Annotated in this window: 53 protein-coding genes and 1 pseudogene (2 of these 54 running past the window's edge); 28 read left to right on the forward strand and 26 right to left on the reverse strand. The window is 57.7% G+C overall.

Translation table 11 applies throughout. The features are described from left to right. From KYE_RS14340 to KYE_RS14375, 8 genes are all read left to right on the forward strand, one after another. Positions 1-550: the 3' portion of a hypothetical protein gene (locus KYE_RS14340; RefSeq protein WP_008174669.1), read on the forward strand. It extends 1,394 nt beyond the left edge of the window; 550 of the gene's 1,944 nt are visible here — the last part of the coding sequence; its start codon lies off the left edge, out of view; it ends in the stop codon at positions 548-550. Beyond that, complete coding sequence (locus KYE_RS14345) at positions 543-3,428, forward strand: tetratricopeptide repeat protein (RefSeq protein ID WP_008174670.1); 2,886 nt, start codon at positions 543-545, stop codon at positions 3,426-3,428. The genes KYE_RS14340 and KYE_RS14345 overlap by 8 nt, the downstream gene beginning before the upstream one ends. Continuing rightward, complete coding sequence (locus tag KYE_RS14350; protein ID WP_008174671.1) at positions 3,415-3,984, forward strand: tetratricopeptide repeat protein; 570 nt, start codon at positions 3,415-3,417, stop codon at positions 3,982-3,984. The genes KYE_RS14345 and KYE_RS14350 overlap by 14 nt, the downstream gene beginning before the upstream one ends. A gap of 15 nt (positions 3,985-3,999) precedes the next feature. Next, complete coding sequence (locus tag KYE_RS14355) at positions 4,000-4,305, forward strand: hypothetical protein (RefSeq protein WP_008174672.1); 306 nt, start codon at positions 4,000-4,002, stop codon at positions 4,303-4,305. A gap of 139 nt (positions 4,306-4,444) precedes the next feature. Continuing rightward, on the forward strand, positions 4,445-5,152 hold the full coding sequence (locus KYE_RS14360) for a MotA/TolQ/ExbB proton channel family protein (RefSeq protein WP_008174673.1): 708 nt from the start codon (positions 4,445-4,447) through the stop codon (positions 5,150-5,152). 25 nt (positions 5,153-5,177) lie between these two features. Further along, positions 5,178-5,690 (forward strand): ExbD/TolR family protein, encoded by a 513-nt coding sequence (locus KYE_RS14365; RefSeq protein WP_008174674.1) that lies wholly within the window; start codon positions 5,178-5,180, stop codon positions 5,688-5,690. Beyond that, on the forward strand, positions 5,687-6,187 hold the full coding sequence (locus tag KYE_RS14370; RefSeq protein WP_008174676.1) for an ExbD/TolR family protein: 501 nt from the start codon (positions 5,687-5,689) through the stop codon (positions 6,185-6,187). Before KYE_RS14365 ends, KYE_RS14370 begins: the two co-directional genes overlap by 4 nt. Before the next feature lie 2 nt (positions 6,188-6,189). Continuing rightward, entirely contained in the window at positions 6,190-7,191 is a 1,002-nt protein-coding gene (locus KYE_RS14375) for an AgmX/PglI C-terminal domain-containing protein (protein WP_008174678.1), read from the forward strand. Between the two features lie 24 nt (positions 7,192-7,215). Here the strand turns inward: KYE_RS14375 and KYE_RS14380 are convergent, their stop codons facing one another. The 3 genes from KYE_RS14380 to KYE_RS14390 all read right to left on the reverse strand — a co-directional run bounded on the left by KYE_RS14380 (position 7,216) and on the right by KYE_RS14390 (position 10,824). Continuing rightward, positions 7,216-8,580 (reverse strand): sodium:solute symporter family transporter, encoded by a 1,365-nt coding sequence (locus KYE_RS14380; RefSeq protein WP_008174680.1) that lies wholly within the window; start codon positions 8,578-8,580, stop codon positions 7,216-7,218. 99 nt (positions 8,581-8,679) lie between these two features. Continuing rightward, positions 8,680-10,482, reverse strand: coding sequence for a PHA/PHB synthase family protein (locus KYE_RS14385; RefSeq protein WP_008174683.1), 1,803 nt, complete (start codon positions 10,480-10,482; stop codon positions 8,680-8,682). A gap of 9 nt (positions 10,483-10,491) precedes the next feature. Then, positions 10,492-10,824: a phasin family protein gene (locus KYE_RS14390; protein ID WP_008174685.1), complete on the reverse strand. Its 333-nt coding sequence runs from the start codon at positions 10,822-10,824 to the stop codon at positions 10,492-10,494. 143 nt (positions 10,825-10,967) lie between these two features. On the opposite strand from KYE_RS14390, the gene KYE_RS14395 reads away from it, so the two are divergent. The 11 genes and pseudogenes from KYE_RS14395 to KYE_RS14445 all read left to right on the forward strand — a co-directional run bounded on the left by KYE_RS14395 (position 10,968) and on the right by KYE_RS14445 (position 24,171). Further along, positions 10,968-11,288 (forward strand): TraR/DksA family transcriptional regulator, encoded by a 321-nt coding sequence (locus KYE_RS14395; protein WP_008174687.1) that lies wholly within the window; start codon positions 10,968-10,970, stop codon positions 11,286-11,288. A gap of 8 nt (positions 11,289-11,296) precedes the next feature. Further along, positions 11,297-12,028, forward strand: a complete 732-nt coding sequence (locus KYE_RS14400; protein ID WP_008174689.1) for an ABC transporter ATP-binding protein — start codon at positions 11,297-11,299, stop codon at positions 12,026-12,028. A 21-nt stretch (positions 12,029-12,049) separates the two neighbouring features. After that, positions 12,050-14,431, forward strand: a complete 2,382-nt coding sequence (locus KYE_RS14405) for an ABC transporter permease (protein WP_008174691.1) — start codon at positions 12,050-12,052, stop codon at positions 14,429-14,431. 32 nt (positions 14,432-14,463) lie between these two features. Further along, on the forward strand, positions 14,464-15,669 hold the full coding sequence (locus KYE_RS14410) for an efflux RND transporter periplasmic adaptor subunit (protein WP_008174693.1): 1,206 nt from the start codon (positions 14,464-14,466) through the stop codon (positions 15,667-15,669). A 98-nt stretch (positions 15,670-15,767) separates the two neighbouring features. Further along, positions 15,768-17,516, forward strand: coding sequence for an N-acyl-D-amino-acid deacylase family protein (locus KYE_RS14415; protein ID WP_008174695.1), 1,749 nt, complete (start codon positions 15,768-15,770; stop codon positions 17,514-17,516). A gap of 20 nt (positions 17,517-17,536) precedes the next feature. Then, entirely contained in the window at positions 17,537-18,142 is a 606-nt protein-coding gene (locus tag KYE_RS14420; protein ID WP_008174699.1) for a DUF2238 domain-containing protein, read from the forward strand. Between the two features lie 51 nt (positions 18,143-18,193). Beyond that, a pseudogene (locus KYE_RS14425) lies at positions 18,194-19,310 on the forward strand (SLC13 family permease). Positions 19,311-19,513: 203 nt separating this feature from the next. Next, positions 19,514-20,314 (forward strand): C39 family peptidase, encoded by an 801-nt coding sequence (locus KYE_RS14430; protein WP_008174701.1) that lies wholly within the window; start codon positions 19,514-19,516, stop codon positions 20,312-20,314. Between the two features lie 54 nt (positions 20,315-20,368). Continuing rightward, positions 20,369-21,379 (forward strand): hypothetical protein, encoded by a 1,011-nt coding sequence (locus KYE_RS14435; RefSeq protein ID WP_008174703.1) that lies wholly within the window; start codon positions 20,369-20,371, stop codon positions 21,377-21,379. A gap of 38 nt (positions 21,380-21,417) precedes the next feature. Beyond that, positions 21,418-23,043, forward strand: a complete 1,626-nt coding sequence (locus tag KYE_RS14440) for an OmpP1/FadL family transporter (protein ID WP_008174705.1) — start codon at positions 21,418-21,420, stop codon at positions 23,041-23,043. A 63-nt stretch (positions 23,044-23,106) separates the two neighbouring features. Continuing rightward, positions 23,107-24,171 (forward strand): MalM family protein, encoded by a 1,065-nt coding sequence (locus KYE_RS14445; RefSeq protein WP_008174708.1) that lies wholly within the window; start codon positions 23,107-23,109, stop codon positions 24,169-24,171. 4 nt (positions 24,172-24,175) lie between these two features. Here the strand turns inward: KYE_RS14445 and KYE_RS14450 are convergent, their stop codons facing one another. Genes KYE_RS14450 through KYE_RS14460 form a run of 3 tightly spaced genes read right to left on the reverse strand, consistent with a single transcriptional unit; the run spans position 24,176 to position 26,591 of the window. Then, entirely contained in the window at positions 24,176-25,207 is a 1,032-nt protein-coding gene (locus KYE_RS14450) for a polysaccharide deacetylase family protein (RefSeq protein WP_008174710.1), read from the reverse strand. A 45-nt stretch (positions 25,208-25,252) separates the two neighbouring features. Beyond that, entirely contained in the window at positions 25,253-25,918 is a 666-nt protein-coding gene (locus KYE_RS14455; protein ID WP_008174712.1) for a DNA-J related domain-containing protein, read from the reverse strand. 28 nt (positions 25,919-25,946) lie between these two features. Next, positions 25,947-26,591 (reverse strand): TetR/AcrR family transcriptional regulator, encoded by a 645-nt coding sequence (locus KYE_RS14460; RefSeq protein ID WP_008174716.1) that lies wholly within the window; start codon positions 26,589-26,591, stop codon positions 25,947-25,949. 72 nt (positions 26,592-26,663) lie between these two features. Between KYE_RS14460 and ttcA the strand changes: the two genes are divergently transcribed. Next, a complete protein-coding gene (gene ttcA / locus KYE_RS14465) occupies positions 26,664-27,578 on the forward strand; it encodes a tRNA 2-thiocytidine(32) synthetase TtcA (protein WP_008174717.1) in 915 nt (304 codons plus the stop codon). A 4-nt stretch (positions 27,579-27,582) separates the two neighbouring features. Here the strand turns inward: ttcA and KYE_RS14470 are convergent, their stop codons facing one another. The 9 genes from KYE_RS14470 to ccoN all read right to left on the reverse strand — a co-directional run bounded on the left by KYE_RS14470 (position 27,583) and on the right by ccoN (position 36,274). Next, a complete protein-coding gene (locus KYE_RS14470) occupies positions 27,583-28,272 on the reverse strand; it encodes a sulfite exporter TauE/SafE family protein (protein WP_008174720.1) in 690 nt (229 codons plus the stop codon). Further along, positions 28,269-28,529 (reverse strand): cbb3-type cytochrome oxidase assembly protein CcoS, encoded by a 261-nt coding sequence (gene ccoS, locus KYE_RS14475; RefSeq protein WP_039882065.1) that lies wholly within the window; start codon positions 28,527-28,529, stop codon positions 28,269-28,271. Before ccoS ends, KYE_RS14470 begins: the two co-directional genes overlap by 4 nt. Positions 28,530-28,566: 37 nt before the next feature. Further along, complete coding sequence (locus KYE_RS14480) at positions 28,567-31,014, reverse strand: heavy metal translocating P-type ATPase (protein WP_008174723.1); 2,448 nt, start codon at positions 31,012-31,014, stop codon at positions 28,567-28,569. After that, positions 31,011-31,526 (reverse strand): FixH family protein, encoded by a 516-nt coding sequence (locus KYE_RS14485; protein WP_008174725.1) that lies wholly within the window; start codon positions 31,524-31,526, stop codon positions 31,011-31,013. Before KYE_RS14485 ends, KYE_RS14480 begins: the two co-directional genes overlap by 4 nt. Positions 31,527-31,570: 44 nt before the next feature. Then, a complete protein-coding gene (gene ccoG, locus KYE_RS14490) occupies positions 31,571-33,013 on the reverse strand; it encodes a cytochrome c oxidase accessory protein CcoG (RefSeq protein ID WP_008174726.1) in 1,443 nt (480 codons plus the stop codon). 130 nt (positions 33,014-33,143) lie between these two features. Then, positions 33,144-34,034: a cytochrome-c oxidase, cbb3-type subunit III gene (ccoP, locus tag KYE_RS14495; RefSeq protein WP_008174728.1), complete on the reverse strand. Its 891-nt coding sequence runs from the start codon at positions 34,032-34,034 to the stop codon at positions 33,144-33,146. Next, complete coding sequence (locus KYE_RS14500; protein WP_008174730.1) at positions 34,031-34,216, reverse strand: CcoQ/FixQ family Cbb3-type cytochrome c oxidase assembly chaperone; 186 nt, start codon at positions 34,214-34,216, stop codon at positions 34,031-34,033. The genes ccoP and KYE_RS14500 overlap by 4 nt, the downstream gene beginning before the upstream one ends. 3 nt (positions 34,217-34,219) lie before the next feature. Next, positions 34,220-34,828, reverse strand: a complete 609-nt coding sequence (gene ccoO, locus KYE_RS14505; RefSeq protein ID WP_008174732.1) for a cytochrome-c oxidase, cbb3-type subunit II — start codon at positions 34,826-34,828, stop codon at positions 34,220-34,222. A 15-nt stretch (positions 34,829-34,843) separates the two neighbouring features. Beyond that, positions 34,844-36,274 carry a cytochrome-c oxidase, cbb3-type subunit I gene (ccoN, locus tag KYE_RS14510; protein ID WP_008174734.1) on the reverse strand — a complete coding sequence of 477 codons (1,431 nt, stop codon included), beginning with the start codon at positions 36,272-36,274 and terminating at the stop codon, positions 34,844-34,846. 220 nt (positions 36,275-36,494) lie between these two features. On the opposite strand from ccoN, the gene KYE_RS14515 reads away from it, so the two are divergent. Then, positions 36,495-37,142 (forward strand): alpha/beta family hydrolase, encoded by a 648-nt coding sequence (locus tag KYE_RS14515; protein ID WP_008174736.1) that lies wholly within the window; start codon positions 36,495-36,497, stop codon positions 37,140-37,142. 3 nt (positions 37,143-37,145) lie between these two features. On the opposite strand, the gene KYE_RS14520 is transcribed toward KYE_RS14515, so the two are convergent. Then, positions 37,146-38,987 carry a diguanylate cyclase gene (locus KYE_RS14520; RefSeq protein ID WP_008174738.1) on the reverse strand — a complete coding sequence of 614 codons (1,842 nt, stop codon included), beginning with the start codon at positions 38,985-38,987 and terminating at the stop codon, positions 37,146-37,148. Positions 38,988-39,100: 113 nt separating this feature from the next. Here KYE_RS14520 and rlmM point away from each other — a divergent pair, with 113 nt between their 5' ends. After that, positions 39,101-40,177 (forward strand): 23S rRNA (cytidine(2498)-2'-O)-methyltransferase RlmM, encoded by a 1,077-nt coding sequence (rlmM, locus tag KYE_RS14525; protein ID WP_008174740.1) that lies wholly within the window; start codon positions 39,101-39,103, stop codon positions 40,175-40,177. Here rlmM and KYE_RS14530 read toward each other — a convergent pair. Then, complete coding sequence (locus KYE_RS14530) at positions 40,174-40,464, reverse strand: antibiotic biosynthesis monooxygenase family protein (protein ID WP_008174741.1); 291 nt, start codon at positions 40,462-40,464, stop codon at positions 40,174-40,176. The two genes, rlmM and KYE_RS14530, sit on opposite strands and share 4 nt — an antisense overlap. A gap of 86 nt (positions 40,465-40,550) precedes the next feature. Here KYE_RS14530 and tusA point away from each other — a divergent pair, with 86 nt between their 5' ends. Next, the gene (tusA, locus tag KYE_RS14535; RefSeq protein ID WP_008174742.1) at positions 40,551-40,790 is read left to right on the forward strand and encodes a sulfurtransferase TusA; all 240 of its coding nucleotides are present in this window, start codon (positions 40,551-40,553) and stop codon (positions 40,788-40,790) included. An 8-nt stretch (positions 40,791-40,798) separates the two neighbouring features. Here the strand turns inward: tusA and dsbD are convergent, their stop codons facing one another. After that, entirely contained in the window at positions 40,799-42,694 is a 1,896-nt protein-coding gene (gene dsbD / locus KYE_RS14540) for a protein-disulfide reductase DsbD (protein WP_008174743.1), read from the reverse strand. Positions 42,695-42,854: 160 nt separating this feature from the next. Here dsbD and KYE_RS14545 point away from each other — a divergent pair, with 160 nt between their 5' ends. Genes KYE_RS14545 through pdxB form a run of 3 tightly spaced genes read left to right on the forward strand, consistent with a single transcriptional unit; the run spans position 42,855 to position 45,894 of the window. Further along, positions 42,855-43,445, forward strand: a complete 591-nt coding sequence (locus KYE_RS14545) for an elongation factor P hydroxylase (protein ID WP_008174744.1) — start codon at positions 42,855-42,857, stop codon at positions 43,443-43,445. Continuing rightward, entirely contained in the window at positions 43,442-44,725 is a 1,284-nt protein-coding gene (locus tag KYE_RS14550; RefSeq protein ID WP_008174745.1) for a DEAD/DEAH box helicase, read from the forward strand. Before KYE_RS14545 ends, KYE_RS14550 begins: the two co-directional genes overlap by 4 nt. A gap of 17 nt (positions 44,726-44,742) precedes the next feature. After that, positions 44,743-45,894 (forward strand): 4-phosphoerythronate dehydrogenase PdxB, encoded by a 1,152-nt coding sequence (pdxB, locus tag KYE_RS14555; protein WP_008174746.1) that lies wholly within the window; start codon positions 44,743-44,745, stop codon positions 45,892-45,894. A gap of 56 nt (positions 45,895-45,950) precedes the next feature. Here the strand turns inward: pdxB and htpX are convergent, their stop codons facing one another. The 3 genes from htpX to KYE_RS14570 form a co-directional block, all read right to left on the reverse strand. Continuing rightward, entirely contained in the window at positions 45,951-46,832 is an 882-nt protein-coding gene (gene htpX / locus KYE_RS14560; protein WP_008174747.1) for a protease HtpX, read from the reverse strand. Between the two features lie 95 nt (positions 46,833-46,927). Continuing rightward, positions 46,928-47,398: a hypothetical protein gene (locus KYE_RS14565; RefSeq protein ID WP_008174748.1), complete on the reverse strand. Its 471-nt coding sequence runs from the start codon at positions 47,396-47,398 to the stop codon at positions 46,928-46,930. 11 nt (positions 47,399-47,409) lie between these two features. Beyond that, complete coding sequence (locus KYE_RS14570) at positions 47,410-48,624, reverse strand: pyridoxal phosphate-dependent aminotransferase (RefSeq protein ID WP_008174749.1); 1,215 nt, start codon at positions 48,622-48,624, stop codon at positions 47,410-47,412. Positions 48,625-48,876: 252 nt separating this feature from the next. Here KYE_RS14570 and KYE_RS14575 point away from each other — a divergent pair, with 252 nt between their 5' ends. Beyond that, on the forward strand, positions 48,877-49,368 hold the full coding sequence (locus tag KYE_RS14575; RefSeq protein WP_008174750.1) for a glutathione peroxidase: 492 nt from the start codon (positions 48,877-48,879) through the stop codon (positions 49,366-49,368). Here the strand turns inward: KYE_RS14575 and KYE_RS14580 are convergent. Continuing rightward, the gene (locus KYE_RS14580; RefSeq protein WP_008174751.1) at positions 49,357-51,705 is read right to left on the reverse strand and encodes an ATP-binding protein; all 2,349 of its coding nucleotides are present in this window, start codon (positions 51,703-51,705) and stop codon (positions 49,357-49,359) included. The two genes, KYE_RS14575 and KYE_RS14580, sit on opposite strands and share 12 nt — an antisense overlap. A 53-nt stretch (positions 51,706-51,758) precedes the next feature. Next, a complete protein-coding gene (locus KYE_RS14585; protein WP_008174752.1) occupies positions 51,759-52,526 on the reverse strand; it encodes a hypothetical protein in 768 nt (255 codons plus the stop codon). A 235-nt stretch (positions 52,527-52,761) separates the two neighbouring features. On the opposite strand from KYE_RS14585, the gene KYE_RS14590 reads away from it, so the two are divergent. Further along, the gene (locus KYE_RS14590) at positions 52,762-53,772 is read left to right on the forward strand and encodes a LysR family transcriptional regulator (RefSeq protein ID WP_039882066.1); all 1,011 of its coding nucleotides are present in this window, start codon (positions 52,762-52,764) and stop codon (positions 53,770-53,772) included. Here the strand turns inward: KYE_RS14590 and KYE_RS22175 are convergent. The 3 genes in view from KYE_RS22175 to purB are tightly spaced (at most 17 nt apart) and all read right to left on the reverse strand, a layout consistent with a single transcriptional unit that may run on beyond the window. Further along, entirely contained in the window at positions 53,761-54,726 is a 966-nt protein-coding gene (locus KYE_RS22175; RefSeq protein WP_008174754.1) for a GNAT family N-acetyltransferase, read from the reverse strand. The two genes, KYE_RS14590 and KYE_RS22175, sit on opposite strands and share 12 nt — an antisense overlap. Before the next feature lie 5 nt (positions 54,727-54,731). Next, positions 54,732-55,883, reverse strand: a complete 1,152-nt coding sequence (locus KYE_RS14600) for a cupin domain-containing protein (protein WP_008174755.1) — start codon at positions 55,881-55,883, stop codon at positions 54,732-54,734. Between the two features lie 17 nt (positions 55,884-55,900). Then, positions 55,901-57,222: the 3' portion of an adenylosuccinate lyase gene (gene purB, locus KYE_RS14605; RefSeq protein ID WP_008174758.1), read on the reverse strand. It continues 46 nt past the right edge of the window; only the last 1,322 of its 1,368 coding nucleotides appear in the window; its start codon lies off the right edge, out of view; its stop codon occupies positions 55,901-55,903.

The raw sequence follows: 57,222 nt of genomic DNA on the forward strand, positions 1-57,222 counted from the left end.
CTTCACGGACAGAGTTTCCTCGGCGCTGGCAGACGAAGATGCGGGATTCTTCATGACCTCGCAACAAAAAGCGCTTAGAGACAAGCTCGCTGAGGTTGAGAAAACTCTGGCGGATTTGCCTGACGACGCGACGACCGCCAGGCAGCGTGCGACGTATCGGCGGATGCGTGCCTACTTCGATTGGTGGATTGCGGATGACTATGGAATCAATCGCTGGGCGGCGCAAAAACAGCTCATGCAACTGGATCGCGAGATGCAAAGCTTTCAGGCCCAGCGGCAACGGGTTGAAAGCCTGATGGCCGATGATGCCCGCCATGCGGAACTGGCTCGGCGGATCGCTGCCAGCGAACGGGAACTCGCGACTCTTGGAACAGAGGTGTCCGAGGCATTAGGCAGTGCCCGGCAAACACTCCTGGCGCAGGTTGATCGGATGCTGGCTGCCCAGCAACAGGAGCTTAATGGATACCTGCTGGCCTCTCGCCACGCCCAGGCGAGGCTGGCGGACCAGTTGTTCCGCGCATCGCAAAATGCAGGTGCCGGTGATGAATAATCGGATGGCCGGCAGGACTGTTAAAGGCCTCCTCATGGTTGGGGCCCTTGTCATGGCGAGTGGCTGCCAGATGTTGCAGTCGATGATGCCTGCCGGTGGCGAAGAAATGCCGCGAGTCCGTGAGGGCACACTGGCTGCGCTTCCGGCAATCGAAACGCGGCAGGAAAGTGCAGATGCAGCGGCGGTCAGCGACCCCGCAGAAGATGTTTCCATTGAAACGGTAATGGACAGTTACAAGGCGCTTTTGCCACTCGTAGAGGATCCCCGCAAGCAGGTTACCATCAGGCATCGGTTGGCCGATCTGGAATTCCAGCGTGCGGAGCGGAAAATGGCGGATTCGGCTGTCGATGAACTGTCCGGCGCCATCGATGCCTACCAGCGTCTTCTGTCGGAATATCCAGAGCGTGAGGGCAATGACCAGATCTATTATCAGCTTGCCAGAGCCTGGGAGCTTCGAGGCGCGACGCCGCAGCAGCTTGAAGCCCTGAATACTCTGGTTCGCCGCTACCCGGATTCAGAATACTGGGTTGAGGCTCAATTCCGCCGCGGCGATCTGTTGTTTATCGATGGTCGATACGGGGAAGCGGAACAGGCTTTCGACGAGGTTACCCTCGCGAGCCAGGAACGCATGGCCGATCCCTCGTTCCTGGTGAACGCGCATTACATGAAGGGCTGGAGTCTGTTCAAGCAGGCGCAATACCAGGAAGCGCTCTTCAGTTACGTTGAAGTGCTTGATCTTGTCATGCCCGAGGGCAGGCCGGTGGCGGACGTGGATCAGCGGAGCCAGACACTGATCGAAGATCTGTTCAGGGTGGTAGGGCTGTCCCTGTCGTACCTTGACGGAGCGGAAACCCTCCAGGCGATTTTCCGCCAAACGGGTGGTCGCCCCTACGAAATCCTGGTCTACGACCGCTACAGCGAGCTCTTGCTCGAGAGAGAGCAATACAGTGATGCCATCGATGTCTTCGAAGCCTACATAGAAGACCATCCGGAGAGTCCCTGGGCGCCGCGCTACCACATCCGGATCATTGATACCCTTGAGCTGGCCGGTTTCACCCGTACGATCCCTGAACGAAAGGCCGGCTTTGTCAGCCTTTACGGAATCTACAGCGATTACTGGCAGTCAGCGGGCCCCGATGCAATTGGCTTTATCGAGCAACAACTGGAACAACTGTTGCCGGAACTGGCGGACCGCCAGTACCTGCTGGCAGGGGAGGCGGAGTATGATCAGCAGGCGGACGATCATTACCGCAAAGCCGCCAGTTATTACGCCGAATTTGCGGCTACCTTCCCGGACCACCCCCGTACACCGGAGCGGCTGTTCCTTCTGGGTGAGACTTACCTGGAGCTGGAAGACTGGCCGGCAGCAATCGCAGCTTTCGAACGCGTGGCCTATGACTATCCGGAAGACACAGTAGCCGATCGGGCAGCTGAAGCCGGGTATGCATCGGTGCTGGCATTCCGGGAGTACTCGCAAACCTGGGAGAGTGAACCGGTATCGGAGCGGATGGCCTATCAGGAGCTGCAACAACTGAACAGGCTGCGGTTCGCAAATGCGTTTCCCGGCGACGCCCGGGCGCCGGCGGTGTATTACATTGCGCTGCAGCGTGAATTTGACCTGAACAACTGGGAAGAGACCGTCAATATGGCGGCCCGACTTGTTACCTGGCAACCCACGCCCCCGGATGAATTGACGACGGAAGCTTTGCTGTTATCCGGGCACAGCCTCTCCGAACTGGCCCGATACGCCGAGGCGGAACAGGCTTATCGTGACGCCCTGGCAACAATGGCCGAAGACGATGAACGCAGAAGCGGCGTTCGTGAAAATCTGGCAGCCGCGGTCTATCGACAGGCGGAGCAGTTAGCTGATGCCGGAAATGTGGAGGCTGCGGTGAGCGAATTCCTGCGAGTCGGCACGGCCGTTCCAGAATCCGCTCTGCGGGCAAACGCCGAATACGATGCTGCCTCACTTCTTATCACCGCCAATCTCTGGGAGCAGGCCATCGGTGTGCTGACCAGTTTCAGGCGGTCTTTCCCCAATCACGAGCTGATTGACACAGTCCCTGCAAAACTGGCGTTGGCCTACCGTGAAACGGAGCAGTGGGAGCGAGCCGCCGACGAACTCCAGCAAATGGTCTCCCTCGCCAAGACGCCGGAAGAGCGAAGGGAAAACCTGTTGATTGCAGCAGAACTGTACGATCAGGCCGGTAACCGGGAGAAGGCGATTGATACCTGGCGAAATTACGCCAACAGCCACCCCGAGCCGACGGACGTCTACATGGAAGCGGCCAATCGGCTGGCTGAGCTCTATCAGGAAGACGGGGATGCCGAAAGCAGGGATTACTGGTTGCGAAAGCAGATGGAAACGGTGGACTGGGACCCGGACGCCGCGGACGATCGCATGCGGTACCTTGCGGCGTCAGCCTCTGCAATCCTCGCCCGCGACGCCCTTGCCCGGTATGACGGCATCAGGCTGACTCTGCCACTCAATCAAAGCATGACAGCGAAGACCGATGCGCTTGAACGAGCGGTCAACGCCTACAAGAAGACGGCCAGCTATGGCCTTTCATCATTTGCAACCGAGGCTGGTTACCAGATCGCCCACATCTATGCACGCCTCGGTGCCGATCTCATGGACTCGGAGCGGCCCACCGGATTGAGCGAGCTTGAACTGGCTCAGTACGAGCTTCTCCTGGAAGAGCAGGCCTACCCGTTTGAGGACAACGCCATCGATATCCACGAGCAGAATATCCGGCGGGCCCGGGAGGGCATTTTCGATGAATGGGTCAAGCGCAGTTACGAGGCCTTGAAAGCCCTGTTGCCCGGACGTTATCGGAAAGAAGAAGTTACCCAGGGGGTTGTCTATGGGCTCGATTAAGGCCTGCGGACTCTGTCTTTTCGTGATGTTTTCGCTTTCGGGGTGTGTGACGGCGCCGGCGCCGCCGGAGTCTGAGGCAGAAGTTGAGCAGACTGCACTGGAAGCGTCATTCGCCAAGGCCGTGAGTGCCATGGAGGAGGGAAATCTCGCCGAGGCCAAAACCCGATTCGAGCAACTGGCGAGCGACTACCCCGGAAAAGCCGGCCCCATGGCCAACCTTGGCATTATTGCTTTCCACGAAGAGGATACCGAGACCGCGAAAAGTTGGTTTGAACGCACGCTGGCGGTGAATCCTGAAAATGTGCAGGCGCTGAATCATCTGGGAGTAATTGCCCGGAACGCAGGAGAATTCGACGAAGCAGAACGGTATTATCGCGCGGCACTGTCTGCTGATCCGAATTACGCGCCTGCTATCCTTAATCTGGCCTTCCTGCTTGATATCTACCTGGGTAAACCTTCCGAGGCGGTCGACCTTTATGAGCGTTATCAGTCCGCGGCCAGTGAGCCGCACCCCAGACTGGAAGACTGGATCTTCGATGCCAAAAACAGAATCTGATGTGGACTATGTGATATGAAACGTCTCGCGCTAATCGCTCTGGCAGTTTCCGCCCTGTTGCCCACGGCGCCGATGGTCTTCGCCCAGGACGCCCCGGGTGTGGTTACCATTGAGGGCACGCGAATCCGTGGCGATCAGGAAGTGCCTACGGTGATGTATCTGGTGCCCTGGCAGCCACCGGAAGTGGACGAGTTGCGTGCGCCAGAAGAACGCCTGATGGTTGATCAGGGTCTCCGGCCATTGGAACGCTATGAGTTCCAGCGTTTTATCAAGTACCACGAAGCGTTTATCAAACAGACCCAGGCCAGCACAGGGCAGTAGAGTGTGATGCCTGTCACGTCATGAGTGTGTTCCTGCGCAAGATTAAACAAACCCTCACACAGACTTTCGCGAACTTACCCTTGCAGGGGAGTGACGCGCTTAGACTGATCTGAAAACCGGACCATGGAGTGCCCAGAAAATGATCGATACCGCCGTTCGCTTCTTCCAGGAAGGTGGCTTTTTTATGTTTCCGATTGCAGTTGTGCTGATTGTCGGACTCATTGTTGCCATTGAACGTTACGTTTACCTTTCCGCCCAGAAACTGACCAACCGTCGGGACTTCAACCGCCTGCATCAGATGATCGCCAAGCGTGACCTGAAGGGCGCCCTGAACTACACCCAGGAATCCGGTAGTGCCATGTCGACCATGATCGGCTTCGGCCTTCAGCGCCTGGCCCGCCGCCAGGGTCGTGAAGAGATCGAATACGCGATGGAAGAGGGGTTGCTGGATGTGATGCCGCGTTTGGAAAAGCGCACCCAGTATCTGGCAACGCTGGCCAACATTGCCACGCTGCTTGGCCTGCTGGGTACGATTATCGGGTTGATTGCAGCGTTTACGGCGGTAGCTGCAGCGGATCCGGCCCAGAAGGCGAGCCTTCTGTCCCAGAGTATCTCGGTTGCCATGAACACCACCGCCTTCGGCCTTATGTCTGCTATTCCCATGCTGCTGATCCACTCACTGCTGCAGACCAAGACCAATGAGATCGTCGACAGCTTTGAGATGGCGGGCATCAAGGTCCTGAACCTCCTCAGCGATGGTTCCGGGAGTAAGACCGCCGCTCAACCACAAGGACAGAATGCCGCTTCGCCGGCACAGGTAGCGACTCCGGCCGGTAGCCCGGCCTGATAACCAGCCAGAAGGATGTCAGGCCATGAGACGGAAGCATCGTCGCCTACAAAGTGAGGCCGATCTCGACATCACGCCCTTCATGAATCTCATGATTGTGCTGGTGCCGGTACTGCTGCTGAATATGGTGTTCGCCCACACCAGCGTTCTGGAACTCAACTTCCCGACCGGTGAGAGCCTGTCGGCCCAGCAGGCGGAAGAGCTGCAGATCCAGGTGGTGATCTATGAGGATCGCCTGGTCGTTGCGGATAACCAGGGCGGCGTCATCAAGAACATCCCCCAGCGCGAGGGCGAGTATGATTTCGTTCTGCTCAAGGATGTCATGAAGGAAATCAAGAGCCGTGTGCCCGACAAAAAGGATGTGATTATTATGCCGTCCCGGCAGACGTCCTATCAGTCTCTGGTCTCGGTGATGGACACGGTGCGCTCATACGAGGCGGTTGTGGCTGGTAGTGTGGTTGAAGCGGAGCTGTTCCCCGAGATCTCTCTCGGCGATGCGCCCGCACAGCCTTCGGGATCCGCGGAGGTGAGTTCATGAAAGAATCTGCCAAGGCCCGCCGCCAGAAACGCCATTACCGGCGCAATAAAAGCCAGGGAAAGATGAACCTGGTCTCATTGATGGATATCTTCACCATCCTGGTGTTCTTCCTGATGGTGAACTCCTCCTCCGACGTACAGGTATTGAACCAGAACAACACTATCAAACTGCCGGATTCCACCGCTCAGCAACCCCCTGGTGATGTCTTGGCCCTGACCGTCACAGACCGGGATATCCTGGTGAACGGTCGGCTGGTAGTGAAACGCGACGCCTTCCAGACGTTTGACGGACAGGTGGAGCCTGCCCTGAAGCAGGAACTGGACTATCAGGCCAGTCGCTCGTCGGCACCTGCCCCGGATGCGGGTCGACCCATTACCATTCTTGCAGACCGCGAACTGCCCTACGAGCTGCTGAAAAAAATCATGTCCACCTGTGTGGACGCCGGTTACGCCAGTATTTCCCTGGCGGTTAATCAGCGTGCGGAACAGGGAGCCTGACCATGATGGATTATCGGTACGGATTGCCCTGGAATCAGGAGCGTGGTGAACGTAAGCGGTTGTTGGCCGCCGCTGTTTTTGTGATGCCATTGTTCCTTGCAATTGCAGGTTATGTCAGCTGGGTAGAGCTGCCAGAACGTGACAGGCAGGAACAGGAAGCTCTGCCGCCTCAGCTGGCCAAGCTGATCATCGAGAAAAAGGAGCCCCCAAAACCGGTGATGCCCGAGCCGGAGCCCGAACCGCCGAAGCCTGAGGAAAAGCCGGTGGAGCAGGCCAAACCAGAGCCCAAGCCGGAGCCGGTTCCTGAACCGGTGATGCCGGAACCCGAGCCGGAGCCTCAGGTAGCCGAAAAACCGGAGCCCAAGCCAGAACCCAAGCCTGAAGAGGTCGCCAAGGCGCGGGAGAAGGCAAAGAATACCGGTATTCTGGCAATGGGCAACGAACTGAAGAAACTCAGTTCGCTGGCAGAGTCGGTCAAGCTGGATGGCCCGGTTGCCAATACGGCGGAACCTATTGCCCGAAAAACCGGTGATACTTTGGCCTCGCGCGCGACCGCGAGCGCGAAGAGCAGTGGGGTGAACGAGGAAGTGCTCAACCGGGAGGCCGGTCAGGTCGCCCTGGCCGAGCGTCAGCGCGCGGAAGTTGCCGAAGCAGAGAGAGTTGCTGCGGTGAAAGAGGCGGCACGCAAGGAACAGCAGGAAACTGCGGCCAGAACCCGGAGCAAGGAAGAGTTGCGCCGGACCATGGATGCCAACAAATCCGCGATCTACAGCATCTACAACCGGGAGCTTCGGCGCAAACCGTCGCTGCAGGGAAGTATTACCCCGGAGTTGGTCATTGAGCCGAACGGTGCAGTATCGAGTTGTTCGGTGGTGGAATCTACACTCAATGAGCCGGCGCTGGAGAGCAAGATCTGCAATCGTCTGAGGTTGGTGGATTTCGGGGCCCGACCGGGCGTTGATCAAACCAAGATCCGTTATCCGATCGAATTGCTGTCCAGCTAGGGCGCTGGACAGCAAGGATGCCGCTTAGCGTTTCCGGGTTGTGGTCGCGATCACGACACTGACCAGTCCGGAGCCTACCAGGGCACCAACGAAAGGCATCAGGGTGGGAATGCTGCCGGGGAAGCTGGCAGCTTCCAATCCGGCCATCAGGCTGCCACCGGTAATCCATCCGGGCAGAATCGCGCCGAAAAGTCCCGCCAGACAGCCCAGGATCGCCGCCCTCGTGGTCATTTTTCCCCAGAGCCCCATCAGTACAGGCAGAACCGCCGTGGCGCAAAGCAGGTCTGCGATCAAAAATAGCCGCAGCACGGAAATCCCCTGAAGTGCCACCAGAACCACAGGAATCATCAGCAGCACGGTAAACCATCGGGCACTGACAATGGACAACCCCTGTTTTTCGGTAACCGCCAGCGACGCAAGTGCGTTCTGCAGGGTATCCACCGAGGATGCCACGAGTGTGATGGCCAGGATCAGGGCCGGTAAAGCGAGCCAGGCCGGCGCATCAGCAAGCAAGGCAAAAAACGGAATCGGCGGGCTGCCCAGGTCGGCGCCGCTCATGGCCGCCAGTATTCCCAGCCCGCCAACCACGGCGACAACGGCGATGGTAACCACGCCGCCCAGCAACGCGCCGCGGCTCAGGGCGTCCGTATCACGAGCCGACCATAAACGCTGCCAGTATCCCTGGTGGAAAAGGTTGGCGGCGGTGACGGCAATCACCAGAGTCAGCGCCACGCTCAGGGCTGCCGACGCAGGGATATCCGGTAGCGCTGCGGGTGCTGCGTCCGGAAGCTTGCCTACGGCAACAAAACTGACGATAGCCAGCAAGCCGATCAGTAACAGTGCCTGCCATTGGTCGGTAACGATGCTGGCCCTGAGACCACCGACAGCGGTGTATACCAGCGTGGTTATGGCAACGCCAATGACCACAATGCCGCCATCAATACCGGAAAGCAGCGACGTTATGGCACCAATGGCAGTAAGCTCCGCGGTGAGAAAGCAAAGCATGTAGAGCACCGAGATCGTCGAAACGTAGCGGCGTACGCCATTGCCATAACAGGCGTTGGCGAATTCGCCGATGCTGCGTCCTTCCGGAAGGAAGCGGCGAATAGCGGGGCCACAGAAAGCGAACACGATAAACGGCAAGGCGGCGCCCAGGGCATAGCCAGCCAGAGCCAGAGGGCCAACCAGTGCGCCAACCTCAGGCGGGGCAAACAGTATCCAGCCGCCCATGCCGGAAGCGAGGAAAGACAGTCCGAGGGCCCTGGCTCCCTGACTGTTTCTTGCCGTTACATAGTCATCCAGTCCGCCGTCGGCGAGACGGGCTCTCAGTCCGAGCCAGGCAAACAGGATCATGGCGACCACGATCGCCGCGAGGGTGGTATAAAACATCGGGAGGTTCTCCGCCGTTCATCAAGCGGGCCATAGTGCCACAACGGCGGAAGCGGGGCGAGATACGTTGGCCCGCAGGAATGCGGGCCACGCAGAGGTCTACTGCTTCACGGCCTCCGCAGCTTTGACTTTGACGTAGCTGCCGGGTGCGTCCTCAATCGCAGGAAGTTTCCCTTCGCCGGGGATGCGAGCCGGCACGTCGCCGTCTGAAAAACGGGCAATCCACTCGAGCCAGTGGGGCCACCAGGATCCCGGATGGTGTTCGGACTTCTCGAACCAGGCGTCTGCATCCGGCACCAGGGTGTCATTGGTCCAGTAGCCGTACTTTTCCTTGTAGGGCGGGTTGATAACGCCAGCGATATGGCCGGAGCCGGAGAGCACAAAGCGGACATCACCGCCGTGGGCCAGCGCCCCTTTGTAGGTGGTTTTCCATTTGGCGATGTGATCCTGTCTGGCGGACAGGAAAAAAGAGGGTACATCGATTTCGGACAGGTTGATGGACTCGCCGAGCAGATTCAGGGAATCTGGCTTCACCAGACGATTATTCAGGTACATCTGGCGCAGATAGTAACTGTGCATTCGAGCTGGCAGGTTGGTGCCGTCGGTGTTCCAGTAGAGCAGGTCAAAAGCCGCGGGCTTCTGGCCTTTAAGGTAGTTATTGGTCCAGAACGACCAGAACAGCTCGTTTTCTCTCAACAGGTTAAACGTGAACGCCATAGCGCGACCGTCCAGGTAGCCCTTGCGCTCCAGCATTTTCTCAATACCCCGGATCGAGTGATCGTTGATGAAGACACCGATTCCGCCAGGGTCCGAGAAGTCCAGAAGTGTCGTCAGATAGGTAGCACTGGCTACCGGATTACGGCCTTTTTTCTTGAGCCAGGCCAATGTTGAGCCCAGCAGGGTGCCACCGATGCAATAGCCGATCAGATTCATCTGGTCTTCGCCGGTGGCTTCGGTAACCGCATCCATGGCCGCCAGTGGCCCGAGTTCCATGTAGTCTTCCCAGCCTTTGTCCCGCAGGGAGGGCCCGGGATTTCGCCAGGAAACAATAAAAACAGTCTGTCCCTGGTTGACCAACCACTGGATAAAGGAGTTCCTGGCGGTGAGGTCCAGGATGTAGTACTTGTTGATCCATGGCGGAACAATCAGCAACGGGCGTTTGCTGACGGTCTCTGTTGTTGGCGAGTACTGGATCAACTGCATCAGTTCGTTCTGGAACACGACCTTGCCAGGGGTAGTTGCCAGGTTACGTCCCACCTCGAAGGCAGAGCGATCTGTCATCCCAACATTGAACAGGGAAGGATTCTGCCGCAGGTCTTCGATCAGCTGCCGTCCACCGTCGATCAGGTTCATCCCTTTGCGTTCCCAGGTAATCCTGAGCACTTCCGGATTCGTAGCGGGGAAATTCGATGGCGACAGTGCACTGGTCAGGTGTCGGGCGTAGAACAGCATCTGGTCCCGTCCTGCCGGGGGAATCCCTTCCATGCCGGCCGCCCAGTTCAGAAAGGCCTGTGAGTTGATCAGATAGGCCTGGTGGAGGACATCAAAAGGTAGATGCTTGTGCCACTCCTCGGCCTGGAAGCGTCGGTCGTCGGCCTCTGGTTCGACAACGGGCTTCTTATGCTTGCCCACGAGCCGTGCAAGGGTGTAGTACCCCAGCGCGGCATGTTTGCGGGCCAGATCCAGTTCCGCTCCTGCAAACCGGAGCGGGTGCAGGAGCAGGTCCTCGGCCATTGTGCGGTAGGCATCGGACATTTCCGTTATCGTGGAGAGCGTTGCCGCATCCAGGACGCCAGCATCTCCCAATGCTTTCTCCAGTTGCTGCTGTCCCTGGCGGACGTTGGTTTCGAAGCCGTTGACGAGCTGACCTACGGCTTTCCCGAGCGTATCCAGACCGAACATAACTATCCCTTATTTGGCGGTTTTCGGGCCGGGCTTGGCCGATGCCTCGGGTGCTTTCTCGAACACCTTCTGAATCTGCTCCCTGCTTTCGTTGAAGTAGTCCTGCCAGGCTTTCCAGTCTGCGGTGAACTGCTCGCTCAGTGATTTCAGGGTCTCCGCCTGGTCGCCAGTCAGGCTTTTCAGGCTCTCCAGATCACGGACCTCAGACACCTTTTTAGCCTGCTCCATGGTGACATCGGCATAACGTCGGAAGGCGTTCATCTGCATTTCTGCAGCCTTGCCAAATTGCTCGAACAGGGTTTCGTTCAGACGGGTCGCTTTTTCGAAAAGCTCGGTGTTCATGGTCACAACTCCTTTGCGTATGGATTTGATGGAATTCTATTCTGCCTCATCCTGCGTGACGCAATTTTGACAAGCATCAATCCCGGGTTCAGCTTATGCTTTACTGTAGGAACATGTTTTCCCGGCAAGGCAGGAGGCGCCATATGACCAACCGGAAATCCGAACTTGAAACACTGAGAGCCGACCTGACGGCCAGACTTTCCCGTTATGAGGCGCATCAGCATCGGGAAGGGGGTGCGTTAGACAAGGATTTCGAGGAGCAGGCTACCCAGACCCAGAACGACGAAGTGGTCGATTCGCTGGAAACCGAAACCCGTTCCGAACTCGCTCAGATTGAACATGCACTGGCTCGGATTGATAACGGTGTGGGTGACGAATGCGAATCCTGCGGCGAGGCCATTGACCCACGCCGCTTGCAGGTTCTGCCCTATACCACGGTTTGCGTGGATTGTGCCGAAGACTGAGTGACACCATGGAGCCACTGCAGGCATCCACGACCGGCTCGGCCGTATTCCAGACCCGGGGCCTGACGAAAACCTATGATCAGGGGGAGGTTCAGGTTCATGCCCTCCGTGGCGTAGATCTGGATCTCTATGGCGGCGAACTGGTCGTCATGCTGGGCGCTTCCGGTTCTGGCAAATCCACACTCCTTAACATTCTTGGCGGGCTGGATGTGCCATCGACCGGCGAAGTCCGGTATCGGGATTTTGATCTCAGTACTGCCGGCGACCGCGAACTCACCCGTTATCGCCGTGAACACGTGGGTTTCGTGTTCCAGTTCTATAATCTCATCCCCAGCCTCACCGCCAGGGAAAATGTGGCGGCAGTGACCGAGATAGCGACCAATCCAATGACGCCGGAAGAGGCACTTGAACTGGTTGGGCTCAAGAGCCGCATTGACCATTTTCCGGCCCAGCTTTCCGGTGGTGAACAGCAGCGCGTTGCCATTGCCCGGGCCATTGCCAAACGACCGGATGTACTCCTGTGCGACGAGCCAACCGGCGCCCTCGATTCCGCCACCGGCGTATTGGTGCTCGAGGCACTGGACAAAGCCAACCGGGAGACCGGCACGACTACCGTCATCATTACCCACAATGCTTCCATCGCCGGCATGGCGGATCGCGTGATAACGCTCTCGGACGGCAACATCAGTGGTGAGCGTCTTAATGAACGTCGCCAGGACCCCCGCACTTTGTCCTGGTAATGGCACTGAAGAGTAACAGCGATGTCCCCGAAGGGATTGAACACGGTTCTGAACGTAAAGTTACGCCGGGAACTCTGGCAGATGCGCGGTCAGGTACTGGCCATCGCACTGGTTATTGCCGGAGGCGTGGGCGTGTGCGTAATGTCTCTCGTGAACTATTCATCGCTGTTGGCAACCAGAGCCCAGTATTACGAACAACACGAATTTGCCGAGGTCTTTGCGCCGGTCAAACGGGCTCCACGCCATACTCTCAAGGACATCGCTGCGCTGCCTGGTATCGCCAGGTACGAGGGGAGGGTCGAAGGCGCTGCGAAACTGGAAATACCCGGGTTCCCGGATCCGGTGTCGGCTCGCCTGGTGTCTGTTCCGCCGGAAGGTCAGCCTGACGTCAACCGCCTTTTTATTCGCCAGGGACGGCTCCCGGCTGCTGGTCGAAGCCAGGAGATCGCAGTGATCGGAAGCTTTGCCGGAGCGCATGAGTTGGTTCTGGGAGATCAGTTTGAAGCCATTATCAACGGCCGCCGGCAGGCTCTTACGATAACCGGCATTGTTGAGTCACCGGAATTCATCTACGTCATTCCTCCGGGCGGTATGCTGCCGGACTATCAGCGGTATGGTGTTCTCTGGATGAACAGAGAGTCCCTGGAATCCGCCATGGATATGCGGGGCGCTTTCAACAGCCTGGTGGTGACGCTCAAACCTGGCCATTCTGCTGCCTCCGTCATTGATGCTCTGGATCGATTGCTGGCCCGGTATGGGGCAACGGGGGCTTTTGGCCGGGACGACCAGTTTTCCCACCGTTTTCTGAGTGACGAGCTCAATCAGCTGAAAACCATGGCGACGGTTTTCCCCCTCATTTTCATGAGTGTCGCCATGTTTTTGTTGAATGTGGTGATTGGCCGTCTGATCAGCACCCAACGGGATATCGTCGCGGTACTCAAGGCCTTCGGCTATAGCAACCGTCAGATCGCCTGGCATTACAGCAAACTGGTCATCGTGATCGCCGTCATCGGTTTGCTGGCGGGGCTTGGCCTTGGCCTATGGCTTGGACGCTCTCTCGGCGAACTGTACATGGATTATTACCGCTTTCCGGGGCTGTTGTTTCGCATTGACCCCGCATGGGTTGTGCTGCTGGGGTTGATGACAATTGTGGTCGCCTGGCTCGGTGCCTGGCGAGCCATCAGGCAGGCAGCGGCACTGCCGCCTGCTGAAGCTATGAGGCCTGAGGGGCCCGCCAGGTACCGGGTGACCATAGTGGAAAAGCTGCTCTCGGGAATCCGTTTCGCCCAGCCCTCCCGAATGATCGTGCGCCAGCTCTCCCGTCGTCCGGTCCGGACCCTGTTATCCATGACTGGGGTCGCCATGGCCACTGCCATCGTGATGGTGGGAAACTTCCAGTTCGACTCGGTGTCCCTGATGGTCCACACGCAGTTTGCACGGGTTCAGCAACAGGATCTGTCCGCGACCTTTATTGATCCGGTGAACAGCGCGGCGTTGTTCGGCTTGCAGCGGCAAGCCGGGATACGTTACGTGGAGGAGCGACGCTCGGTCCCGGCACGTCTTGTTTCCGGCCATCGGGAGTGGCGAAGCGCAGTCACCGGAATACCCTCCGAGGCGCGCCTGCAATTTGTCATCGACAGTGACCTGCAGCCGGTTCCGCTCCCCAGGGAGGGGTTGTTGTTGACCGATTTTCTGGCCGATGAACTGGGTGTCGGTCCGGGAGATGTTCTGCAGCTGGAGCTCCTGGAGGGCGACCGCCGAACGGTTATGGTTCCGGTCGCCGGTATCACCAGCGAGTTTCTCGGGGTTGGTGCCTATATGGATCTGGATGCTCTTAACCGGGCACTGGGGGACGGGCCCCTGATCAATCAGGCCCTGATCAACCTGGACCCGGACAAGGCTTCGGAAGTTTATAACAGTCTTCGCGAAACCCCGGGAGTGCTTGGCCTGAGCATCCGGCAGGCCATGCTCGACAGCTTCTACGACACCCTGGCGAGAACCTTCCTGACGTTCACCTTTTTCAACAGCCTGATGGGCGGAATCATCGCTTTTGGAGTGGTCTACAACACGATCCGGATTTCACTGGCGGAAAAAGGTCGGGAGTTGGCGAGCCTGAGAGTGCTGGGATACACCCAGAATGAAGTTGCGCATATATTGTTGGGAGAGGTTGCGCTCTTGCTGTTTCTGGGTATTCCCCTCGGTTGGCTGACTGGCCAGGGTCTGGCGCTCATGATCGTTACTGCCATGCAAACCGAACTGTATCGGGTGCCCTTGACGATCACCAGCCAGACACTTGGCATGTCCGCGTTGGTCGTGGTGGTATCGGCGATCGCTTCCGGGGTTATTGCCTGGTGGCGCCTGAAACGGCTGGATCTTGTAGCGGTGTTGAAAACACGGGAATAGGTGCGAAAGCAACCGGGGAGTGAACTGAGGTTATGGCGAAAAAAGGGTTTGCCGGAAAATGGTTGTTCTGGGGGGTGTTCGTAATGCTCGCCAGTGTTGCAGTTGTGGTCACGATCCGACCCGATCCGGTCTGGGTGGATCTGGCGCCGGTAACCCGTGGCCCCATGGAAATCACTATCAAGGAGGAGGGCAAAACGCGGGTGCGTGACCGATACGTGGTTTCATCACCGGTTGCCGGCTATCTGCACAGGGTATTGCTGGAAGTGGGGGATCCGGTGATTCCGGGAGAGCTGCTGACGGAGGTTGACCCCATGCCTGCCAGCACCCTTGATGCCCGAAGTCGGGCCGAAGCGGAGGCCAAGGTGCAGTCGGCCCGCTCGGCGCTGAACTCCACTCGTCAAAAAGTGGCGGCGGCCGAGGCTGAAGCAGACCTCGCCGTGCGTGAGCTGGCCCGCCTCCAGGCACTCAGTGATGATCGTTTTGTTTCCGACGAGCGTTTGCAGCAGGCCCGGGCCACTGCGGCCAGAACCCAGGCCATTCTGCGTTCCGCGCGCTTTGACGAAGAAGTGATGGCCCACGAACTGGCAGCGGCCCGAACGCGCCTTGAGGTGTCTGCCGCGCGTGCGAACGGCGATGGAGCGGTTGAACGTGTGCCGGTCAGGTCCCCTGTAAACGGCTCTGTTTTGGGAATTGTTCGAAAAAGCGAGGGTGTGATTCAGGCCGGTGAAGCCATTCTGGAACTGGGGGATCCCGGGGCGCTTGAGGTGGTTGTGGATGTATTGAGTTTTGATGCCGTGAATCTCCAACCCGGTATGGTGACGCGCCTCACCGGGTGGGGTGGCGGCACCCTGGACGCTACGGTCCGGCGCGTTGAGCCGGTTGGATTCGAGGACGTGTCGGCCCTGGGTGTGGAAGAAAGGCGGGTACAGGTAGTTGCGGATATCACCAGTCCTGCTGATGCCTGGCAAAGCCTGGGGGACGGCTATCGGGTAGACGCCGAGTTTCTGCTCTGGCGTTCCGACAATGTCCTTCAGGTTCCGGAATCCGCCATCTTTGTCACTGATGGGCAGCACCAGGTATTCCGCGTTGTCGATGACATTGCGGTTCTGACAGACGTGTCGGTCGGTCGCACAAACGGATTTCATACAGTTATCCAGGAAGGATTGACTGAGGCAGACAACGTCGTCCGACACCCGGATCGTCAGCTTGAAGACGGCAGCCGTATCCGTCTTCGTTAATGGCCTGCATTGCACGGTCCGCCGGCTAAAATGAGAGGACATATCACGTTTGGCTGGCTAGACTGACGGCACATAAAAACAAAAAGGAGACTGGCACGGTGAACCAGTTCGATACGCTTATTCTCGGCGGCCGCTACTTTGACGGTACCGGCGGCCCCTCACGCATCGCCCATGTTGGCATCAAAGATGGGCGGGTTGCCGAAGTCTTTGACCAGCAGCCCGAACCCGGCCTTGCGACGCGCACGATTGACGCCAGCGGTTGCTGGGTAACGCCGGGATTTCTCGATACCCATACCCATTACGATGCCGAGTTGCTGGTAGCGCCGTCCCTGTCTGAATCCGTGCGTCACGGTGTCACCACGGTGCTGATCGGCAGTTGTTCCCTGAGCATGGTCTGTTCCGATCCGGAGGACGCCTCGGATATTTTTACCCGGGTGGAAACGGTCCCGAGGGAAAAAGTGCTGCCCATTCTGAAGCAGCACAAGTCCTGGCAGACACCAAAAGCGTGGGTGGCGTTCATGGACCAGCATCCACTGGGGCCCAATGTCATCAGCTTTCTCGGCCACAGTGATCTGAGAACTGCCGTTATGGGGCTGCATCGCGCCACCGACCGGGGCGTGACTCCGACATCAGAAGAGCAAAGACAAATGGAAGCCCTCCTTGAGGAGGCTCTGCAGGAGGGCTTTCTCGGTCTTTCCACCATGTGCCTGAAATGGGACAAGGTGGATGGTGACCGGGAGTGGTCCAAGAGTCTGCCGAGCACCTACGCCCGATGGCGTGAGGTCAGCCGCCTGAATGCTCTTTTGCGCCGATACGGACGGGTGCATCAGGGCGCGCCCAATGCGGCCAATCCTCTGCAGGTAACCCAGTACCTGAAAGAGACCCTGGGTTGGTTGAGAAAGCCCCTGAAAACAACTCTGATTGCCATGATCGATCTGAAAGGCAATCCCACGGTCAAACCCATGGCCAGCCTTGTGGGGTGGCTGGCCAACAGCTTTGGCGGCAACTTCCGCTGGCAGCTCCTGCCAACGCCGTTCACGGTCTATGCCGATGGTATGGATATCGTACTGTTTGAAGAATTCGGCGCCGGTGAAATGGCCCTCGATATCCGCGATCAGCTTGAGCGCAACGAGCTTCTGAAGGACGAACAGTACCGACGGAAATTCAGGAAATTCTATAAGGAAAAGCTCTCGCCCCGGGTATGGCAGAGGGATTTCGGCGATGCCGTTATTCTCGACTGCCCGGATAAAAGCGTGGTTGGCCGCAACTTTGCTGAGCTGGCGGCCGACCGTGGCATCCATGTGGTCGATTTCTTTCTCGACATGGTGGTTGCCCATGGCCGTTCACTGCGCTGGTTCACCACGGTAGGCAACCACAGAAAGGATCGGCTCCGGAAAATGGTCACCAATCCCGGTGCCCTGATCACCTTTTCCGATGCCGGCGCCCACATCCGTAATATGGCCTTCTACAATCTGCCTCTGCGGTTTCTCAAGCTGGTTTACGAAAGCCATGTGGAGAGTGAGCCGGTCATGTCGCTGGAACGTGCCGTACATCGACTGACCGGCGAACAGGCAGACTGGCTTGGTGTTGATGCCGGTCATATCAGGAAAGGTGACCGGGCGGATATAACGGTACTGGACCCCCGTGGCCTTGATCAGGATCTGGAACAGGTTGAGTGGGCCGAGATGGAAAACTTCGGACTGGAGAGAATGGTCAACCGGGTGCCTGGTTGTATCAGAGAGGTGCTGATCAACGGCCGACCCGCGGTAACGGATGGTGAGGTTGAAGCTGCCCTGGGCCGGGAGCCTGGCTATGGCCACTTCCTGCGCGCCGGTGCGTCTGGATAACCACGTACAAAAGGAAACCTATGAACCTGCGATTTGCGCCCGCCGTCTGGGTGGTGGTCTTTCTTGCAGTCTTTGTCTGGTCTGCCATCGGACCCAGGGATCGGGCCACCTGGGCGCTGGAAGTCCTGCCCGCTGTCATTGGTTTTGTGCTGGTTGTCTGGTGTTTCTTCCGTTATCCCCTGACGCCTCTTGTCTATTTCCTGATTCTGGTCCACGCCGTCATCCTGATGGTTGGAGGGCACTATACCTACGCGGAAGTACCTTTGTTCGACTGGTTTCGGGACTGGTTTGACTGGGAGCGCAATAACTACGACAAGCTTGGCCACCTGGCACAGGGGTTTATACCGGCAATCATTGCCAGGGAAGTGGTCATTCGCTTCGACGTGTTCTCCAGTCGCCGCTGGGCGGCGTTTTTCATCGTCTGTTTCTGTCTGGCGCTAAGCGCCTTTTACGAGCTGATTGAATGGTGGGTGGCCTTGCTCAGTGACGAAGCGGCCGAGGCCTTTCTGGGCACACAGGGCTACGTCTGGGATACCCAGTCGGATATGGCCTGGGCCTTGTCCGGCGCCATTCTGGCTCTTATCCTGCTCGGGCGTTTTCATGATCGCCAGCTTCAGGCGCTCTGACGTTTCGCCCGCCTGCTGATGTTGAATGTCTGAATGATGGAATAGAACTGTATGTCCGAAGAGCTCAACGCTGACAAACAGGCCGAGGGGCTGCCCCGCAGCCAGGTCATTGGACTGATCCTCGGGGCTGCCTTTCTGCTGGCAACCATCATACTCCCACCTCCGGAAACCATGGCCGCGGAAGCCTGGGCGGCGCTGGGGTTGATGCTGCTGATGGCTACCTGGTGGTCTACCGAAGCCATTCCGATTCCCGCCACTGCCTTGCTGCCAATCGTGCTGGTTCCCGCGCTCGGGCTCGGGACGGTTGGTGAAGCCACCGAGCCCTATGCCAATCCGATCATTTTCCTGTTCCTGGGGGGGGGGGCTTCACACTCGGGCTTGCGATGCAGCGATGGAACCTGCATCGCCGGATCGCCCTGATGACGCTGAAGGCCGTTGGCAGTAAACCCCGGCGGCAGATTGCCGGGTTCATGTTGGCAACCGCGTTTTTGAGCATGTGGGTCAGCAATACTGCAACAGCCATCATGATGCTGCCGATTGGTCTGTCGGTGGTGGCGATGATGAACAGCAATGACAATCCCGAGGGCATTCGGCGTTACGCCACGGCCCTCCTTTTGGCTATCGCCTATTCCGCCAGTATCGGTGGTATTGCCACACTTATCGGCACACCGCCAAATGCCTTGCTGGCGGCCTACCTGAGCGAAAACCAGGGTATTTCTGTGGGCTTTGCCCAATGGATGTTGCTGGGGGTTCCAGTGACGGTTGTCATGCTGGCCCTGGCCTGGTGGTGGCTGACCCGGCGCGACTTCGGGCTGGGCATGGCCGGCGCCCTGCCAACCCTTGTCATGATTGTTCTGGTGGCGGGTATCATCATCTTTCTGACCGAAGTTACCAGCAATACCGCAACCGCGGCGGCGTTTCTGCCGTTGCTGGGGCGCTGGCCCTGAGTCAGGGCGTGTCACCGTTACTACTCACTGTGCCTGCCGCCATCGCGGCCAGCTGTGCCTTCATGATGCCGGTGGCCACGCCACCCAATGCCATCGTGTTCTCCAGTGGTCACATGCAGATCAGCGACATGATCAGAGCCGGGTTTGCTCTCAATCTGATGGGCATTGTCGTGGTAACTGCCCTGAGCTACCTGTTACTCGGCGTGGTCTTTACCTTTTGAACGGCAGGCCCGGCAACCGGGCCTGCTTCCCGATTCCCATCCATGTCATGAAACAGTTCTCAAATCCCCTTCCTAAGGCCCCTCCTGCAGCGACAGATTTGAGGCACAGTTATCTTTAAGGGCGCAGGCTTTTCGGTATCTTACCGTAACAACATGTAACCCGCTTAATAACGTGGCCAATAAAAACAGGGACTTCGTCTGACATGCTGCTGGTGCTCGCTGGATCCATTCTTACATTCACCATGGTGCAGGAAGCGACCGTGGTGGAGCCTTTTGAGAAGGGCCAGATCGTCATTGAGCAGGATGTGGATTCCAGTCCTGTTGAATTGCGCTCCGACGTCAGGGTGGAGCCTCTGGTTGAACAGAAGTTCCGGAATATCGTGCGTCAGGCCTATGACTACAGCTGTGGAAGCGCGGCGCTGACCACCGTGCTGAACTTCTACCTGGGTCGGACCCTGTCGGAACGTCAGGTCATGGAGGGGCTGCTTCATTACGGCGAAAGCGAACGTATCGTGGAACGTCGCGCCTTTTCCATGCTGGATATGAAGCGACTGGTGACAGCGCTCGGTTATCCCTCAGGCGGCTTCCGGGCAACGATTGATGACCTCAAGGATCTTGATCACCCGGCGATCGTGCCCATCCATCACGCGGGTTTCAAACACTTCGTGGTGTTGAGGACGATTCGCGACGGGCGTGCCTATCTGGCAGACCCCTCGTTAGGGAATATCTCCTTCACGCTGGCTCAGTTCGAGGAAAAGTGGGACGACAATGTGCTCTTCATTGTCTTCCCGGGCAGCGATAAGCCACTGGACAACCTCGAGCTGAAGGAAGAAGACCTTCGCTTTGTGGATGACCAGACAATGACCCTTCTGGCGCTGGAAAGGATACCGGCGTTTCACGAGTCCACCCAGCGGCGGATCCAGAATCTGCTGGAACGCCAGAAAAACAATCCCGACGGCAGTGTAGAAAACACCCGAAAGCAGTTGCACTACCGTCGTAACTAATTCGCCGGGTAATCCCCGGGGCAGGAACACTACAAATAAAATAAGGGAGTCAGGATGAATCGTTGGTTTGTGCGAGGTTTTATCCTTGTTTCCACGGCAGGTCTGCTTCCGGGCATGGCCCTGGCGCAGGAAGGGAGTGTGGACCAGGCGCGGGAAGCGCTGGCCAAGCAGGAAGGAGACGAGGACGCTTCACAACAGCTTGAAGAGGTGTTCCAGGCTGCAGAGAAGAACTATTCGCTGCAGAAGAAGGGTTCCCATTCATTGAATTATTCGTTCGACTATTCCTACACGGCAGACCAGCGGCTGGATCTGGCCATCACCAATGGATCAGTGAGAAACCTGGACGTGGTGCCGTCGGCAACCCACAGCTTCACCAATTCCTTTTCCTACGATTACGGCCTGTTGGACAACCTGACGGTGGGTACCCGTATTCCGCTGGTCGTCAAATACGACACTCAGGACGAGCTGAATATCTATGATTTTGGCGATATTTCTTTTACCGGGCGCTGGCAGCCATTTGCCTACGTTCCAGGCAAGATGTCGACCACCTTGTTCGGAACCCTCTCCACAAAGACCGGCGTCAGCCCCTACGAGATAGACATCAACGAGCAGCTGTCCACCGGCAGTGGCTACTATTCCATCGGGGGTGGAGCGAGCCTGTCCAAGGTCCTGGATCCGGTGGTGGTGTTCGGCTCAGTGAGCGCCACCTATAACTTGCCGGCTGAAGATCTGCAGCAGGTGCGTGGTGCACGTCTTCTGGAAGAGGTGGACCCTGGCTTCGGGCTCTCCGGGTCCGCCGGTTTCGCCTACTCCCTGTCCTACGACATTTCTCTCAGCATCTCGGCCCAGCTCAGCTACAGCGACGAAACCGTCCTGACCTTCACGAATGGCGACCAGGCCGTCGCCCAGGACCAGATGACGGGGTTTATGAGCATGTCTCTGGGGACCCGTATCAGTGATACCACCATTGTAAACACGAGTTTGGGTATCGGTCTTACCGAGGATGCCCCGGACTTCTCCCTGGGGGTCTCCCTGCCCATTAACTTCTCCGGTCTCAAAGAGTGATTGGTGTCGTTGACGATCTACGGGAAGGGAAGGATTTCATGGGACAGAGAAACCACAACCGTCAGATTCTCGCGGCACTGGTTGCCACGACCCTTTCTTGCGGTGCCCAGGCCCAGCTGGCGCAGAACCTGACCATTCATCCCAAGGCACTGGCACTTGGCAACGCCGTGACCGCCGATCCGCCCGGGATCATGGCGATTCACTACAATCCTGCTGGCCTGACCAAACTGGACGGGCGTCAGCTGGAAGTGAATCTGATGAGCGTCTATCTGGACATTGACGCGGATTTCACGGCACCGGAAGGCTATGAGATTTTCGGTATCGACGGCCTTGAAACGGATCCACTGACCGGAAAGCAGCGGGACCCGGTTGCCAATACCCGCAGCCATACCAACAACGTGGCCCTGTATCTGCCGGGTTACGGTATTCTCCGCGCGCCCCCGGGACCGGCCCTGGCGCCGTCAGCAGGTATCAGTATCAACCCGCCGGGCTCCAAACTGACCTTCGGGAATGCCTTTTACCTGCCGTTGGCAGCCGGTTTCTACCGTGATAAGGATGACCCTGGCCGTTACCAGCCCCAGGCCACGGCGCTGCAGCGCACGACTTATCTCTCACCCACGGTCGGTTATGAAATCAATGACGACTGGTCCGTGGGTGCCGGTATCCACCTGTCCCATATGGGAATCGCGGCAGACCAGTACATGCGGGCGCCCAACCTGCTGCTGGGGGTGGCTGAAGTTCTGCAGGACGCATTCAACTGCGAGAGTGGTGACGAGCCCCTGCAGCCCTGGCTAGCGCTTTGTGGCGGTAATGTCGGTCCCTGGGACGATATCGGTGCTCTGAGTATCAACGTTCAGGAAACCCTGTCACCCACCTATGCACTAGGGGTGATGTGGGAGCCAACTGATTGGTTCAGCTGGGGGGCGAGCTATACCTCTGAAGCTGAAATGAACATGAAGGGCACCTTCGAAATCCAGTACACCGATGACTGGTCCGGCTTCTGGCAGAGCGTTAACGGATCGGTGCTGGGTGCGATTACCTCGGCGATCCTGAGTCTTCCGTCCGGTGCGCCCAAGGAATCCGGCAACGTCAGTATGGATCTGGTGTATCCCCAGCACTTCCAGACTGGTATCAGTGTTGACGTGCATCCGAAACTGACCCTCAACGCCGACATTGGCTGGACCGATTACAAACAGTGGGACGCCTTTGTTTTCCGGTTTGATCGTAATCTGGAGTTTCTCAATGCGGCCCGGATCCTGTCGCCGGACAATGCCACGCCGAATACCCTGAGGTTGCCCCTGGGTTTCAAGAGCCAGTGGAACTGGGCGTTTGGCATGGAGTTTCATGCGTCTTCCCGTCTGGACCTGCGTGCTGGCGTGGAAATACGGGATTCGGTTATCCCGGATGATCAGCGACAGGTTATGGCGCCATTTGGTGGGGCAAACCTCTACAGCATCGGTATGGGGTACCAGTGGGATAAGGACACCGAAATTGACATGAATCTCAGTTATCTTCATTCGGTGGAGTCGATTCCCGCGGACACCAGCTGTAATCTGAACTGCGACAACATCACCAACATTATCTACAACCCCTATGCAGGCCTGGATGTCAAAACCTCGCTACGGGTTGTGATGGCGGGCCTCAGTTTCCGGACCAAGTTCTGAGTGGTGCCATTGACCAGAGGGTAGTCATTCGCAGTGATTAACGGCTCTTTACGGAAATCAGCCTTGTGCCTTTCTCTGGCAGCAGTTCTCGGAGGCTGCCAGATTGGCGGGTCTACGGTGTCGGAACGGGAAGGTTATTTCACGTGGGTAGACGAGCAGGGCAGGGTTCGATACTCACCGATAACCGGAGCCGAGCAGAAAGACTTGAATCGTGAGTCTGCAGAGGTAGTTGAAGAGGTAGCTATAGAGGTAGCTGAAGAGCAGCGCGATCCGGAATCCGAGAAACACCCGGTGCAGTCAGATAGTGGGGCGAGCCCGGAGTCAGGGCCGCAGGAAAACACCGAGTACACACTCGAAAACTACCCGGATGCCGGCGAGCTTGAAAAAGATGGCTACGTTCGGCCGGGGGAGCGGCAACCCTATTTCACCTGGCGAGACGCCGAGGGCAATGTCCGGGTCAGCTATTACCGGCCGGACATCCGCTCTGATCTTGAGAAAGGGCTGGTGGAGCCACCCGTTCAGATCACCGAAGCCAGCGTTTACCATTCAGGTCCCGATGGTGCAGGCCAGGCTCCGGTAGAGGGCTATGATCCGGACGCCTTTGCCATCCTGGGCATTGAGGCTTCAACAGACGATTTCTTTGCCCGGTTTTCAGCGACCTGTTGCGATTCCATGGATGCCGCCAGTCGACAAGGGTGGCAATCGGGACGGGAGTTTGGCGTTACCCTCTCGGATCGTTCAGCTACATATCCGTTTCTTACCGGAACCAGCCCCTATCAACTGATTGCACTTCCGGACGCGGATAAGCACGGCAGTCTTGTCATACGCCTGCGCTCCTATGCCAAAGACGGGGTGGTGGTGCCCTCCCTGGTGTTTCTCGATGAGAAGATGGCGCCGTTAAGACTGGTAACAGACCTGGTTATGGATTTTACCCCCGAGAACTGGCACCGGCGCGGCTATCTGGAAGCATGGGTTCCTGCTTTTCCGGGCCAGGGAGAGCGTTGGCTTGTCCTGTTTACCCGAGAGCAGGACCTGGAGGGCCAGACCGTTATAGAGACCCGTGCCGGCCCCGAGAAAATTCCTCACATCAGGCACGGTGAAATTGGCCTGATGCAGGTGGAGGGGTGAGGGTTCAGTCTTCAGGTTTGCTCAGGTCCAGCCACTGCTGGGATAGCCAGTAGTAACTGCCATCGCCCGCAGGGTGGGTGCAGTTGTAGCGGAATCGCCGGCTATTGAAGGCCTCAGGGGCCTTTACTTCCACATTGCCATCAGTCACGTCAAAGTCGATACGTCCCTGACCGGAGGCAAAGCAGGTCAACCGGTTGGCATCAATGGGTTCAACCAGCGGGAAAACCAGGGTGGGCGGATTCTCCGAGATCACCCCGTCCGGCAGCTCGCCGGTATCAACAGGGAAGGCTTTGCTGCGAAGTTTGTTCTCAAGGCTCCCCAACTGGCCGTAGGCGTTTGCCATCGGAAAACGCGGCAATCGGGTTTTCTCGGTTTGTTGGCCGATGGCGCCGGATTGCTGGCCAAAACCGTACCAGCCCCGCTCGGCCACTTTGCGCTCCAGTGCTTCGTCAAACTCGCCGTAAGGGTACGCAAACATGGGTGCAGGCGCCTTCAATTCCCTGGAGAGGGTCCCCTGGGCTGAGTCGAGACTGCTGGTAACCCTGGCTTGCCAGTCACTCTGACTTTCGTTCGGTTTACGGGCAAGATGCCCATGGTCAGCGCTGTGGTTGGCAATGGTTACGCCCGGTCGTTCGGCCAACTCCCGAATCTGATCCCAGGCCATGTAGCCGGTTCGGCCAACGGCTTCCGTATTTACAAAAATCGTGTAGGGGTAGGCCTTTTCGGCCAGCAGTGGAGCCGCCGTATGGTAGACGGAGTCGTAGGCGTCATCAAAGGTAATGGCGATGTGATTACCTTGCCCATCGGTACCGGCCAGCGTTGTTTCGGTGCCTTGCTGTAGATCCACAACGTCCAGCTCCAGATCCGAGATCATGTTCAGCTGGCCCTCGAAAAGAGACACAGACGTGCTGGTAGCGGGCGGCGTTGAATCACTGACATGATGATACTGCAGGACAACGAGGTCAGCGCGGGCTGAGATGGCGGTCGCCGTAATCGCGACGAGAAGGGAAAGTTTCAGGAATGCTGTGAGCGGCATATCGTCTCCTGTATTTATCGGCCCTGGCCAGATCGAAAAGGCCGGTCAGATGCTGTGACGGAAGTGGGCTTTCAGTACCGCAAAGGCCTGATTGAGATGCTGAATGGTTTCGGTCTTGCCGCCGCGGTCCGGGTGAGCGTGCATGACCGCCCGGCGGAATCGCTGTTTGACCGTTGGAAAGTCTGTAGGGACAGCCTGAAATCCCAGTACTTCGGCGGCTTCCCTGGCTTCGGATTGCGCCGGTGCCTGGCCTGGAGCACCTGCCCAGAAATCATTCACCATCTGTTGAATGGCTTCCTCCGGCAGACGGTACTGGGAAAGATCCAGATAGAATTGACGAAGTGTGTCGACACTGTCCGGAACCCCTTCGCCACCGACCACCGACTGTGACTCGATCCGGATGCTCAAGGGCGAAATTTTCAGGCTCTCGCCGGTTTCGGATAACTGGTCACGAAGACGGTAGAGCACGTGAAACAACAGAAAATGCACCGGATAGAGTTTTTCCGGTTCGCTGAAAACAACCTGTCCAAGCAGTTCCCAGGGCGGTCTCTGAAGCGCCTTGATCAGCGATAATTCATTCAAGCCCGCCGGTGCCGATCTGAGTTCGTGCTCAACGGCCACCAGCAGGTGCTGAATCTGCTGCTCCAGGCAGTCATCATCATCCACAGTCCTGGGATGAGAAGCATTGATGGGAGAATGGCTGTCTGTCATAGGACTCATGTTAGGGCACTGCGGCCCATCAGGGAAGTGCGGCCACCTGCGGAAGTCCACCCATGAACAGGGCGGTGGAGAACCGGGTCGCCGTTAACGCTTCCGCATCCGCCGACTCCGGGTTGCTGTGGGCGCGCCTTGCCAGCGTCAGGCTGGTCTCGTAGGCGACGCCGAAAAAAGCGGCGCACAGGTACTCGTACTCAATCCGGGGAAGAAGCCCGCGTTCCATCGCCTCGCGAACATCTTCTTCCAGAGATAACATGGCCAGGCCGAGAATATCCGAACCGAACAGTTCCCGAAGTGCCCGGTCATTGCGGTGAGCGAGTTCATACACCAGCGGATCCCGGGCGGTCGCGGTATAGAGGGCCAGGTAGGCGTAGTGGATGAAATCCTCAGGATTGTCGGCTGCCCGCCGCTGTTGGCTGAGATTGTTGTTCAGATTGGTCAGGAAGTCGGTAAGCAAAGCCGCGAAAATATCCTGCTTGCTTGAGAAATAATTGTAGAAGGTGCCGGCTGCAAGACCCGTTCGCCGAACGATGTCGCGGATGGTTGAGTTTTCGTACCCCCGCTCGCGAAAACACTCCCGGGCGGCATGCAGGATTGCCCTGCGGTTCCGGATGCGGTTCTGTTCCCGTTTACCAGCGGCTTCTTCACTCGATTGCAACGTATCCATGTTGGTATCCTGTCCCTGAATCCATGTGACGCGTATAATCCCACGTCCACTTGCCTTATGAACGTAGTTGGTATGTCCGAAGCAATGATCGCCAGTGCCGAACAATCCCTCAACTCAGAGCGGGAGCGCCGCCAGAAGCTGGAGTTGAACAAGCTGCAGAAACGTCTGCGCCGCGAAGTCGGGCAGGCGATTGCCGATTTTTCGATGATTGAGGCCGGTGACAAAGTCATGTGCTGCCTCAGCGGCGGAAAAGACTCTTACGCCATGCTCGATATCCTGCTTAACCTGCAGAAGAGCGCGCCTGTCTCGTTCGAGCTGATTGCCGTCAACCTTGACCAGAAACAGCCCGGTTTCCCGGAAGAGGTGTTGCCCGAGTACCTGTCCTCCATGGGTATCGAGTACCACATCATCGAAAAGGACACTTACAGTATTGTTAAGGAAAAAGTCCCCGAAGGGAAGACTACCTGCGGTCTGTGTAGCCGGCTACGTCGCGGAATTCTCTATAATTTCGCCGAAGAGCACGGAGTAACCAAGATTGCGCTCGGTCACCATAGGGACGATCTGCTGGAAACCCTGTTCCTGAACATGTTCTATGGCGGCAAACTGAAATCCATGCCGCCAGTTCTGCACAGTGATGATGGCCGCAATACCGTTATCCGGCCGCTGGCCTACAGCCGGGAAAAAGATATCGCCCGCTACGCCGGTCTGAGAGAGTTTCCCATTATTCCCTGCAACCTGTGTGGTTCACAGGAGAACTTGCAGCGCCAGGTTATCAAGGACATGTTCCAGAGCTGGGACAAGCAGCACCCCGGCCGGTTGGAAACCATGTTCCGGGCCATGTGCAATGTGGAACCCTCGCACCTGGCGGATACCAATCTCTACGATTTCAAGGAAGGCAAGCGCCTCGGTGGCAAGCGCCAGGCCGTACAGACGGCTGAACCCGAGACCGCAACTGACTTCGGTCGCCTGGATGTCCTGAATATCTAGCCGGCTAGTGTCCGGCCAGATGCAGGAAAGGCAGTGTCCAGAGTCCGAACAGGATAAGCAGGCCGCCGGTCACCTTCCGGAACAGTTGATGGCTCTGTAAACCCCGGATCCAGTTGGCCGCGAAACCCGTGGCCAACATGGAGGGAAGCGTGCCGAGCCCGAAAAACAGCATGGTCAGCGCGGCCGAGCCCACTGTCGGTTGCAATGCTGCCCAACCGAGCGTGCTGTATACCAGTCCGCAGGGCAGCCAGCCCCAGAGTGCTCCGAGGGCGAGCGCCTGTCCTCCGTGATTTACCGGCAGGAAGCGACGGGTCAGGGGAGAGAGACGAGCCCAGACTGGAGCGCCGACCCGTTCGACGTAACGAATACCCTGCCACCATTGCCCCATGGATAATCCCATGAAGATCAGCAAAACCCCGGCCAGGCTGCGAAGCACAAGACCGGCCGTGCTCCACTGACTGGCCGCCGTGGTACTGGCCAGCGCGACCAGTGTGGCGATCAGCACATAGCTACCGATGCGCCCAAAGTTGAACGCCAGCAGCATGACCGTCTGTCGTACCCGGAAACCCCGGCCTACAGGCAGTGCCATTGAGAGGGAAGCGCTGATGCCGCCGCACATGCCGAGGCAGTGCGTGCTGCCTAGCAATCCGATCAGGAAGGCGCTCGGGTAACTGAGGTAGAGTTCCGGATTCATCCTTTTTGGGACTTATCCTCACCCGTATCAGCGGTATCGCTGACTTCAGCTGTTTGCTCCGGGGTTGGCTCCCCGGCAGCCGGTTTGTCGGTGCGAGCGTCGTCCGGGATCATATCCTTGTCGTCATCGTAAAGTATCCGATGCGCCGGGCCTTCGAGATCATCGTACTGACCGTTCTTGACCGACCATGTGAACAGGGCGACGCCTACCGCCACCAGTATGAGCATCACCGGGACCAGAAACATGACGATTTGCACGGTGCAACCTCGCAGAAAATATTAGAAGTTCACGGTATCAGGACAACGCCTGGGCGCCAACCGCGAGATTGTCCTGACTCTTCCGGCTCGGTGCCTTGCCAAGCCGCAGCGCATTCAGAACGACCACCAGAGAGCTGAGAGACATGCCAATTGCTGCCAGCCAGGGTGGGACCATTCCGGCCGCGGCCAGGGGAAGCGCCAGCACATTGTATATGAGAGCCCACCATAGATTCTGGCGGATGATGCGCTGGGTCTGGCGACTGGTTTTAAGGGCTTCGACCAATTGCAGCAATTGACCATTCAGCAGTACTGCATCAGCTTTCAGTTGGGTCAGGTCGGCAGCCGTGCCCATGGCCACCGAAATTCCGGCGCCAGCCATAGAGGGCAGATCGTTCAGACCGTCGCCCACCATCATAATTTGCCGGCCCTCGGCTTGCAGCTTCTCCAGCACAGCCAGTTTATCTTCTGGGGAGGCTTGTCCGATAGCCTCGTCAATGCCCAGTATGTCTGCCACCTGGTTTACATGCCCGGAACGGTCGCCACTGAGGAGCAGGGTGCGAATGCCGGAATCCTGAAGAGCTTTGATGGCTGCCCGGGCATCGTCACGGGGCTGGTCGTCGAGCCTGAAACAGGCCAGCCACTCGTGGTCAGAGGCCAGCCAGATTTCCATACCCTGATGCGGATCCTTTTGTGGCGCTGGCGCGGTGGTATGTTGTTCGACAAACCCCCTGTGGCCGATGAACAGCTGCAGGTCTCCCAGCCGGCCTGAAAGCCCACCGCCAATGTGATTTTCCACATGTTCGACCGCAGCAGTGGTTCGACGGTGAAATACTTTGGCTATGGGGTGCTCGGAGTATTTCTCCAGGCCCGCGGCAAGCTTGAGGCAAGTCTGCTCATCCATGCTGCCAACGATTGTGGTGCCGGCCAGGCTGAGCTCGCCCCGTGTGAGTGTCCCGGTTTTATCGAAGACCACGGTGTCAATCGTGTTCATTGATTCAAGGGTATGCCCCCGAGTCGGGAGAAAACCAAGCCGCCGGAGCCTGACTGTTGCCGAGGTAATGGCAGTCGGTGTCGCCAGGGAGAGCGCGCAGGGACACGTCACCACCAGAACAGAAAGTGTGATGTCGAAGGCGTTGTCGGCACCGGCCAGCCACCAGCCTATCCAGACAACTGGTGCCAGAATCAGAACCCGCCCGACGAATTTTCCGGCCATCCTGTCGGCCATCATTGCAACGCGCGGTTTTTCCGACTGCACGCGGTCCAGCACTCGCAGAATGCCTGAGAGCCGTGTCTGGGTGCCGGCCTTGACCACCCTGACATCGAGCGGATTTTCCCCGTTTACGCTCCCGGCGTGGACAGTATCCCCGGGATGGCGGGTTTCAGGGAGGTATTCCCCGGTTAAGGCTGCTTCGTTCAGGGTTGATTCTCCCCGCACAATCTCGCCATCGACGGGCAGGGTTTCGCCGGGGCGCACACGAACGATATCGCCTGGCCGGATCTTATGGGCAGGGATAATGTCGGTAGTATCGCCCTGGACCAGTGTGGCGACGGTCGGCTGAAACCCTGCAAGCGCATTGCCTGTCAGGCCTGCCCGGTAGCGGGCCTGAACTTCAATGTAGCGCCCGAGCAGGAGGAAAAAGGTGAACATGCAAACGGACTCAAAGTACACTTCCTCGCCGCCAAAGACGGTTACCCACGCGCTGGCGAGGTAGGCGAGTCCGATGGCAATGGCAACCGGCACATCCATGGTCAGATGCCGGCTGCGGATATCCCGTTGGGCATTGCGGAAAAAAGGTGCAGCGCTGAAGAGCACCACGGGGGTAGCGACCAGAAGGCTGAACCAGCGAAAGAAGCTGACGAACTCGGGCGACAGCTCGCTGACCAGTTCGAAATAAAGGGGAAACGCCAGCATCATGCTCTGGAACGAACCGATTCCGGCAATGGCGAGGCGGATGAGCATGGACCGATGCTCGGCCTTGAGCGCCTGTTCCGCCTCGTCTGCCTGGTAGGGGCGGGCGGTGTAGCCGAGCTCGTGGATCGCGATCAGCAGGTCACTCAGCCGAACCTGATCCGGGGACCACACCAGGCGCGCACGTTGGGTGGTATGGTTTACCGAGAAGGAGTCGACACCGGGCTGCTGCTTCATATGGTTTTCAAGCAGCCAGATACAGGCGGCACAGGTGATGCCACCAATCAGCAGTTGCGCTTCCTGTGCGCCTTTTACCGGTGCAACAAACGACTCCTGAACCAGAGGGTGATCAAGCTCTCTGATTCGGTTCAGTTCCGCCGGGGTCAGCTGCTTTGGGGTAACGGCCGGTTTGGTCCGGAAATCATAGAACCCGGCGAGACCCTCGCTGCGAATGGTCTGGCACACCGCTTTGCAGCCCTGGCAGCAGAAGTGACGGGTAGAACCTTCGAGCTCGAGGGTGATGGGCGGCTCACCGTCCGCTGGCTCACCGCAGTGAAAGCAATCCAGCCTGGTCAACCTTGGGCAGACCCCCCGGCCTTGACTGTAATTCCGTCTTCAGCTGGCAGCCAGGCTTCGCCTTTTAATCGCCACTCGTTAGCTGGACCCCGTAGATCGTAGTACCAGCGGCCGTCTATGTCATTGAGGAGCTTACCGGCAAAGCGCCCTGGAGCGATTTGCTGGAATTGAACAGTGCGATCCTTGTCGGAAAGCGTTGGATGGAACAGGTTCAGGATCAGATACGGGAAATCCGCCGGACCCTCAACGGTGTTCAGGTTGACGGTGATATTTTTGCTCTGGAAATCAATCTGGGCCTCCATACCGAGATCTTCCGCCTTCTGGTCTCTTGCTATGGACATGTTAATTCCGCGCCCTTCTTTGGACCAGTCGTCGGTGACCATCGCATTTTCTGTGCTGACAGCGATAGTGATGGCAACGGCGCAGTAAATGATGGACGCCCCCGGAAAAATCAGCAGGAACCAGAACCAGGGTTGGCGGTACCAGGGTGCTACGGGTGTTTCAGTAGTCATAAATCAATGTCTCATTCAAACGGTCAGTGCTGCACGATCGACGATCAGCGCGTTGGACCGACAAATCGGCTTTCAGTTTCAAGGCTCAGCGAAGAATCGGTCTCGGATTGTGCCCTGAACAGGATATCGTTATTGGATTCGGTGATGGATTCCGGCGGCACGTCGACTACGGTCGGCAGTGAGCGGTTTTCACCACTTTCAACGGTTACCGAAGTGTCCGTCAGGATCCGGATCCCCTCCAGGCCAGTCACTGACAGAGTGAAGGTTTGGGGAACTTCGGTCATGTTGGCGATTTTTAGGGTGTAGGAGTTCTCAATCCGCCCCTCGCCATTGAAACTGTAAAGAGCACCGCGATCCCGAAGAGCATCCATCTGGGCTGGCACACGGGTGGCGATGGTGAAGATAATCGCGGCAATCATCAGTGACAGCACCGCGCCATAACCGAAGGTTCTTGGTCGCAGGAGTTTGGAGGTCTTGCCTTCAAGTTCATTCTCCGTGGTGTAACGGATCAGCCCCCTCGGGTAATTCATCTTGTCCATGATCTCGTCACAGGCATCAATGCACAGCGCACAGCCGATACATTCGTACTGAAGGCCGTCCCGGATATCAATGCCCGTAGGACATACCTGAACACACTGGCCGCAGTCGATACAGTCGCCCAGACCGGCCTCGGCCGGATCCACGCCTTTTTTGCGGCCGCCCCTGGGCTCGCCACGATTCGGATCGTAGGAAACCACGCGAGTGTTGGGGTCAAACATCACCGACTGGAAGCGGGCATAGGGGCACATGTAAAGACACACCTGCTCTCGCATCCAGCCGGCGTTGAGGTAGGTGGCAACGGTGAAGAAGCCGACCCAGAAATAGGCCCAGCCGTTGGCCTGCAGGGTGAACAGATCCGCGATCAGCTCGCGAATCGGATAGAAATAGCCGACAAATGTCAGCCCGGTAGCCAGTGCGATCAGAAACCAGACCGTATGCTTGGCGGATTTTTTCGCGACTTTGTTTGCCGAGCTGGGCGCCTTGTCCAGTTTCATGCGCTTGTTGCGGCTGCCTTCAATGCGCTCCTCAACCCACATGAAGATGAAGGTCCAGACGGTCTGGGGGCAGGTGTAGCCACACCAGACCCTGCCAAACAGCGTGGTAATGAAAAACAGGCCAAAGGCACAGATAATCAGCATCCCCGAGAGCAGGATGAAATCTTTCGGGTAAAAGGTGGCCCCGTATAAATGGAACTCACGGGCGGGAAGGTCAAAATGAATGAGTGGTTGCCCGTCCAGGGTGAACCACACAAACGCAAAGTACATGCCCATCAGCAGCGTCAGGCTGACATTCCGGATGCGTTGGAAGAAGCCTTTGACTTCCTTGACGTAAATCTTCTTACGGCTGGCGTATAGCTCGACGGTTCCGGATTTATTGTTGTTGTCGGAGGGGTCAGAGGACGGGTCAGAGGACGGGTCAACCTGTTTGACCGGGATCTCACTGCTCATCGTTACCTCCAGGGAAATGGTAATGCGGGGCAACAGGCCGTTAGGCTGCTGATCTTTTCAAGCCTGTGCCCGCGGCGCAGGCACAGGGTTGAAAAGACCGGGCCGGGGCTCTTCACCCCGGCCGGCTGACTCAGTTCGAGAGGCTGTAGACGTAAGCCGCGAGAATCTGAATCTGATCGTCTGAAAGCAGACGATCCTGTGCAGGCATCTGGTTCTGGCGGCCGTGCACGACGGTCTCCCTGATCCACTCGTAGGTTGAACCATAGAGCCAGGTGTTGTCCGTCAGGTTGGGGGCGCCCATGGCCTCCATGCCTTTGCCCTCGGGGCCATGACAGGCCACACAGGCCTGAGCGTAAACCTGTTCGCCGGCTTTGGCAGCTTCGGCGTCTTTTTCCCGACCGCTGAAGCTCAGAACATAGTTCACAACCTGATCCACCTGCTCGTTGGTCATGCCGGGCATGGTGCCCTTGGCCGGCATATTACCCATACGGCCATTGTGCAAGGTTTCCAGGATTGCTTCCGGTGTTCCGCCCCACAGCCAATCGTCGTCGGTCAGGTTGGGGAAGCCAACCTGGCCACGAGCGGCAGAGCCGTGGCAAACCGCACAGTTGTTGGCGAACAGACGCTGGCCTATTTTCATGGCATCGCTGTTCTCGGCCAGTTCGGGAACCGGAGTCTCACCGTACTGGGCGTATATCGGGCCGTATTTTTCCTCGGCCTCGGCGACCTCTGCTTCCCACTGATTAGTGGAAGTCCAGCCAAGCAGACCCTTATAGTTGCCCAGTCCCGGGTAGAGGGCCAGGTAACCGAGGGCGAAAACACAAGTGGCCAGGAACAGGTAAAACCACCACTTTGGCAGTGGGTTATCGTATTCCTCAATGCCATCAAAGGAATGGCCCATGGTGCGGTCGGTTTCGGTATCGGTTGTCTGGCTCTTGCGGGTTGCCCAAAGCAGCCACCAGCAGCCGAACACGGTACCGAGCACGATCACACTGATCCAGATGCTCCAAAAGGTACTCATTCTTTTTTCTCCGTTTTTTCCTGTTCGAGCGTACGCTTTTCCACGTCGTCATCGTCGAAGGGCAGGTGAGCTGCCTCGTCGTTGGCCTTCCTGCGGTGGGCGCTGTAGGCCCACCAGACGATTCCCAGGAAAACCGCCATTACCAGAAGTGTGTGAATGCCGCGTAACTCATTAATATCCATGGTTCACCGTCTGTCTGAAATCACAGTACCCAGCTGTTGCAGGTACGCGACCAGCGCTTCGATTTCGAATTTACCTTCCACCTGAGCGGCTGCTTCGGCAATCTGCTCGTCGGTGTAGGGCACGCCCAGAGTCTGAAGTGTCTCCAGCTTGGCAGCGGTCTTGCTGTGGTCGACCTTGTCTTCAAACAGCCAGGGGAATGCCGGCATGTTGGATTCAGGCACTACGCTGCGCGGGTCGTACAGATGCTGGCGCTGCCAGGCATCGGAGTAGCGTCCGCCAACACGGGCCAGATCCGGACCGGTGCGCTTGGAGCCCCACAGGAACGGGCGGTCATAAACAAACTCGCCCGCAACGGAGTAGTGGCCATACCGCTCGGTTTCCGCCCGGAACGGGCGGATCTGTTGGGTATGGCACACATGGCAGCCTTCGCGGATGTAGATGTCCCGGCCTTCCAGTTCGAGCGCTGACAGGGGCTCAAGCCCCTCTACCGGCTCGTTAACTTCTTTCTGGAAAAACAGAGGCACTACTTCGGCCAGAAAGCCGCCACTGATGGTCAGGATGATCAGTACGATCATCAGACCAATATTTTTTTCGACAATTTCGTGTTTCATCTGATCTCTCTCCCGTTACGCCGGCTGAGTTGCCGCGTTATCTTGCGCAACCGCATCTTTCTGACGCACGGTCATGTACACGTTGTAAGCCATGATCAGCATGCCTGACAGGAAGATGACGCCGCCGAGGAACCGGACGAAGTAGCCAGCGTAGGATGCCTCAAGAGATTCAACGAAGCTGTAGGTCAGCGTGCCGTCTTCGTTAACCGCACGCCACATCAGGCCCTGCATGATGCCGTTAACCCACATTGCAACGATGTACAGTACGGTGCCCACAGTGGCGAGCCAGAAGTGCACGTTGATCATCGCTGTGCTGTACATGCCCTGGAGTCCCCAAAGCTTCGGTACCAGGTGATAAACCGCGCCGATACTGATCATGGCTACCCAGCCCAGAGCACCGGAGTGAACGTGGCCGATGGTCCAGTCAGTGTTGTGGGAGAGTGCGTTCACGGTCTTGATGGACATCATCGGACCTTCGAAGGTGGACATGCCGTAAAACGACAGGGAAACCACCAGGAAGCGCAGAATCGGGTCAGTGCGCAGTTTGTGCCATGCGCCTGACAGAGTCATCATGCCGTTGATCATGCCACCCCAAGAAGGTGCGAGCAGAATCAGGGACATCACCATGCCGGCTGTCTGTGCCCAGTCCGGCAGGGCGGAGTAGTGCAGGTGGTGGCCGCCGGCCCATACATAGGTTGCGATCAGGGCCCAGAAGTGAACGATCGACAGGCGATAGGAGTAGACCGGACGATTGGCCTGCTTGGGAACGAAGTAGTACATCATGCCCAGGAAACCTGCGGTCAGGAAGAAGCCTACTGCGTTATGTCCATACCACCACTGCATCATGGCGTCGGTAACGCCCGCATAGGCAGAGTAGGACTTGAACGCACCGGCTGGCAGCGCCATGTTATTCCCGATATGAAGCACTGCAACGGTCAGGATAAAGGCGCCATAGAACCAGTTAGCCACATAGATATGCGGTGTGGCCCGTTTCATGATGGTTCCGAAGAACACCAGAGCGTACGTCACCCAGACGACCGCAATGGCGATATCGATCGGCCACTCCAGTTCGGCGTATTCCTTCGACGTGGTAAGGCCCAATGGCAGGGTAATGGCTGCCGCGACAATGATCGCCGTCCAGCCCCAGAAAGTGAACGCAGCCAGGCTATCCGAAATCAGTCGAGCCTGGCACGTGCGCTGAACGACATAATAGGAGGTAGCAAACAGGGCACTTCCACCAAAGCCGAAAATAACGGCGTTGGTATGCAGCGGCCGGAGACGGCCGAAGTGGGTAAAGGGCAGGTCGAGGTTGAGGGACGGCCAGACCAGCTGTGCTGCGATCAGCACACCCAGCGCCATACCTACAATACCCCATACCACTGTCATGATGGCGAATTGTCTCACCACCTTGTAGTTGTATGTCAGGTTTGCATTTACTGTGCTCATAGCCTTACCAATGGGTTTAAAGTGGGGAAATATGCGGGCGCAAGTATGGAGAAACGATTAGCTGTTTGCAATGACTCAGGTCAACTCCTGACATCCGTCAAATGCGCCGAAATCAGCAACATGGCTTCCTTTTCAGTGCCGTTTTTGGAGTTGTTTCAGCGCAGGGAATGTGTGTTGCCTGAGTGCAATGATAGTCGCTTAATTGGATGAGGTGAATTCTGTGAAGTTGATTAAGACCAAAGGCTATGAAAGTAATCCGGAAGTTGTACTGATTCTGGCTCACGGCGCCGGGGCGCCGGCTGATTCTGCCTTTATGGAGGAGCTTTCTCTGGCCCTCAGCCGGGAAGGCATCGTAACCGTCCGTTTCGAATTCCCCTACATGCAGAAGCGACGAGCCGACGGCCGAAAGCGCCCGCCGGATCGGGAGCCGGCATTGCTTGAGCATTTCTCCAGTGTGGTTGATGCGGTTCGCGCCGAGCTTGGGGCGGAGTGCAAGGTTCTGGTGGGCGGCAAGTCCATGGGTGGGCGCATGGCAAGCATCCTGGCCAGCCAGCGCAATGGGATCGATGGCGTTACGTGCTTTGGCTACCCTTTCCACCCACCGGGTAAGCTGGACCGGTGGCGCACCGGCCACTTTCAGGAATTGAAATCGCCCATGCTGGTCCTGCAGGGAACAAGGGATCCATTTGGCAAGCCCGCCGAAATGGTCGGCCATGAAAAGGAGCTCGAAGCGATCCGGCTACACTGGCTGGAGGGTGGCAATCATGATTTCCAGCCGCTGAAAAGCCAACCTCATACCCAAAGCGAACTGGTCGCCGAAGCTGCCCGAGAAACCCGGGCCTTTATAAATCAGGAGCTGGTGACCTGACGGTTACTCCACTTCACTGGTCTCAGAGAGCAGGGCACGGTTGCGGCCCTCACTCTTTGCCCGGTACAGGGCTTCATCCGCTCGCTCAAATAGCTGGCTCTGATCTTCGCCGGGGGCAAGAGAGGCGATCCCGGCGCTCAGGGTCATTCTCACCTCGGTGCCGTCCGGCGCCAGTACCGGCGTGTTCGCAATGTCCGCAAGCAGTGCCGAGCAGACCTTTCGGGCTCCAGTGGCGCTGGTGCCTGGTAGCAAAAGCGCGAACTCCTCCCCGCCAAACCGGATCGCGACATCCCTGGGGCGTTTTACGTGGCGGGTCAGTATTTCGGCAATAAATTGAAGGCAGGTGTCCCCAAAACCGTGGCCCCAGGTATCGTTGATGTTCTTGAAATGGTCAGCGTCTACCAGGGCCAGTGTCAGTGGGTGTCCCGTGCGGCGGGCTTCCGCGCACAGCTCCGGGAAAATGTTGTCCAGATGCCTCCGGTTATGCAAGCCGGTGAGTGCGTCGTTGAGGCTCATGGTTGACAGTTTTCGATTTGCCTTCTCCAGTTCTCGCATGGTGTTTCGCAACTGGGCAGTGCGCTCGTGCACCTTGAATTCCAGCTCCGTCCTTGCACTGTGCTCCACGTCCAGCAGCTTCTGGCTGAGCAGGCGCCACCGCTGCACCATGGCATAGTTCAGCAGAATGACCTGTCCACCCACCGCCGATTGCATCAGGGCTTCCCGCGCCAGGAAGTCGGTCAGATAGCCGAAGGCCGCCAGGGCGTATATCAGGCCACCAACCAGCATGATCAACCAGGCCAGCAAATACCACATGGCAGGCTGATACCCTTGCTGCCATCGAATTGCTGCAATCATGAACAGGCTTGAAATGACAGTCAGCGCCAGGACGGTGTTAAGCAGAATCGTCTTGTTGTAAGGCAGGATCAGGGCCAGGGCCAGAAATCCGATGCAAAACCAGGCCTGACCCTTGAGGACGGTCTCAGGGATTGTTCCTTTATCAATTTCCAGGAACGAGCGGCCAAAAAGTATCATGGCCAGGGCGCAAAGTGACAACGACAGGGGGATGGAGGTATTGGCAAAGCTGGCGTTGTCCGGCCAGAAATACTGGTTGGCGAAGCCGCCCATGGCGAACAGGAAAAGCCCGAGCGCTGCCAGGTAAAAGGCGTTGTAGAAGTAATAGCCGGTTCCGGAGCTGAAGAAGAGCAGCAGGTTGAAGACGGCAAAGACCAGAAGCGCCCCGTAGAAGAGTCCGTGGGTAAGGGTCAGGTGATTGCTGCCTGAAATGACTTCGGCAGCCGTCTCGAAACTGAGTGGCACGTTCAGGGCGCCATTGCTGTGAACACGGAGGGTTAAAGAGCGGGTCTCACCGCCGTCCAGCGTGACGGGAAGCAGGAAATACCGGTAATCCACCGCCCGTGATGCAAAAGGTCGTTGATCTCCGGTAGCAATCGTCTCTGTAGTATCATTCGCCGTTTGCCAGAAAGTGACCTCGTCAAGCAGGGGGTAATTGAGCTTCAGATACCAGACAGCGCGCTCGGTCCCGGAATTCCTGACGTCCAGATGGACCCAGTACACGGAGCTGGTGTGACTGAAAACCAGGTCCCGCCCGTGTGCCGGTTTCCATTCAATATCGACGGGTAGCTGGTCCGGCGCCGTTGCGTCATGGCCGGGTGCGCCGGGAGGGGCGCTGTAATAACAGACGTATTGCATAAGGGATGCGCGGGCTGCACTATCGGTTGCCTCCAGGGTCGGGCATCCCGCCAGGACGGATCCGGTATCTGGCAGTGCCAAGGCCGGGATCAGCGATAGGCTGATAATGGCAATCAAGCGCAAAACGGACGACATTCAAGACTTCCCGCGGTTATCAGAGCGGGAAGTGTAGCCAGAGAAGACAATCTACGCTGTTAAACAGATTCAACTTTTACGGGTTGGTCTCCAGACCTTATTTCGGATAGTGCATGGAACAGATTCTCGTGTTTTGTCGGCCCGGCTTTGAAACCGAAGCCGGCCGTGAAATAACCGACTCCGCCGCGGAACGGGGTATCTTCGGCTATTTCGAGCCTGTTAAAGATCAGGGGCTGGTGCGTTTCTACCCGGCTGCGCCTGAAACTCCGGATGATCTGATGGCGCGCGTCGCGCTCGATGATCTGGTTTTCGTCCGTGACTGGATGGTGGTGCTGGGGGAATTCAGTCTCCCGGAAGCGGACCGTGTTGGTGCCGTAATAGAAGGGCTCAGGGGCCTCGGGCGCGGTTACCCCGGTTGCGCGCGGCTGGAAGTCCGGTTGCCGGAAAATAACGCGGATGGTGATCTTGGTAACTTTGCCCGAAAGTGGGTATCGCCTCTCTCCCGTGGCTTGCGAGGAGCTGGCCTGCTCAAGGCCGACCAGAATGCTTCGGCCCCGGCCCGCCTCGAGGTGTTCCTGCCGGATTTCGCCTCGGTGGTTGTCGGTTTCAGTCTGGCGGATAACCGCGCCCGGTATGTCGGTGGTATACCGCGACTTCGGTTGCCAGCTTCAGCGCCCAGCCGGTCCGCCCTGAAACTTGAGGAAGCCTGGAAGGTCTTTCTGCCACCTGATCAGGAACTGGACTACCTTGGTGGCGGCAAAAAAGCCGCTGATCTGGGAGCCGCCCCCGGAGGCTGGACCTGGCAGCTGGTGCACCAGGGCATGATGGTAACCGCTGTCGACAACGGCCCCATGAACCCTGAGCTGATGGCGTCGGGGCAGGTGGAGCATGTGGAAGCGGATGGCTACGGCTGGCGCCCCAAAAGGGGTATCGACTGGATGGTCTGCGATATTGTGGATCAGCCCCGGAAAACGGCGAAGCTGGCTGTAACCTGGCTGGGTGAGGGGCTTTGTCGTTACACGGTCTTCAATCTCAAGTTGCCGATGAAGAAGCGGTACGACGAGTGGTTGATCTGTCGGGATATCCTCGTAAATGGCCTGAGTGCGGCGGGCATCGGCTTTCGTCTTAAGGCCCGCCACTTGTATCATGACAGAGAGGAGATTACCTGCTTCATTGAGCGCACTGGCTAGAAGGCGCTTTGCTCGAGCACGGTGATGTGTTCTTCTTCGTCCATCATGGGGATGAGCTCCAGCATGAGCTCGCGGCGTTCATCGGAGTGAAACCAGCGGTCCCAATCCGCTTCGGATCGCCAATTGGCCAGGGTAAACCGGTGATTGGGGTCATGGCTGTCTGCCAGGGTTTCTCCGGAAATAAAGCCGGGCGCACTCACAGCCTGCTGCAGAACCTTACGGGAACGTTCTTCGTAAGCTGCTTCCAGGGTTTCAGCAATATGACGTTCAATCAGAACCCGGATCATGACAAACCTCCAAGTGTTTTAACTGTTATAAACAATAATTTAGCAGGTTTTTACGAAAAATCAGGTTCAATGACAGGAGATGTAGTGTGAGTGCAATCGAATACGATGCAGAGCTGGATGCCCGGGGCCTGTTCTGCCCGGAACCAGTCATGATGCTGCATAACCGTATTAACGATGTTCAACCCGGTGGCGTGTTGCGGGTTGTGGCCACCGACCCCTCTACCACCCGGGATATCCCGCGTTTCTGCCAGTTTCTCGGCCACGAACTCGTCCATCAGGCCGAATCCGACGATCTGTTCATCTACCTGATACGCAGGGGGGAGTAGCCCCTCTGCTATACCTCCGAGTCCAGTTTCTGGAGGTGGCCGAGGAATTCCTCCCGATCCATTTCTCCGAGCACCCTGTGCTGGGGCAGTTCCTGGCCGTTACCGCGATAGAACAGAATAGCCGGGGGGCCGAAGAGGCCGAGTTCGTCCAGCATTGCCTGCTGTTCAGGGGTGTTGTCGGTCATATCGATCTGCAGCAGGGTGTAGGGGCTAAGCGCCTGGATTACATCCGGCTTGCTGAAAACATTGCGTTCCATAACCTTGCAGGAGATGCACCAGTCGGCGTAGAAGTCCAGCAGAACGGGCCGTCCCTGTTCGCGGGCCTGTTGGAGCATCGCCTCGATTTCACCGGGCTGTTTCACGCGCACAAAATCCGCGTGCTGGACACCGGCATTGCCGGCCCCGCCGAATGACGCGGAGGCGACCGTAAAGGGCGCTAGAGGTTTCAGCGGGTCATTGGCCCCGGCCACAGCACCGGCAAGCAGAGCCAGGCCATAGGCGAAAAGAACCAGCCCCAGCCCCTTCCGGGTCCGTTCCCAGCCGGCCCTGGCAGCATCAAAGGCGCCAAGCTGCACGCCGGTTATGGCGATAAGAAGGCCCCAGAGCGTCAGTGCCAGCCAGCCAGGTACCAGTCGCTCCACCAGCCAGATCGCCACGGCCAGCAGCATCACACCATAGAAGTGCTTCACTGCGGTCATCCAGTGGCCGGTAGTCGGCAGCAATTTTCGCCCCCCGACCGCCACAAGAATCAGCGGAATGCCCATGCCAAGGCCGAGCGCAAACAGGGCCACTCCGCCGATCACGGCGTCCTGGGTTGTGGAGATATACAGCAGGCTGCCAGCCAGGGGCGCCGAGACACAGGGCGAGACGATCAGGGCCGATAGGGCGCCGATGCCGAATATGCTGAATACCCGGCTGCCGGTGAGCCGGTGACTGGCATCATTGAGGGGCTCACGAATGAAGCGTGGCAGCTGGATCTCGAAGAGATCGAACATGGACAGGGCAAAGACGACGAACAGCAGGGCAAAGACGCTCAAAACCCAGGGAGATTGCAGTTGTGCCTGCAGATTAAAGCTGGCTCCGAGCAGACCCGTCAGCACGCCGGCCGCTGCATAGGTCAGTGCCATGCCCAGAACATAGCTGCCCGACAGGAGCAGGGCATGGCTGGTTGTCCGGGTGTTTCTGCCAGAAACCAGCGATGAAATAATCGGCACCATCGGCAGTACGCAGGGGGTGAAGGTTAACCCCAGCCCCAGCAGCAGAAACACGCCTGCAATGACGAGCGTCGATTGCTGTGCAAGAAAGCCTGCAAGTCCGGTGGCGGTTTCAGTGTCCACGGGTGCGCTGCCGCCCCCCGAAAAACCCGCTGCTGAAGCTGTTGGCGAGCCGGAGCCACCACTACCCTGATAGAAAAGTACATCCCGGGTCTGGGGCGGGTAGCACAGCCCCGCCTTTGCGCAGCCCTGATAGGTTACCTGCAGTTCTGCCTCCCGGACGCCGGCTGGAAGCGAGATCGGAACACGGGCTTCAATCGGATCAAAAAAGACCGTGGTCTTGCCGAAGAATTCGTCTTCGGTCACCGTTCCCGGCGCCGAAAACGCGGGTTCCCCAAGTCCGACATCGGGATTGGTGGCGGTAATGCTGACACGTTCGCGATAAAGATAGTGCCCGGGTGTGATATCCCAGGTGAGAACCACCGTGTCTGCGTCGGTGGTGAAACTGAAGGGCAGAGCTTCGTCGACCGGGAGGAAATCATTACCCTGGCCGCCAAACAGGGAACTCCCGTTGCCGCCGAGGGCCCAGGCAGAAGGGGAGGCCAAAAGCATCAGGGCGAGTGCCAGGAACAGGTTCAACGGATTCACCCATTGGCATTTCATCTTCTTTACTGCAGCGAAAGCCATCATTGATTGTAAGATTTCCCGGTTAGTGTCTGTTTGATCAGAGTCTCTAAAAGTCGGATTGTTACAGCATTACAGCCGCCGGTTCACGCCAGCAGTGGACACGAGGGGATGGGCAAAGTTCCCTCTGGTATTGGGGGCGGTAAAGTCGCACAATAGCCACCCAATGAATCACAGTCCAAATGATCTTATCATGCTGTTTAATGACCAGTTCCGGGAAGCATACCGGACAGTTCTGGTCAAAGGCAGCGATGAACCTGAATACTTGCCTGCGAGCGATCCGGAAGGTCTCGCACAGGTCGTCTTTGCTCATGGTTATTATGCCAGCGCTTTGCATGAAATAAGCCACTGGTGTATTGCTGGTGAGTACCGGCGCACACTTCACGACTATGCTTACTGGTACTGTCCGGATGGCCGTACACTGCAGCAGCAACAGGCTTTCGAGCAGGTTGAGGTCAAGCCCCAGGCCATTGAATGGTTGTTTGCGGTGGCTGCAGGTTTCCGTTTTCACATCAGCGTGGATAACCTCTCGGGAGCTGGCGCCGCCAATGAAGAGCGGTTCCGTCACAATGTGCGGATCCAGGCGGGCGAGTATCTGGACCGGGGGTTGCCGCCCCGGGCACAGGCGTTTTTCGATACGCTGGCAACATTTTACGGTACCGGAGAAATCCTTGAAGAGCGCTGGCAAGAAGATGCCCGGCGCATCGCTCCGTTATATTCTGAATCAGGACATTCCAGGAAAACTGAGACTCTATGACATCTGACCCAAAACACACCGGCGACCTGAGATTCAGCGATCTGAACCTCGACAAGCGCTTGCTGGATGCCATCACGGCTATCGGTTTTGAATATTGCACACCCATCCAGGCGGAAACACTGCCCTGGACGCTGGCCTGTGAGGATCTGATTGGCCAGGCCCAGACCGGCACCGGAAAAACCGCAGCGTTTCTGATTACGGCGATTCAAAGCCTTCTGGAGACGCCGATTCCCGAAACAGACCGGTTTGCGTCAGAGCCGCGGGTGCTGGCCCTGGCACCGACACGTGAGTTGGCCATGCAGATCGCCAAGGACGCAGAGCAGTTGTGCCAGCACACCGGCCATAATGTGGTGACGGTTGTGGGCGGCATGAACTATGACAAGCAGCGGGACCAGCTGCAGAACGAGATCGTCGATATTCTCGTGGCGACTCCGGGGCGCCTGATCGATTTTCTCGGCTCCCAGGACGTATTTCTGGACCAGCTCGACATCCTGATTCTTGATGAAGCTGATCGTATGCTGGACATGGGCTTCATTCCGGACGTGAAGCGCATTATCCGCAAGTGCACACCCAAGGATGAGCGCCAGACACTCCTGTTCAGCGCCACCTTCAACCAGGACGTGCTGAATCTTGCCTCCATGTGGACGAGTAATGCAGAGTTCGTGGAGATAGAACCGGAACAGAAAACGGCGGAACGGGTTGAGCAGACGGTGTACCTGGTGGGCGACGATGAAAAACTTCCGGTGCTGGTCAATTTTCTCAAGCGTCCGGAAGTGGAAAAGGCGCTGGTGTTTGCCAACCGCCGGGATCAGTGCCGTGACCTGGAAGAGGATCTGCGGAACCAGGGAGTCAAGGTGGCCCTGATGTCCGGTGAGATCGCCCAGAACAAACGCCTCAAAACCCTGGACCAGTTCAAAAAGGGCAGCATCCAGGTGCTGGTTGCCACCGATGTGGCCGGCCGTGGCATTCACGTGAACGGCGTGACCCATGTGTTCAACTACAATCTACCGGATAATGCCGAAGATTATGTGCACCGTATCGGGCGTACTGGCAGGGCTGGCAAGCATGGCGTTTCCATCAGTTTTGCCGGTGAGGACGATTCGTTCGCGCTGCCGGCCATCGAGACCTATATCAGCCAGAAACTGAAAACCGCGGTGCCTGATGAGGCACTCATGACCGCAATGGACAACCCGCCGATTACCCGCAAGCGCGGCCGACGCCCACAGGGTTCCGGCGGCCGTGGCCAGGGCGGACGTAATCAGCGTCAGCGCAGGAACTGACAGGGCCGGACATCATTATGTTGATCGTAGCAGATGAAAACATTCCCCTATTGGACTCCTTTTTTGGTGACATGGGGGAGATTCGCAGGGTTTCCGGCCGTTCCATGTCGGGCGAGGATGTCCGGGACGCCGACATACTGCTGGCTCGTTCGGTCACCAGGGTAAACCGTGAGCTTCTGGAGGGCAGTCGGGTCAGGTTCGTGGGAACAACTACCATCGGTACCGATCACGTCGATCTCGACTGGCTCGAACAGGCGGGGATTCGCTTCTCTGCGGCGCCGGGCTGCAACGCCAACAGTGTGGCCGAATACGTGCTATCTGTGCTGTCACTGCATGCTGAAAGGCGCGGGCTTTCAGACTGGTCCCAGCTCAGCGTTGGCATCGTGGGTGTCGGCAATGTTGGCGGTGAGCTGGCCCGCAAGCTTGACCGCCTCGGATTCGATGTGCGTCTTTGCGATCCGCCAAGAGCGGACCGGGAAGAGGACAATGAGGAGTTTGTAGCGCTGGAAGAGGCCATGAAGTGTAATGTGGTGTCCCTGCATACACCCCTGACCCGCGAGGGAGATCACCCCACTTTGCATATGATCGGCAACGCCGAACTTGAGACCCTGGGTGCGAACCAACTCCTGATCAATGCTGGTCGGGGCGAGGTCATCGACTCGTCAGCGTTGCTGGCCCGCCTTGAACAGGGCAATGCGCCCGTCGTCGTGCTGGACGTTTGGGAGCAGGAGCCGAGGATTCATCCTGAGCTGGTTGACCGGGTCTGGCTGGCAACACCGCATATTGCCGGGTACAGTCTGGAAGGCAAGGTTCAGGGAACGGAAATGATCTATCAGGCTCTGAGCCAGTTCCTGGGCCTGCCGGTTCGCAAAAAAGCGGGCCAGTTTCTGCCGGAGCCAGCACTCAGCAAGATTTCCTTTACCAGCTCTGCCGAGGAGGAGGATGCAATTCGAATTGCACTGAGGGCCTGTTACGACCCTCGCCGGGACGATGCGAAACTTCGTAACACCATGGCAGGGTCTCCAGAAGAGCGGGGAGCGGCGTTTGACAGACTGCGCCGGGACTATCCGGTTCGTCGGGAGTGCTCAAGCCTCAAGATTCAGCTCAAGGGCACCAGCAAGTCCCTGCAGGACAGTTTCCGGGCTATCGGATTCAAACTGAAAATCTGATCTTAGCCAGTTCCTGATAAAGAAAGCCGGAGTCCATGGGGCCCCGGCTTTTTTGTTTACAGCCTGGCGCTCTGCAACGCCTGTATGCGGTCTTCCAGTGGCGGATGGGTCATGAACAGGGCACTCAGGCCGCCCCGGGCCCCGCGGTTAATGCCAAATGCCTGGAGGCTGTCGGGCATCTGGTCCGGCACCTCGCTTTCCTGCTTCAGCCTCGCCAGCGCGCTGATCATGGCTGAGCGGCCTGCCAGCTGGGCACCGGCGATATCCGCCCGGAATTCCCGGCGACGGGAGAACCAGAACACGATCGTACTGGCAAGTATACCCAGGACGATCTCGGCAACGATGCTGACCGCGAAAAAGCCGAGGCCATGTCCGCTTTCATTCTTGAAAATCACCCGGTCGACAAAGGAGCCGATCACCCGGGACGCGAAGATGACGAAGGTATTCACCACACCCTGAATCAACGCCAGTGTCACCATGTCACCATTGGCAACATGGCCGATTTCGTGGCCCAGGACCGCCCGAATCTCATCCTTGTTAAAGCGGTGCAAAAGCCCTTCACTGACCGCGACTAGTGCGTCGTTCTTGTTCCAGCCCGTTGCAAAGGCATTGGACTGGGACGCAGGAAAAATCGCGACTTCCGGCATGCCGATACCGGCGTTTTTGGCCAGCTGCGCCACAGTATCCACGAGCCAGCGTTCGGCAGGAGTGCGCGGGGAATCAATGACCCGGGCCTTGGTGCTCCACTTGGCCATTCGCTTGGAGATCAGCAGCGACACGATGGCGCCGGCGAATCCGAAGACCGCAGCGAAAGCCAGCAAAGAGCCATACTGAATACCATTCTGGGCGAGGTAGCTGTCCACGCCCAGCAGTCGCAGTGTGAAACTGGCGACAAGGATTACAGCAAGGTTGGTTGCCAGAAACAGCAGAATACGCATGTGGGTTCCCTGATCAGTTCGTCACAGAAAATAAAGCCGTCATTCAGACCGTTATATGCGGTCGCGGTTCAATCAATCAACGAGCTTACGGTGATTTAATAATTGCCGCGGTCGGCAAAAAAGGTTGCCTGCATGATCTGGCTGATTCTGGCGGAGTTCCCCCCGCGCAGCGCCCTGAGAATCAGGTGGATGTGAGTGGAAAGATCCTCCTGAACGGAAGGGGGCAGATTACCGGCAGCCGTTTCCTCGGGGATTCCGAATTCTCTGGTCAGAGTCTCTGGCGCCGGTGCGCTCAGGCGGATAAAGGCGTCTCTGGTCAGAACCGCCTGGTCCAGAGCCTCCTGGCGGATGGTGTCGACGTACCGGAGCAGGCCTTCCTCTGCGAGCCAGAGCAGGGCGCCGAAACAGGCCATGTGTCGCTTGCTGTGCAGGCCAAATTCGTCCGGCTCATCCGGGCCGGCAATGTCCTCGACAAACAGGTTGATGCGCCTGGGGAAGGCGCCATACAACTGCACCAGGGCAATGGCCGCATCCTTGTAGAATTCCTCGACGTGAATATCCGCCATGGTTTTCCCCGTTATTGCTGGTATTGGCCAAGGAAATTGCCGAGCCGGCCCATGGCATCCTCGAGGGTATCTTCCCTGGGCAGGAACACGACTCTCAGGTGCTGCCTGTCATCGATATTGAAGGCCGACCCCTGCACCAGGAGGATCTTCTCCTGCAACAGCAGGTCCAGAACCAGTTTCTCGTCGTTCACGATAGGGAAGTGCTTGGGATCCAGTTTCGGAAACAGGTAAAGCGCACCCTGGGGTTTGACGCAGCTCACGCCCGGAATGTCGTTAAGCATGCGCCAGGCGGTTTCCCTTTGTTCGTAGAGCCGCCCGCCTGGCGTCACCATATCGTTGATGGACTGGTAGCCTCCCAGGGCTGTCTGAATGGCCAGTTGGGCCGGAACGTTGGCACACAGGCGCATATTCGAGAGCATGTCGATGCCTTCGATCAGATCTTTCGCCCGGTGTTTTGCGCCACTGACGATCATCCAGCCCGAGCGGTAACCCGCTGCCCGGTAATTCTTGGACAGGCCGTTATAGGTAAAGAACAGCACGTCGTCGGCCAGCGAGGCGGTCGAGATGTGCTGGGTACCGTCATAGAGGATCTTGTCGTAGATCTCGTCCGACAGAATGATCAGGTTGTGCTTGCGGGCCAGTTCGATGACCTGCTCGAGAAGCTCCTTTGAATACACTGCCCCGGTCGGATTGTTGGGGTTGATCAGAACAATGGCACGGGTCCGCCGGGTGATCTTCTTGCGGATATCGTCAATATCCGGAAACCAGTCCTGCTGTTCGTCGCAGCGATAGTGCACGGGCTTGCCGCTGGAAAGCGTAACGGCAGCGGTCCACAGGGGGTAGTCCGGGGCCGGGATCAGCACTTCGTCACCGGTGTTCAACATGGCCTGCATGGTCATGACGATCAGCTCGCTGACGCCATTACCCAGGAAAATATCGTCGATATCGACTTTGTCGATGCCCCGTTGCTGGCAGTAGTGCATGACCGCCTTACGGGCAGAGAACAGCCCCTTCGATTCCACATAGCCCTGGGCAAGGTGCATGTTGTAGATGACGTCTTGCTGGATTTCCTCAGGGACATCCAGTTCGAAGGCGGCAGGGTTGCCGATGTTGAGCTTGAGTACCCGATGCCCCTCTTCTTCGAGTCGACGCGCTTCCCGCAGAACTACGCCACGGATTTCATAACACACGTTATCCAGCTTGGCGGATTTGTAGTAGTTCTGCATAAGACCCGGACGTCCTTCTTTTGAGATCGAAAAATGGCACCTGCCAACACGACAGTCCTTTATTCTAGCGGAGCGAGGGCCGGCGGCAACAGGGGAATTATGATGAATTGTGTCGTGTTAAGGCAGATTTAGCTCACAAACCTGAACCGGTTTTTGAAAATGGTCCCCGTAGCGTCTGCATTGCCATGGTTTTTTGGTCTGTGTTGTGAACAATGGTTCAAGCAGAACGCAAAACATCACAGGGAGAATTTTATGGCAGGCGAAACGGTCTACGATTTCACGGTACGGGATATCAAGGGTAACGAGAAAAGCATGGCGGAGTACCAGGGCAAAGTTCTCCTGATCGTGAACACCGCCAGCAAATGCGGTTTTACGCCCCAGTTCGAGGGCTTGCAGTCCCTTCACAACGAGTTGGGTGACAAGGGCTTTGAGGTTCTGGGCTTTCCGTGCAACCAGTTCCTGAATCAGGACCCGGGTGACGAGGATGCGATCAGTCAGTTCTGCAGTCTGAACTATGGTGTCGATTTTCCCATGTTTTCCAAGATTGAAGTGAATGGCGATGGCGCCCACCCCCTGTTTCGCTTTCTCAAGCGCGAAGCCAAGGGCCTGATGGGATCTGAAAAAGTGAAGTGGAATTTTACCAAATTTCTGGTCGCGCCAGATGGCAAGGTTGTTCGTCGTTACCCGCCCACCGCAAAACCGGAAGATATCCGGGCCGATATCGAAAAACTGTTACCGGCCTGAACTCTCTGAGGATGGAGAAGGGCGCCAACGGTTGATGACCTCCCGGAGCTCGTCACGCTTGTAGGGCTTGGTAATGTAGTCGTTCATGCCTGAGGCGAGGCAGTCCTCGCGGTCTCCCTGCATGACATTGGCGGTAACGGCAATGATGGGCAGGTCTTTCCATTGCGGGTTCTGCCGAATCCTCTGTGTTGCCTCATAACCGTCCATGACCGGCATCTGGCAGTCCATCAGCACCAGGTCGTAATGGCTCTGTTCCAGCGCCTGTATGGCCTTCAGGCCGTTCTCTGCGTGGTCTGCGCGATGCCCCAGTTTTTTCAGCAGGTTGCTCGCCACCAGTTGATTCACCTGATTGTCCTCCACCAGAAGGACCGCCAGGGACTGTTCGGTGCCGGTTTGTTCTTCCGGGGCGGCGTCAGGAGTGGCGCGATCGTCACTGGCCATCACGCCCGCGGCCCGAGCAAGGCAACGGAAAAGCTCATTCCGCCGCAATGGCAGCGACAGAAGCTGGTAACGTCCCCTGGCCGGAGGCAGGGTGCCGGTAGCGTCAGCAAGGATCACGCCGGCGCCTTGCCAGTCGGCCGCGAAGGCCAGGGTTTCCTCATCGTCGGCGCTGGCCAGCGCCAGCAGAATGCCCTCCGGATGCCGGCTTGCACCCCGGACAGGAATGCCCCGCTTCCGAAGCTCAGCCTCAATGGCTGAACGGTGCGGGTTTTCCGGGGGGATGGCCATGGCAATGCCGATGTCCCTGACTCGGGCGTCCACCCGGGGAAGATCCTGGTCTTCGCCGGCCTCATGGACCGGCAGAGGCAGGGTTACGGTGAAGTGAGTGCCGTTGCCTTGCCGGGAATCCACCAGAATCTGGCCATGCATGCGTTCCACAAGCTGGCGGCAAAGTGTCAGGCCCAGACCGGTGCCACCATACAGGCGGGTAGTTTCCGCGTCAGCCTGGGAAAAGGGCGAGAAGATACGGTGCAGGCCTTCACTGGACATGCCGATCCCGGTGTCCACCACGTCGATTCTCATGCTGCCGCCGGAATAGGCCGCCCGGATCTTTACGCCGCCTTCGTCGGTAAACTTGATGGCGTTGCTCAAAAGATTGTTGAGCACCTGGCGGACCCGTGTCGGGTCACCCAGGAAGTTCTCCGGCAGGTCAGGATCAATTTCGGTAACCAGGTAAATGTGTTTCCGGCGGGCCTGCTGGGCGTGGAGTGTGGCGCATTCCTCAATCAGGTGCCGGACGCTGAACGGGATGTTTTCCAGGCTGAGTTTACCTGCCTCTACCTTTGAAATATCCAGGATGTCATTCAGCAGCCCCAGCAGATTCTCGCCGGCGTTCAGGGCGATTTCCATCCGGTTGCGTTGTGCAGGGTCCAGTTCGCCCTCAAGCGCCAGGCCCAGCATGCCCAGAACGCCATTGAGGGGCGTGCGGATCTCGTGGCTCATGCTGGCCAGGAAATTGGCCCTTGCCCTTGCCCGGCGAACCGCATCTTCCTTGGCTTTCACCAGGGCGCGGTTACCCCGTTGCAGGGCTTCGTTCTTCTCGGAGATTTCCCGGGTACGGTCCTCCACTTCCTGCTCAAGCTGGGTGGAGTAGTTCTTCATGGCACTTTCTGCGTGCCGGAGCTGGGCAAGGCTGGAGTCGATGGTTTCGAGATGCTGGTTGATGATCCCCACCATGGTCCCGATCTCGTCTTCCCGGTGGTTTGCCGGGATCGGCAGCCTGACTTTTTCGGGAGAGCTGGCCCGCACCTGGCTCAGTGCGCTGATGACGTTGAGCATGGGGCGGGTAAGCACGAAATAGAAGATGGCCAGCAAGGCTGCGGACAGGATGAGGCTCTTGAGAAGCCCGCTGATGAGCGTGTAGCCGGCCCGCTGGAGAAACAGCGCGCCATAGTGATAAGTGTCGATGGTGACGATCAGGTGGCCGAGTGACAGATCCTCAAGTTGTGGAACCTGCAACTCCTGTCGGAATACCCGGTCAGAGCCAAATAGCAGGTCACTGACCCAGCGATAGGGCGACTCCGGGCTGCTTTTGCTCGACGCAGCCATGGTCTCGTCGTCGTTGTCTGTGATCCGTGCATCGATGGTGGCGGGATGGCGAAGCAGGCCATCGAGTAATTCCTCCGCCAGCCGCACATCAATATTGTAGGCAATCTGGGACGCGGGGCTGTTGCTGATATCGATCAGCGCGTGGATCTCATTCTCCATCGATTCCTTTGCGCTGAAGTAGTCCAGGGTAATCTGGACAACATTCAGCACCAGCCCGAGGACCATGGCAACCAGTACCGTGTCCCGGGTCAGTCGATAGGAAAGTCGTTGTTTGAAGCCCTTGCTCACGGGTTTGCACTGTCCCTGTTGGCGGGCCTGCAATGGCGACCCGTTCTGTGCCTTCAGTCGTCGTAATCGGCCTTTTTCTTCCACTCGTCATCGTGGAGGAAGGTATCCCACTCACGGTCCAGTTTGGACTCTCCCTGCGGGCTCTCCTTACCCTCTGCACTCATGGCCTCAAGTTCCTGAATGCGCGTCCGGAAGCTCTTCACTGCTTTCATGGCAAGTGGGTTGTCGCGGGATTTCCCCATTTCGGTGCTGGCCAGGTGATAGGCATGAATGGCCTTCCGGATCTCGTTCTGGCGAACATAGTCCCGGGCCTGAAACACATGCAGATCCGCGTGGGTCTTGTGGACCAGGAAGAGCACATACTTGAGGTTTTTCTTTGCGGTGGCTGAGTCAATCCGCCCGCTCTTGTGCATGCCTTCAATCATCTTGAACAGATTCTGAAGCAATTCCTTGACGTAATTCGACTTTTCCGCGGAATCAATCTTGACTGGCGTGGTGGTGTCGCGCTTTTCAACGATCTGTGTTTTCAGTTCTGCAGCGGACTTCTGCCATTCCTTGACCGGCAGGTTCGACTTCAGGCCGGCCAACTCCGTGCAAGCTTCTTCTATGCGTTTAATCAGGAGCAGTTTCAGATCGGCTGTCAGGTATTGGCCTGGAATTTCGGTCAGCAGGCGATTGGCCCTTTTATAGGCGTCTTCCTGAGCGGTAATCTTGCGCACCCGTTCAATGCGGGCGCGTTCCCGCATTTGGCTGAGAACAATAATGACAATCGAGACGGTCACGATGGCCGCCAGCAAAAGGACGATCGTAGTGGTATCCATTTTGTCAGTAACGACTCCGGCTTCAGGATCAAATGATGGCGGGTGTACAAACCGGCCTCAAAACACCGATATTATTCAGCAAGTATCCGAAAGACTAGCAGAAATACCGCTCCAGATCCGTTTTCAAATGTGAAAGATCGTGTTGCTGATTGATTACGTGAATCCTCGCTATCATGTATATTGCTCTCGTGAATCAGCCTCGCTTTTCCTGTTGTTCTGGCGTTCCGGAGTTTTTGTGGATATTTCCCGTGTTGATCTTAACTTGCTCGTGTACCTGGATGTGTTGCTGCGCGAGCGGAATGTGACCAAGGCAGCGAACCATCTGGGTATTACCCAGCCTGCCATGAGCAATGGTTTGAAGCGGTTGCGGGATCTGTTCAGTGATCCGCTCCTGGTGCGAACCAGTGAGGGTATGACGGCCACGGAGCGCGCGCGTGAACTACAACCGCTGGTGCGGGGAATCCTGTCGGATATTGAACAGGCCGTGCAAGATAAGACACCCTTTTCAGCTCTTGAAAGCCAGCGCGTGTTCCGGATCATGGCCAGTGATTATGCCGAATCCTGCCTGATGCCCCGGGTTCTGAGGCGGATCCGTCAGGAAGCGCCGCACGTCACCCTGGATGTGCTCACGCCCAGTGACGTCAGCTTTCTGGATGTCGAGCAGGGGCGGTTGGATATGGCGATCAACCGGTTCGACAAGATCCCCCAGTCTTTCCATCAGAAGACCCTCTGGACTGAGTATTTTGCCTGCCTGATGAACGCCCGTAACCCGGTATTGAAGGAGCCCTTCACCCTGGACACCTATCTGGACGCCAGCCATATCTGGGTCAGCAAGACCGGGTTTGGTGTTGGTGTTGGTGTAAACCCAAAGGATGTCCAGCGACTGGGCTGGGTTGATGAGGCGCTGTCGAGAATGGGGCGCAAGCGACAGATTTCCGTTTTCACCCGTCACTATCAGGTTGCGATGCTGCTGGCCGAGCAGCATGACCTGATTGCCACGCTGCCATCCCGGGCAGCCTGGCTGCAGAAAGACAACCCGAATCTTGTGGTCAAGGTGCCTCCGTTCGAGATTCCACCGTTCGAGCTGAAAATGGCCTGGAGCCCTCTGTTGCAGCACAACGCGGATCATCAATGGCTGCGCAAACTGATTGCTGAGGTGGCTACGGAGGTGGATACCGAGTTTGCTCCGTTCGGGGCCAGGTTCGAAGCGCCGGACGCGCCCCAGGCTCATCACTCAGAGCGGTAATTCCCGAAGCTCCAGGGAAGGCCGGGCCGCATCCCACATGCGCTGGAAGTTTTCCGACAAGAGCTTTACGCGGCCACCGTCCGAGAACTTGGCGAAACCCTCTGGCTTGTAGAAATCATGTCGGTACACCACGCCTTCACGGTCCGCAATAATGAAGGGCTGGTCCTCAACCGGGTAGTCCTCGTTGACCAGTCGAAGTTCCATGCGGCTCGGCAGCCGGCGCATCAGTTCGACCAGTGTGTGTCGACGTTTCACCAGCGGCTTGTCGTCATGGATCAGCAACCTGACTTCGCTGAGCCGGTGCCGACGGGCCAGGGCGGAGATCAGCTCCCGGAAACGATGCCGGTCATACAGATCGTGTTCGAGCAGGCGGTCATACAGCCAGATGCGCTGGCCGGCCTGGCCAACCACCGAATCCATCAGCCCCAGTAGCCTGGCCTCGGTATCAAACAGCCAGGAGTCCGTGTCGCTGCCCAGAATCATCGGCCGGTCCAGGGAGCCAAGGCCCTCGGCGGCGAGTCCCGGTGCCAGGCTACGCATGTCAAAGTGGGGAATGCCGGCGTCGTCGTAAACGCCCGAACAGACGTGGAAGCCTGACCGTTGATAAAAAGGAATGGCGTGCTCCTGGGCAGACAACCTGAGCTCGGCAAAACGGTCAGCCGATTCTGCGATCAGGTGCCGGAGCATTGCTTCCCCGATACCCTGTCCGCGGTACTGGGGCAGGATCGCCATGCGACCGATGTGGCCGGTCTCTTCAAGGGTTGAAAACAGTCGTGCCACGCCTGCCGGGGTATTGTCTGGCAGCACTGCCAGATAGTGATCGGCAATTTCGTCGGTTTCATCCCACTCCAGCTCCGGCGGAACTTTCTGTTCCTCAATAAACACCTGCTGGCGGATATCCCGGACGGATGCCGGGGCCAGTTGCCAGCTGTATTTGCGAAACCGGATGCTCATAAAGCTTATTCGAAGTAAATCGAGCCTTGATTGTAGAGGGTGGTCAGAAGCCCAAGCAATGCTTCGTCTTCGGAGAGCCGGGCGAGGGTCGGCATATCGACGCGGGCCCCCGAGCAAAGAAGCGGAGCAAACGGCTGGGCATCGCCCTTGAGCAGGAACTGCTCGCCGTCCACAAACAGGGCGGTTTCGCTGGCAAACTCGTAGTAGGCGAAACGGGAGCCTTCGTTCCACCGCAGCTGCTCGCCCGCGTGTATTGCTTCGGCGACGTCTCCGGTGGACGCTGGCTCCTCCGCGGGCACGACAATATCCATGCTCTTGGGCGCCGTTGAGAACTGGCCAAACCAGAGGGCCAGTTGCCGGCGGTCCTCAAGCTTTTCCCGGATAACGGTCTCGAGGCGGTCAACCACGTCCGGCTGAATCGTGCCCGGATTGTCCTGTATTTTCAGATCCGGATCGTTCAGGTGATCTGAGGCGTCGGACTGGCTGCAGAGGAAATCGGTAAATCCGGTCAGAATGTCATCCACGGTGGGTGCACGGAAGCCAACCGACAGCGTGATACAGTCATCCTCGGCCACTCCATGGTGGCCAATACCCGGCGGCAGATACAGCATGTCACCGGGTGCCAGGGTAACGGTTTCTTCGCCATCCCAGCTGCTCAGAATGCGCAGCGGAGTGCCCTCCACGCGGGGAGAGGTATGATCACAATGGCCTCCAAACGTCCACCGGCGGTGGCCCTGGGCCTGGAGGAGGAATACATCATACTGGTCGTAATGGGGACCAACGCTGCCGCCTTTCGGGGCAAAACTGGCCATAATGTCATCCAGGCGCCAATTGGGGATGAAGCGGAAGTGTTCCAGCAAATCTGCAATATCGGGCACCCAGTGGTCCAGCCCCTGCACCAGGAGCGTCCAGTCCTGTTCGGGCAGGCTGCTGAACCGGTCCGGCGAAAAGGGGCCGTTGTGGAGCTGCCAGGGCTTGCCATCGTCATTTTCGATCACAATCCGGGACTCCACGCCCTCCTCACAGGCCAGGCCGGCCAGTTCATCAGCGCTGACCGGGCACTGGAAATCGGGAAACGCCTGACGGATAACCAGCGGCTTTTTCTGCCAATAGTCCCGCAGAAATTCAGAGGGTGTGAGTCCGCCAAGCATGTCCATGGGTGTTACTCCCGGTTTCAGATGTTTTGTGCCTGATCGACTGCGTTACCGATGTAACGGCCCGGCGTCAAAGCCATCAGTTCGGCCTTGGCCTGCTCCGGAATGTCGAGGCTCTCAACGAAATTCTTGATCACTTCCGGCGTCATTGCCTTGCCACGGGTCAATGCCTTGAGTTTTTCATAGGGCTTTTCGATATTGTAACGGCGCATCACCGTCTGGATCGGCTCGGCAAGCACTTCCCAGGCATGGTCCAGGTCTTCATCCAGTCGGGCCGGATTGATTTCCAGTTTGCCCAGGCCTTTGAGGGTGGCTTCGTAGGCAATCAAACTGTGCGCAAAGCCAACACCCAGGTTACGCAGTACGGTGGAGTCGGTCAGATCCCGCTGCCAGCGTGATATCGGCAGTTTGGCAGAAAGGTGGCTGAACAGCGCATTGGCGATGCCAAGGTTGCCCTCGGAGTTCTCGAAATCGATGGGATTGACCTTGTGGGGCATGGTCGAGGAGCCCACTTCGCCTTCTACCGTTTTCTGCTTGAAGTAGCCGAGGGAAATATAGCCCCAGACGTCACGGTCCAGGTCGATCAGGATGGTGTTGAAGCGAGCGACGGAGTCATACAGCTCGGCAATGTAATCGTGCGGTTCGATCTGGGTGGTGTAAGGGTTCCAGTCGAGCCCGAGGCTCTCGATGAACTCCCGTGCGTTCTGGGCCCAGTCGATTTCCGGATAGGCGGAGAGATGGGCGTTGTAATTACCCACGGCACCGTTGATCTTGCCCAACAGCTCGGTTTCCCGGATCTGTTTTACCTGGCGACGCAGACGGTGAACGACGTTTGCCAGCTCTTTGCCCACGGTCGTGGGCGAGGCGGTCTGGCCGTGAGTGCGCGACAGCATCGGCTGCTCGGCGTGGTCATGAGACAGCTGCGCCAACTTGTCGACAACACGGTCCATGGCCGGTAGCAGGCCGTGGTCCAGGCCTTCCCGCAGCATCAGCGCATGGGAGAGGTTATTGATGTCTTCAGAAGTGCAGGCGAAGTGAACAAATTCCGTGACAGCGTGCAGCTCAGGAACGCTGGCGATCTTTTCCTTGATGAAGTACTCCACCGCTTTCACATCGTGATTGGTGGTGCGTTCGATGTCCTTGATACGCTCTGCGTCTTCCAGGCTGAATTCGCTCACCAGACGGTCCAGGAAGCCGTTGGCGTCGGCGGAAAACGCAGGAACCTCGGCCACGCCAGGGTGAGCGGCCAGTTTCTGTAGCCAGCGGATCTCGACGGTCACCCGGTTCCGGATCAGGCCATACTCACTGAAAATTTCACGGAAGACGCTGACCTTGTTGCCAT

Origin of the sequence: Marinobacter manganoxydans MnI7-9 (genome assembly GCF_000235625.1) — a bacterium.
GTDB classification, from domain to species: Bacteria; Pseudomonadota; Gammaproteobacteria; order Pseudomonadales; family Oleiphilaceae; genus Marinobacter; species Marinobacter manganoxydans.

Excerpts from the sequence above, each read along its gene's own strand:
- KYE_RS14360 (WP_008174673.1), top strand. The coding sequence starts at position 4,445 with ATGATCGATACCGCCGTTCGCTTCTTCCAGGAAGGTGGCTTTTTTATG.
- KYE_RS14385 (WP_008174683.1), bottom strand. The coding sequence starts at position 10,482 with ATGTTCGGTCTGGATACGCTCGGGAAAGCCGTAGGTCAGCTCGTCAAC.
- KYE_RS14500 (WP_008174730.1), bottom strand. The coding sequence starts at position 34,216 with ATGGATATTAATGAGTTACGCGGCATTCACACACTTCTGGTAATGGCG.
- KYE_RS14550 (WP_008174745.1), top strand. The coding sequence starts at position 43,442 with ATGACATCTGACCCAAAACACACCGGCGACCTGAGATTCAGCGATCTG.
- KYE_RS14390 (WP_008174685.1), bottom strand. The coding sequence starts at position 10,824 with ATGAACACCGAGCTTTTCGAAAAAGCGACCCGTCTGAACGAAACCCTG.
- KYE_RS14520 (WP_008174738.1), bottom strand. The coding sequence starts at position 38,987 with ATGTCGTCCGTTTTGCGCTTGATTGCCATTATCAGCCTATCGCTGATC.
- ccoP (WP_008174728.1), bottom strand. The coding sequence starts at position 34,034 with ATGAGTACCTTTTGGAGCATCTGGATCAGTGTGATCGTGCTCGGTACC.
- KYE_RS14370 (WP_008174676.1), top strand. The coding sequence starts at position 5,687 with ATGAAAGAATCTGCCAAGGCCCGCCGCCAGAAACGCCATTACCGGCGC.
- ccoG (WP_008174726.1), bottom strand. The coding sequence starts at position 33,013 with ATGAGCAGTGAGATCCCGGTCAAACAGGTTGACCCGTCCTCTGACCCG.
- KYE_RS14485 (WP_008174725.1), bottom strand. The coding sequence starts at position 31,526 with ATGACTACTGAAACACCCGTAGCACCCTGGTACCGCCAACCCTGGTTC.
- pdxB (WP_008174746.1), top strand. The coding sequence starts at position 44,743 with ATGTTGATCGTAGCAGATGAAAACATTCCCCTATTGGACTCCTTTTTT.
- KYE_RS14440 (WP_008174705.1), top strand. The coding sequence starts at position 21,418 with ATGGGACAGAGAAACCACAACCGTCAGATTCTCGCGGCACTGGTTGCC.
- KYE_RS14355 (WP_008174672.1), top strand. The coding sequence starts at position 4,000 with ATGAAACGTCTCGCGCTAATCGCTCTGGCAGTTTCCGCCCTGTTGCCC.
- KYE_RS14585 (WP_008174752.1), bottom strand. The coding sequence starts at position 52,526 with ATGGATACCACTACGATCGTCCTTTTGCTGGCGGCCATCGTGACCGTC.
- KYE_RS14545 (WP_008174744.1), top strand. The coding sequence starts at position 42,855 with ATGAATCACAGTCCAAATGATCTTATCATGCTGTTTAATGACCAGTTC.
- KYE_RS14575 (WP_008174750.1), top strand. The coding sequence starts at position 48,877 with ATGGCAGGCGAAACGGTCTACGATTTCACGGTACGGGATATCAAGGGT.
- KYE_RS14530 (WP_008174741.1), bottom strand. The coding sequence starts at position 40,464 with ATGATCCGGGTTCTGATTGAACGTCATATTGCTGAAACCCTGGAAGCA.
- KYE_RS14450 (WP_008174710.1), bottom strand. The coding sequence starts at position 25,207 with ATGCCGCTCACAGCATTCCTGAAACTTTCCCTTCTCGTCGCGATTACG.
- KYE_RS14455 (WP_008174712.1), bottom strand. The coding sequence starts at position 25,918 with ATGACAGACAGCCATTCTCCCATCAATGCTTCTCATCCCAGGACTGTG.
- KYE_RS22175 (WP_008174754.1), bottom strand. The coding sequence starts at position 54,726 with ATGAGCATCCGGTTTCGCAAATACAGCTGGCAACTGGCCCCGGCATCC.
- KYE_RS14470 (WP_008174720.1), bottom strand. The coding sequence starts at position 28,272 with ATGAATCCGGAACTCTACCTCAGTTACCCGAGCGCCTTCCTGATCGGA.
- KYE_RS14380 (WP_008174680.1), bottom strand. The coding sequence starts at position 8,580 with ATGTTTTATACCACCCTCGCGGCGATCGTGGTCGCCATGATCCTGTTT.
- KYE_RS14345 (WP_008174670.1), top strand. The coding sequence starts at position 543 with ATGAATAATCGGATGGCCGGCAGGACTGTTAAAGGCCTCCTCATGGTT.
- ccoN (WP_008174734.1), bottom strand. The coding sequence starts at position 36,274 with ATGAGCACAGTAAATGCAAACCTGACATACAACTACAAGGTGGTGAGA.
- ccoO (WP_008174732.1), bottom strand. The coding sequence starts at position 34,828 with ATGAAACACGAAATTGTCGAAAAAAATATTGGTCTGATGATCGTACTG.
- KYE_RS14365 (WP_008174674.1), top strand. The coding sequence starts at position 5,178 with ATGAGACGGAAGCATCGTCGCCTACAAAGTGAGGCCGATCTCGACATC.
- htpX (WP_008174747.1), bottom strand. The coding sequence starts at position 46,832 with ATGCGTATTCTGCTGTTTCTGGCAACCAACCTTGCTGTAATCCTTGTC.
- KYE_RS14400 (WP_008174689.1), top strand. The coding sequence starts at position 11,297 with ATGGAGCCACTGCAGGCATCCACGACCGGCTCGGCCGTATTCCAGACC.
- KYE_RS14395 (WP_008174687.1), top strand. The coding sequence starts at position 10,968 with ATGACCAACCGGAAATCCGAACTTGAAACACTGAGAGCCGACCTGACG.
- KYE_RS14350 (WP_008174671.1), top strand. The coding sequence starts at position 3,415 with ATGGGCTCGATTAAGGCCTGCGGACTCTGTCTTTTCGTGATGTTTTCG.
- KYE_RS14410 (WP_008174693.1), top strand. The coding sequence starts at position 14,464 with ATGGCGAAAAAAGGGTTTGCCGGAAAATGGTTGTTCTGGGGGGTGTTC.
- ttcA (WP_008174717.1), top strand. The coding sequence starts at position 26,664 with ATGTCCGAAGCAATGATCGCCAGTGCCGAACAATCCCTCAACTCAGAG.
- KYE_RS14600 (WP_008174755.1), bottom strand. The coding sequence starts at position 55,883 with ATGGACATGCTTGGCGGACTCACACCCTCTGAATTTCTGCGGGACTAT.
- KYE_RS14405 (WP_008174691.1), top strand. The coding sequence starts at position 12,050 with ATGTCCCCGAAGGGATTGAACACGGTTCTGAACGTAAAGTTACGCCGG.
- KYE_RS14435 (WP_008174703.1), top strand. The coding sequence starts at position 20,369 with ATGAATCGTTGGTTTGTGCGAGGTTTTATCCTTGTTTCCACGGCAGGT.
- KYE_RS14430 (WP_008174701.1), top strand. The coding sequence starts at position 19,514 with ATGCTGCTGGTGCTCGCTGGATCCATTCTTACATTCACCATGGTGCAG.
- KYE_RS14460 (WP_008174716.1), bottom strand. The coding sequence starts at position 26,591 with ATGGATACGTTGCAATCGAGTGAAGAAGCCGCTGGTAAACGGGAACAG.
- dsbD (WP_008174743.1), bottom strand. The coding sequence starts at position 42,694 with ATGATGGCTTTCGCTGCAGTAAAGAAGATGAAATGCCAATGGGTGAAT.
- rlmM (WP_008174740.1), top strand. The coding sequence starts at position 39,101 with ATGGAACAGATTCTCGTGTTTTGTCGGCCCGGCTTTGAAACCGAAGCC.
- KYE_RS14565 (WP_008174748.1), bottom strand. The coding sequence starts at position 47,398 with ATGGCGGATATTCACGTCGAGGAATTCTACAAGGATGCGGCCATTGCC.
- KYE_RS14375 (WP_008174678.1), top strand. The coding sequence starts at position 6,190 with ATGATGGATTATCGGTACGGATTGCCCTGGAATCAGGAGCGTGGTGAA.
- KYE_RS14420 (WP_008174699.1), top strand. The coding sequence starts at position 17,537 with ATGAACCTGCGATTTGCGCCCGCCGTCTGGGTGGTGGTCTTTCTTGCA.
- KYE_RS14570 (WP_008174749.1), bottom strand. The coding sequence starts at position 48,624 with ATGCAGAACTACTACAAATCCGCCAAGCTGGATAACGTGTGTTATGAA.